Here is a 57,671-nt window from a genome sequence, read left to right on the forward strand (position 1 = left end):
CCCGGGGCTTGGGCAGACTGTCCCACGTGAGCTCGGTGGCGTCAGCGAGTTCCTCTTCAATGATCTCGTTGCACAGATCGATGCACTCATCGCAGATGTACACGCCGGGGCCAGCGATGAGCTTCTTCACCTGCTTCTGGCTCTTGCCGCAGAACGAGCACTTCAGCAGGTCCCCGCCGTCGCCGATGCGTGCCACCCAGCCACTCCTCAAAACTAAGGCCGCCCCGTCGGTGCCGCTCACGCGAACCGTTCGGAAGCCGAGCTCCCGATCCCGTCCACGACCGGGGGCCACGGACGGGGCGATCTGTGTGTCGCTCTCCGCCAGACTAAGCGAAAAACCGGACCGGCTTCACCACCGGGCTGTCCCAGGCGGGTCAAAGACCGGTCCGGCTCGCTGGATTCCGCCCCGCCGCACTCCCCCGGACGACCGGGAACGGGCGGCGGGGGCCTGGTGCGGCACCGGCCGCCCGGAGAGCGGCCGACGGAGTCCTACTTCATCGACGCCTTGCGGTAGGGCAGGACGAAGTCGATGAGCCCGTACTCGACCGCCTCGTCGGCGGTCAGGATCTTGTCGCGCTCGATGTCCTTGGACACCTGCTCGGCCGAGCGCCCGGTGTGCCGGGCCAGTGTGGTCTCCAGCTGGGTACGGATCCGGGTGATCTCGTTGGCCTGGATCTCGATGTCGCTGGCCTGGCCGTGCATGCCCTCGGTGGCGGGCTGGTGGATGAGGATGCGGGCGTTGGGCAGCGCGCCCCGCTTGCCCTTCGTGCCGCCCGCGAGGAGGATCGCGGCGGCCGAGGCGGCCTGGCCGATGCAGACCGTCTGGATGTCGGGACGCACGAACTGCATCGTGTCGTAGATGGCCATCAACGAGGTGAACGAGCCACCCGGGGAGTTGATGTACATCTGGATGTCCCGCTCGGAGTCGAGCTGTTCGAGGGTGATGAGCTGGGCCATCAGGTCGTTGGCCGACGTGTCGTCGATCTGCACGCCGACGAAGATGATCCGCTCCTCGAAGAGCTTGTTGTACGGGTTCATCTCCTTGACCCCGTACGACGTCCGCTCCACGTAGGACGGCAGGACGTAGCGGCTCTGCGGAGCCATCGAGGCCGCGCCGCCGATGAGACTGGGGTTGAACTCGGTCATTTCACGCCTTCCACGCACTGCGCCGTTCCTGGATGCAGGTCCGACGGGATCAACTCTGGGGACGGTCCGCGGTCACGTCGAGCGTCCCCTCCAGGACCTCGTCGATGAAGCCGTAGTCCTTGGCCTCCTGCGCGGTGAACCAGCGGTCCCGGTCGGCGTCCTTCTCGATCTGCTCCGGCGACTGCCCGGTGTGCTCGGCGATCTTGCCGATGAACATCTTCTTCACGTACAGGAGCTGATCGGCGAGGATCCGGATGTCGGAGGCCGTACCCCCGATGCCGCCGGAGGGCTGGTGCATCATGACCCGCGTGTGCGGCAGCGCGTAACGCTTGCCCGGGGTACCGGCGCACAGCAGCATCTGGCCCATCGAAGCCGCCAGGCCGATACCCACGGTCCGGACGTCGTTGGGGATGTACTGCATGACGTCGTAGATCGCCATACCCGCCGTGACGGAACCGCCCGGCGAGTTGATGTACATGGTGATGTCCCGGTGGCGGTCCTCGGCGGACAGCAGCAGGAGTTCACCGACGAGACGGTTGGCGATCTCGTCATCCACCTGATCGCCGAGGAAAACGATTCGCTGGCGCAACAGGCGCTGAGGCGTCTGCTCCATAAAAGGGGAAAACTGCGGCTCGGACGCGCGGGCGTCGAATCGCGGGGACTCTTCAAAGGTCGGAGGCACTCTCGTCACCTGCTCCGGAATCGAAACGGTTGCGATACAGCGACACTAACGCCGACGGGTACCGGGGTCGCACGGATACCGTGTCTGTTCGCTTTGAGCGCAGGGTGGAACAAGCACCACACGGGGTTTTCCTCCGAGAGCGAACGACGAACGGGCCCCGGCCGACCCGAAGGGGTCGAACGGGGCCCGCGGACAGGCGCGAGGGGGACTACTTGTCGCCCTCGGCCTCCTCGTCCTTGGCGTCCTCGGCGGACTCGGTCTCCTCGGCGGCGACCGCGGCGGCGGCCTTGGCGGCCTCCTCGACGGCGTCCTCGTCAGCCTGGGGCTTGTCCTGCTCGATGACGTTGCCGTCCTCGTCGGTCACCTTGGCCTCGGCCAGGACCAGGTCCATGGCCTTGCCGCGGACGACCTCGGTGAAGGCGACGCGGATCTGGTTGGACTCGACCAGGTGCTGGGCGAGCTGGTCCGGGCTCACGCCCATGCGCTGGGCCTGCTCGAACACGTACTGGCTGAGCTCGCCCTGGTCGGCGCTGAGCTCCTCCTGGAGGGCGAGCTGGTCGAGGATGAACCCGGCCTTGACGGCGGAGCGGGCACCGGTGGTGAGCTCCTCGTCGAACTCCTCCTCGGTCTTCTCCTGCGACTCCAGGTAGGCCTCCTTGGTGAGGCCGCTCTGGGCGAGCTGCTGCTCCAGGCTCTGGCGGCGGCGGGTGATCTCCTCGTCCACGACCGACTCGGGCAGCGGGATGTCGACCGACTCGATCAGCTTCTCCAGGGCCTTGTCACGGGCCGCGGAGAGCTGCTGGATACGGCGGACCTCGCCCATGCGCTTGCGCACGTCCTCGCGCAGCTCGTCGATCGTGTCGAACTCGCTGGCCAGCTGGGCGAACTCGTCGTCGAGCTCGGGCAGCTCCTTGACCTTCACGCTGTGCACGGTGACGGTGACGTCCGCCTCCGTGCCCTCGTGCTCGCCACCCACCAGGGTGGTCTTGAAGGTCGTCTCGCCACCGGCCTCCATGCCGCGCAGGGTCTCGTCGAGGCCCTCCAGCATGGTGTTGGTGCCGACCTCGTAGGAGTAGCCGCTGACCGCGACGTCCTCCAGCTTCTCGCCGTCGACGGCGGCGGAGAGGTCGATCGACAGGTGGTCGCCGTCCTCGACGGGGCGCTCGGCCCCGACCAGGGTGGAGAAGCGCTCACGGAGCGTGCCGACCTGCTCGTCGACCTGCTCGTCGGTGACCTCGGCGCTGTCGACGGTCACCTCGATGCCCTTGTAGTCCTCCACATCGAACTTCGGCCGGACGTCGACCTCGGCGGTGAAGGCGAGCTCGTCGTTGTCCTCCAGCTTGGTGACCTCCACGTCGGGCTGCCCGAGCGCGAAGAGCTCCTCCTTCTGGATGGCCTCGTTGTAGAGCTCCGGAACGGCGTGGTTCACCGCTTCGCTGATCACCGCGCCGCGGCCGACGTAGCGGTCGATCAGCCGCGCCGGCGCCTTGCCCGGGCGGAAGCCCTTGATCCGGACCTGCTTGGCGAGCGACTTGTACGTCACGTCGAAAGCGTGCTCGAGTTCCTCGAAGGGGACCTCGATGGTCAGCTTGACCCGGGTCGGGCTCAGCTCCTCGACATCGGTCTTCACGGGGCGGTACTCCTAGTTTGCCGGCTGGTGTCCGCGTCGGCCCGCATGCGCGCCACACACATCGGCGAACGGCACGCGCGCACCCCGGCCCAGTCTGGCGACCGCGTTCTCCTGGGGTGCCCTGCGACGGGCTGGGACTTACAGTTTCCTGCTGATCGCACCAAGTCTAGGGCAGACAGACAGGAGGCCACGGCGTACGGCCGAGGGCCGATGCCGCGGATGTTCTCGTCGGGGTGGCGGGATTCGAACCCGCGGCCTCATGCTCCCAAAGCATGCGCGCTAACCAAGCTGCGCTACACCCCGTGTGCCCGACGACGATCGCACACCCTCACCGGTGTGCGACCAACGCCCCGGAGACTGTACTCTTGTCTCCGTCGGCTCCACGAGTCTAGAGGAAACTCAGGGGCTCCGGCGCCACGCGGGCGTAGTTCAATGGTAGAACTCCAGCCTTCCAAGCTGGCCATGCGGGTTCGATTCCCGTCGCCCGCTCCGCTCGACGGGAGTCACGTGCCTTCGGCACCTGGCTCCCGTCGCCGTTTCACCAGCAAAGGGACCCCGGATCCCGGCGGGCACGGGCGGGGGGAGCGCCGTCCGGTGCGCCCAGGAGGCCCGGCCCCCTCACGCCTCACCCGGGGCTCCCGGGCCCGGCGGGGAGCCCCTCGGCGACGGACACACGGATGCGGAGCACGCCGGACAGGCCCTCGACGCTGACGAGGCGGGAGTCGACGGAGAGCTGGAACACCCTGCGCCGCACCTCCTTCCAGGGATTGTCCGGGATGTGCCCGCGGGCGCACCGGTGGGCCGCGGCCTGCGCGCGCCCGGTCCGGGCATTCCTGCAGGTACGGGTTGAGGCTCCCCACGTTGTTCCGGACCGAACCGAACGACTCCTCGACGAGCACCACCCACGGCATCCGCCCCGCCCCTCCGTCCGCTGCTCCCGGCGCCGGATCCGACCCGCCCGACCGCCACGCGGCTCCCGGTGATATCCGCCACACCCCGCCGCACGATGCCCCGTGAGGGCGCGCATCCGGCCGGACGGCAATCCCGGAGAGTGGAATAGCGGTGCCGGACGGGTACGTTGATCCTTCGGGTGAGCCCGTCGGCACGACCAGGCACGGGGGCCCTCGAGACTCCGCGGAACGGTGACTGGATGACGGACACGAACGCGACGGGCGGCGGCATCGCCACCCCCCTCAGCGCGCACTGGTTCGAACCCCGCGAGCTTCCCGAGCGGCCGGTCGTGGTCACCGGGGCCTTCGACGTCCTCCACGTCGGACACGTCCGCTTCCTGCAGAGCATCGCCGAACGCGGACTCCCGCTGGCCGTGGGCATCGAGTCCGACGAGCGCGTGCGGGCCTGGAAGGGCCCCGGACGCCCGGTCAACCCCGCCGAGGAGCGCGCCGAGACCATCGCCGCCCTCGGCTGCGTCGCGGCCTCCTTCGTCGTGCAGGGGCCGCCCGAGGTGGCCGACTGGGCCGCCTACGCCGAACTCCTGACCCCCCTCGCCCCCGCCGCCCTGGCCTACACGGCGGGCGACCGGTACACCCAGGCCAAGATCCGCGGTGCCGACGCCCTCGGCGCGCAGGCCTGGGAGCTGCCCTTCACCCAGGGCCGTTCCACGACGGCAGCGCTGGGCCGCCTCGCCCACTCCCTGTAGCCGCCGAAGCTCCCTGTAGCCTCCCCGGACGCCCCTCTCTCCGGACCGGTGCGCCGCTCCCTCCCCGCGGGAAGCGCTCCACCGGCGCCGGTGTTGACGCGTGCGTGGCGAACCGGCGATACGAACGAGGCTGCACATGATGTCAGGGAGGCCCTCCTACCGGGCCCTGGTCAACGACGGGAGCGCACGGGGGCACCAACTGCCCCCGGGCATCACCCGCCGTATCATCTCCTACGCGCGCCCCCACTGGCGGACGATCGCGTCCTTCCTCCTGGTCACCTCCGTGGGAGCGGGCATCGTGGTGGCCAACCCGCTGCTCCTCAGGGCCATCATCGACCGGGGCATCCTGCCCGGGAACACCTCGCTCGTGGTGTGGCTGGCCGTCGCGGCGGCGGGGCTCGCGGTCCTGGAGGGGGTGCTGAACCTCCTCGGCCGGTGGCTGTCCTCGCGGATCGGCGAGGGCGTCATCTACCGGCTCCGCACCCAGGTGTTCACCCACGTCCAGCGGATGCCGCTGTCCTTCTTCACCCGGACGCAGACGGGATCGCTCATCAGCCGGCTCAACACCGACGTGGTGGGGGCCCAGCGGGCGATCACGTCGGTCCTGCAGTCGGTGGTGTCCAACCTCATCAGCGCGACCGCCGTCATCGTGACCATGGTCGCACTGTCCTGGCAGGTCACGCTGGTGGCGCTGGTCCTGGTGCCGCTGTTCGTCGTACCGGCGAAGCTGATCGGCCGCAGGCTCGCGCACATCTCCCGCGACGCGATGGACACCAACGCCGACATGAGCTCGCTGATGACCGAGCGGTTCAACGTCGGCGGGGCGATGCTGGTGAAGCTGTACGGCCGCCCCGAGGAGGAGTCGACCGGCTTCGCCCGGCGGGCCGACCGCGTCCGCGACCTGGGCGTCCGCCAGGCGGTGTACGGCTCGCTCCTGTTCAGCCTGCTCGGGCTGATCACGGCGCTGGCCATGGCGATGGTCTACGGCGTCGGCGGGGTGCTGGCGATCGGCGGCGCGTTCGAGGTGGGCACCCTGGTGGCGCTGACCACGCTGCTCACGCGCCTGTACGGACCGGTGACGACGCTGTCCAACGTGCACGTGGAGATCATGACGGCGCTGGTCTCCTTCGACCGGGTCTTCGAGGTCCTGGACCTGGAGCCCGGCATCGAGGAGAGTCCGAACGCCCGGCCGCTGCCGGAGGGCGCGCTCCCCGTGGAGTTCGAACACGTGTCGTTCCGCTACGCGGGCGCCGGGGAGCCCTCGGTCGCGTCCCTGGAGGCGACCCCGCAGGCGCTCGTCGACAGTGACACCCAGGTGCTCAGCGACGTCTCCTTCCGTGCGGAGCCCGGCACCATGGTCGCGCTGGTCGGCCCGTCCGGCGCGGGCAAGACCACGCTGACCCACCTGGTGTCGCGGCTGTACGACCCGACCGAGGGCCGGGTCCTCCTCGGCGGTCTGGACCTGCGTGAGGCGACCGGGGACTCGCTGCGCGAGGCCGTGGGCGTGGTCACCCAGGACGCGCAGCTGTTCCACGACACGGTCGGCGCCAACCTGCGCTACGCCCGGCCGGAGGCGACCGACGCCGAACTGGAGGAGGCGCTGCGGCAGGCGCGGTTGGGACAGCTGCTGGAGCAGTTGCCCGGCGGTCTGGACACGATGGTGGGCGACCGCGGCTACCGGCTGTCCGGCGGCGAGAAGCAGCGGCTGGCGATCGCGCGGCTGCTGCTCAAGGAACCGTCGGTGGTCGTGCTGGACGAGGCGACGGCGCACCTGGACTCGGAGTCGGAGGTGGCGGTGCAGGAGGCGCTGTCGGCCGCGCTGGCGGGACGCACGTCGCTCGTGATCGCGCACCGGTTGGCGACCGTGCGGGAGGCCGACCAGATCCTGGTGTTGGAGGACGGGCGGATCCTGGAGCGGGGCACGCACGAGGAGCTGCTGGAGCTGGGAGGGCTGTACACGGCGCTGTACCGCACGCAGTTCGCCCCGCAGCGCGGTTAGCGGCCCGGGGGGGACGAAGCCGTGCAGGGGTGGGAGGAGGCTAGCCCTTCCTCTTCCCGCCCTTCGTCGTCTTCTTCCCCTTCTTCCCGCCGCCCTTCTTCCCGCCGCCGGCCGTCTCACGGGCCTTCCGCGCGGCCTTGGCGGCCTTCTTCTCCGCCTTGCGCTCGGCCTTCCCGCGCTCCTTCTTGCGTTCCCTCTTGGCGTTCTTGGAGTTCTTGGGCCGCTTGCGCTTCTTGGGCTTCTTGGCGTCCTTGGAGGTCACGTGGTCGACGAGCGCGTCGGGCAGCGGGGCCAGCCCCGGACCGCCCCGGAAGATCCAGTCGTCGATCGCCTCGACGAGCGCGTCGTCGGTGATCTGACCGAGCCACACCGGCCGTCCTCCGGCGGCGCGGCCCGCCTGGGAGGGCTGGACGACCACGACGTTGCCCTGGAAGCAGATGCCCAGGCACTTGCTGGTGCGGACGGGGACGGTCCGCCCCGACCGGTCGTCGATGGCGCTGAGCCGGGCGAGCTGCGCCTTGTGGTCGACGCCCGGCACCTTCTTCTTCCTTCCGCAGCAGCAGCCGCGGCAGACCGTGAGCTGACAGGGGCGCCCACCGATCTCGCCCACACCCGCACCGCCTCACATGAGGTTCGCCTTACCTCACCAGCGTAACCTCGCCACAAACCAGGCCTGACCAGCAGATACGGGGTATCGTTCGGACGGTTCGGGCGTGGAGGCGCCGCGGGGGCGGGCACGGCGCGCCCGTGGACCCGCCGTGCCCGCCCCCGCGGGCGACACCTCTCCCCTACTTGTTCCTGTCCTCCTCAGCACGCTTGCGCAGGTAATCCGTCGCGGCTCCGGCGCCCTTGTCGATCTTCTCGTCGTGGGCGCCGCCCGTGGCCTTCTTCGCGGCCTCGGCGGCCTTGTCGACGACCTTCTGCGCCTTGTCGGCGTTGTCGTCGACGGCCTTCTTCAGCCGGTCGAACGCATCTCCGGTACCGGACATGGAATCCCCCCTAGATCCGTCCTGCTCCTACCGCGATACCCGCTTCACCGGCCGTTCATGCGGAGAGCAGTGGCACCGGCACGGTGTGTACCGGCATCTGCCTCAGATGCCCAGGACCACACGGGCGATGGAGAAGTAGATGATCAGGCCGGTGGCGTCGACCAGCGTCGCGACCATCGGTGAGGAGACGACCGCCGGGTCCACCCCGACCTTGCGCGCCAGCAGGGGCATGGACGAGCCGATGATCGCCGCCCACGTGCACACCGCGATCACCGAGCAGGAGACCACCAGGGCGACGTCGAACCCCACCAGGAGGGAGCCGATCCCGAGCGCGAGCACGGCCAGGACGACACCGAGCAGGAGGCCGACCCGGCCCTCCTTCCAGATCACCGCCGGAAGGTCGCGCACGCGCACCTCGCCCACGGCCAGGGCGCGCACGATCGCGGTGGCCGACTGGGCGCCGACGTTGCCGCCGGTGCCGATGAGCATGGGCACGAACATCGCCAGGGCGGTGACCGCCTCCAGCGTGTCCTCGAAGACCTGCATGACGTTGACGGTCAGGGTGGCCGCCACGATGAGCAGCATCAGCCACACCACCCGCGCCCCGACCAGGCGCACCACCCCGACCGAGACGTAGTGCTCGGCGACCGGGCTGGCACCGGACTGGCGGGCCATGTCCTCGGAGTCGGCCGCCTCGATGACCTCCAGGGCGTCGTCGAACGTGAACAGGCCGACGAAGCGCTCCTCGGAGTCCACCACCGGCAGGGAGACCAGGTTGGCCTCCTGGATGAGGCGGGCGGCGTCCTCCACCGGCTCGGTGGCGCGCACCCGCGGGGCGAGCACGTCGACGAGGTCCTTGAGCAGCGTCTCGTCGTCGCTGATGACCAGATCGCTGAGGCTGACCGTGCCCATGAGGCGGCGGCCGTCGCTGACCACGGGGAGGGTGTAGATGGTCTCGGCGTCGGCGCCCTTGGCCCGCACCACCTCCAACGCGCGGCCCACGGTCAGGTCCCGGTGCAGGATGACCGTCTCCGGGGTCATGTACCGGCCGACGGAGTCCTCCGGATAGCCGAGGAGCGCCGCGGTCATCTTCCGTTCGGCGGGGCTCAGCCCGGCCAGGGCGCGGGTGGCGACCTTGGCGGGCGCCTCCCCGATGAGGCGGGCCCGGTCGTCCGGGTCCATCTCCTCCAGGAGTTCGTGGAAGGCGGTGTCCCGGAGTCCGCTGAGGACGATCTGCTGCTGGCCGGGGTCGAGCTCCTCGAAGACCTCCAGTTCGCGGTCCTTGTCCAGGAGCCGGAAGGGGATGATCGCGTCGCGGTCGGCCATGCGGGTGAGTTCGTCGGCGATCTCGTGGGGCCTGTGTTCGGCCAACCAGAGCCTGATGCCGGTCAGGTCGTTCCTCTCGACCAGTTCGTTGAGCTCGTCAGCGCGCTCGCCGTCTGCCATGCGAAGCACCCCCCTGCGTGTCCAACGCCGCGCGGGCACGCCCGCGGGCAGGCTGTGTCGTCTCGTCTCCTCCGGCGGGGCACCACCTCCCCGCGCACGGGGACGGGCCGGCCGCTCGTGTGGCGGCGCCGAGGGCGGTGAGGAGGGGCACGGCGGCCCGGGGAGGGTCGTCGGCCGCGCCGGGATTAGGGAGTCGGGTCGACCCTACCGCCCGGGGCCGCGCGGGACCGCACGCGAGGGCCCCGGCGGGGTGTCAGTCGCGCCAGAGGACGACCAGCGCGCAGTCGTCGTTCTTGTCCTTGCTGAGGACGTCGACGACCTCGCCGGCACCGGTCTCGAAGCCCCTGCCGACGACCGACTCGGCCGCGCCGAGGAGGCGGTCGATCCCCGCGTCGAGGTCCTCGCCGGGTGTCTCGATGAGGCCGTCGGTGCAGAGCATGATGGCGTCACCCGGCCTGAGCTTGCCCTCGACGGAGGTGTAGGTCATCTCCGGGATGACCCCGAGCACGACCCCCTTGGCCTCCGTGGTGCTCCACACGCCGCACCCGCTGTCGTAGTGGATGGCGGGCGGGTGCCCCGCGGAGGCGACCTGGAACTCGCCCGTGTCCAGGTCCACGCTCAGGTGGACGGCCGTGACGAACCCCTCACCGCCGCCGTCGCGGATGAGGTAGTCGTTGCAGTGGGCGAGGAAGTCCCGGGTGGGCACGGCGCCGATGAGTCCGCTGAACGCGCCGGAGAGCATCAGCGCCCGGGTTCCGGCGTCCACGCCCTTGCCGGAGACGTCGACGACCGCCACGTCGAGCCGGTTCTCCCGGCGGATCGAGACGACGAAGTCGCCGCCGAAGGACGACCCGCCCGCCTGGCGCAGCACGGCGGTCCGCCCCCACCCCGCGGGCAGTCCGGGCAGCCGCCCCTGGTGCCGCAGGCGGTCACGCAGGTCCAGCAGCATCATCTCGCCGCTGAGGCCCTGCACGCCGAGGCGTTCGCGCACCCCGGACAGCAGGTAGGACAGGACCCCGGTGACACCGATGGTGACCAGCAGGCCGGGGCCCACCTGGCCGAAGTCGAGCATGAAGGCGACGAACAGCAGCACCGCCGCGACCACGGTGAACAGGAAGGCCAGGCTCTTGCGCTTGAGCAGGAGCCCGCCCGCCAGAACGGTGAGGATCGTCGAACTGGGCGGGAACCAGCCGGCGGGACCCCACACGGCGCCCACGCCGATCCCGACCGCGAGGGTGACCAGGGTGATGAGCACGAGCCGGTACCGGAAGAGCACCTTGCGCCTGAGCACCGCTACGAGCCGCTGCGTGGTCGTACGCAGCAGCCGGGTGGTCCTGGCGGTCGGTGTGGGCTTCATGTATCCCCTGGATCGGCGCTCCCGCGGGCACGCGGGTGGTTCGGGTTCTCTCGGTCGGCCCGGCCGGACGCAGGCACAGGCTCTCGGTACCGGGCCGGACGGTGGTCGGGGGCGGGGGCACGCCCTGATCTCCGTGGCCGGGGGCGGTGCGGTCGTCGCCGCGCCGCGGACGATGCGAGGCCGGCCACTGTGCACGAACTGTAGCGCGGGGGCGCGGACGTGGCACGTGCAACCAGCGGTGTTCTCCCCCATAACCACAGGTTTAGGTTGAACCGATAACCGAGAGTAGGGTTTCGGCCGCTGTTCCTCCAGGGAGCTGGTGGGTTTTCCGGGACGATCATCCTCTCTCGGACACGAACGCCCGACCGGGCCTTCTCCGTGGCGAGGCGACCGAACCCGGACGCGAACGCGCCCCCGCGCCGGGCGGCGCGGGGGCGGACCGGGCCGGGGTACTTACGGAAGGGGCGGGAGCTGGCCGGAGTCCTCGTAGGCGGACAGCATCCCGATGCGGCGGGTGTGCCGCTCCTCGTCGCTGTAGGGCGTGGAGAGGAACACCTCCACGAACCGGGTGGCCTCCTCCAGGGAGTGCATCCGACCGCCGACGCCGAGCACGTTCGCGTCGTTGTGCTCGCGTGCCAGGCGGGCGGTGTCCACGCTCCAGGCCAGTGCGGCGCGGACGCCCTTGACCTTGTTGGCGGCGATCTGCTCGCCGTTGCCCGACCCCCCGATGACGACGCCGAGCGAACCCGGGTCGGAGGCGACGCCCTCGGCGGCGCGCAGGACGAAGGGCGGGTAGTCGTCCACGGCGTCGTAGACGAAGGGCCCGGCGTCGACGACCTCGTGCCCGCGCTCCTTCAGCCAGGAGACGAGGTGTTCTTTGAGCTCGTAGCCCGCATGATCTGATCCAAGGTAAACACGCACGTGCACAGTCTGGCAGGTCACGCGGGCGACGAGCACCGCGCCCCGCCCCGTCCGGCGCGGACGGGGCGGGGCGCGGAGTGTTCGGGAGGGTCGCCTCAGGAGGTGGCGGCGGCCGCGACGCTCAGACCGAGGGCGGCGAAGAGCGCCATGGAGACCAGGGCGATCAGGTTGTACACCACCATGGACTTGACGTCCTTGGCGAGAGGTCCTGCCTTGGAGACCGCGGGCTTGTTGCTCAACTCACACCTCGATTGGGTTCGACCAGGGGATGTCCGGTCCGCATCTTTCCACACCCCACAACGCGCCGATCACCGGGGCCGATTCCTCGCACACCCGGTTCCCATGTGTGAGAACGGGCATATCCACGCAGGTACGGACCGGTGCGACGGTCAGAGCTGGACCGACTTGACCTCACAGAACTCGTCGAGGCCGGCCAACCCCCACTCGCGCCCGTTCCCGGAACGCTTGTAGCCGCCGAAGGGCGCGCGCGGGTTGAGCGCACCGCCGTTGACCTCGACCTGTCCGGCGCGCAGCCGCCGGGCGACGGCCAGGGCGCGGTCGGGGTCGCCCGACCAGACGGCCGCGTTCAGCCCGTACACCGTGTCGTTGGCGACGGCGACCGCCTCCTCCTCCGTGTCGTAGGGGATGAGGACGAGCACCGGGCCGAAGATCTCCTCCCGGGCGATACGCATGTCGTTGCGCACATCGGCGAAGACGGTCGGGCTGACGTAGTACCCGCGCCCGAGACCCTCGACGGGGTCGGCGCCGCCGGCGACCAGGCGGGCGCCCTCCGCCACACCGACGCGCACGTAGTCGCGGACGCGGTCGAGCTGGGCGGCGGAGACCAGCGGGCCCATGCGGGTGGCCTCGTCCTCGGGGTCCCCTGGGGCGTACCTGGCGGCGGACTCGGCGGCCAGGCGCACGGCCTCCTCGTAGGAGTCGCGGTGCACGAGCATGCGGGTGAGCGCGTTACAGCTCTGCCCGGTGTTGCGCATGACGTCGGCGACCCCGCGCCTGACCGCCTGGGTGAGGTCGGCGTCGGGCAGCACGACGTTCGGGGACTTGCCGCCCAGTTCGAGCGCGACGCGCTTGACGGTCTCGGCAGCGACCTGGCTGACCCTGGTCCCGGCTCGGGTGGAGCCGGTGAAGGAGACCATGTCGACCCCCGGGTGGGCGGCGATCGCCTCGCCGACGACCGGCCCGGTCCCCGACACCAGGTTGAACACGCCCGCGGGCAGGCCCGCCTCGTGCAGGACCTCGGTGAGCGCGTAGGCGGACAGCGGGGCCACCTCGCTGGGTTTGAGGACCACGGTGTTGCCCGCGAGCAGCGCGGGGACGACCTTGAGCACGATCTGGTGCAGCGGGTAGTTCCACGGGGTGATCGCGCCGACGACGCCGACCGGCTCGCGCACGATGAGGGAGTTGCCCTGGCGCTCGCCCTCGAAGTAGCGGTCGCCGACCTCCTCGACCAGGTCGACGAAGGTCCGGAACATCAGGGCGGGCAGCCCCGCCTGGACCTTGCGCGCGAACCCGGCGGGCGCGCCCATGTCGCGGGTCAGGATCGCGGCGACGTCGTCGATGCGGGCGTTGTACAGCTCCAGGGCCTTGGCCAGGTGCGTCACCCGCTGGCCCGGGGTGAGCGCCGACCACGCGGGCAGAGCCGCCGCCGCGGCCCCGACCGCGGCCTCGACGTCCTCGGAAACTCCGGCCGGAACGGTGTCGATGACCTGCTCGGTCGCCGGGTTGAGCACGTCCAGGCCCTCGTCGGAGGCGGACGGGCGCCAGGCGCCGTCGATGTAGAGGGATCGCATGTGCCCACTCTGGCAGAACGCGATTCTGGTTGGCCAGCGTCCGGAGCCGGGCCGGTGGTTTCCCGGAGGGGCTCCGGGCCGGTCCGGGTCAGCCCCAGTGCGGCGGACGTTCGGCGACCAGCCGGGCGGTGTCGTCGGAGTCGTCCTCGCCCCAGCCCAGGGACCGTTCGTCACTGGTGGTGTCGGGCAGGATGTCGAGGTCGTCGAAGAAGTCGACCATGCGGTCGTCGTCGGGTCCGGACATGGGCACGCCCCCTGATGCGTCCTGCCGACCCGTCCGCGGCGCGGACGGGCGGATACGGGTAACGGGTACCTCCGGGCGGGCCCGTGCCCGCCCGGATCAGACCCTAGCCGACGCTACTCGAAACTCGGCCCGACGGTACGCGTCCGCTTGAGCTCGAAGAACCCCTCGACCCCCGCGACCAGGAGCACGCCGTCCCACAGCCTGGCGGCCTCCTGGCCCCGCGGCGTCGGGGTGACGACGGGACCGAAGAAGGACACGCCCTCCACACTGATCACGGGCGTGCCGACGTCCTCGCCGACCAGGCTCATCGCCTCGGCGTGGGAGGCGCGCAGGGCCTCGTCGTACTCGGTGGACTCGGCCGCGGAGGCCAGCTCCGCCGGCAGCCCCGCCTCCTCCAGGGCCGCGCGGTAGGTCTCCAGGGTGCGCGGCTCCTTGTCGTGGTGGAAACGGACCCCCAGGGCGGTGTAGAGGGGGCCCAGGACCTCCGGGCCGTGCTTCTGCTCGGCGGCGACGCACACGCGCACCGCGCCCCACGCGCTGTCGAGGAGGGCGCGGTACTCCTCGGGGAGGTCACGGCCCTCGTTGAGCACGGACAGGCTCATGACGTGCCAGCGCACGCGCACCGGACGCACCCTCTCGACCTCCAGGAGCCAGCGGGAGGTGATCCACGCCCAGGGACACGCGGGGTCGAACCACATGTCGGCGTAGGTGATCCCGTCCTCGGAGGAGGCACCGGGGTGGCTGGGGGACTGCGTCATCGCTCACTCCTCGTCACTGTGGGTCGGGCGGCCGCACGAGATCCGCCGAGAGTGGACAACCACCCGTACTGGTTGCGCATTCCGCGGCCCCGCGTGGCAGGATCGGGATCGAGTTCATGACGACCGCCGATCCCGGTGCGGCCCGCCTCCGCGGGACCCCGCCGCGGTCGGCGACGATTCCGGCCGGCGACGACGGCGGCCGTGGAGGGAGCGTGGCGTGGCGGGGAACCTGACACGGGACGAGGCTCGGGAGAGGGCTCGGATCCTGAGCGTCGACTCCTACTCGGTGGAGCTCGACCTGACCACGGGTGACGAGACCTTCCGGTCCACCACCGTGATCCGCTTCTCCAGTTCGGAGGCGGGCGCCCGGACCTTCGTGGACCTGACCGCGCCGAAGGTGCTCTCGGCGACGCTCAACGGCCGCGAGCTGGACCCCGGGGAGCTGTTCGACGGCGAGCGGCTCGTGCTGCCGGAGGTGGCCGCGGACAACGAGCTGACCGTCGTGGCCGACGCCGCCTACATGCGTACCGGCGAGGGCCTGCACCGGTTCGTCGACCCCGTGGACGGGTCGGTGTACCTGTACACCCAGTTCGAGACGGCCGACGCGCACCGCATGTACACGTGCTTCGACCAGCCCGACCTGAAGGCGACCTTCGAGCTCACGGTGTTCGCCCCCGACGCGTGGCACGTGGTGTCCAACAGCGCGCCCGACGTCGAGCGCGAGGCCACCGGCACCGAGGGGCGGGTGCGCTGGCACTTCCCCGCCACCCCGGTCATGTCGACCTACATCACGGCGCTCGTCGCGGGCCCCTACCACGTGGTGCGCGACGAGCACGACGGCATCGACCTGGGGCTGTTCTGCCGCGCCTCACTGGCCGAGCACCTGGACGCCGACGCCCTGTTCGACGTCACCAAGAAGGGCTTCGACTTCTTCCACGGCCTGTTCGACCTGCGCTACCCCTTCGGCAAGTACGACCAGCTGTTCGTGCCCGAGTTCAACGCGGGCGCGATGGAGAACGCGGGCGCCGTCACCTTCCTGGAGGACTACGTCTTCCGCTCCCGCGTCACCGACGCCCGGTACGAGCGCCGCGCGGAGACCATCCTGCACGAGATGGCGCACATGTGGTTCGGCGACCTGGTCACCATGCGCTGGTGGGACGACCTGTGGCTGAACGAGTCCTTCGCGACCTACGCCAGCGTGTACTGCCAGGCCAACGCCACCCGGTGGACGGACGCCTGGACGACCTTCGCCAACGTGGAGAAGGCCTGGGCCCTGCGCCAGGACCAGCTGCCCTCGACCCACCCCATCGCGGCCGACATGGTCGACATCCAGGCCGTCGAGGTCAACTTCGACGGCATCACCTACGCCAAGGGCGCCTCGGTGCTCAAGCAGCTCGCGGCGTACGTGGGTGTGGACGCGTTCTTCGCCGGGGTGCGCGCCTACTTCAAGGAGAACGCCTTCGGCAACACCGAGCTGAAGGACCTGCTGCGGCACCTGGAGGCCGCCTCCGGCCGCGACCTGTCGGGCTGGTCGCGCGAGTGGCTGGAGACCACGGGCGTCAACACGATGCGCCCGGAGTTCGAGGTCGACGCGGACGGGAACCTCACCTCGTTCACGATCGTGCAGGAGGCCCCCGAGGAGCACCCGACCCTGCGCTCCCACCGTCTGGCGGTCGGCCTGTACGACCGCACCTCCGAGGGGATCGTGCGCCGCGAGCGCGTCGAGCTCGACGTCAGCGGCGCCCGCACCGAGGTGCCCGAGCTGGTCGGCAAGGCCCGGGCGGACCTGGTCCTGATCAACGACGACGACCTCACCTTCACCAAGATCCGCCTGGACGAGCGGTCGCTGCGCACCGTGGTCGAGGGCGTCGGGGAGATCACCGGGTCGCTGCCGCGCGCACTGGCCTTCGGCGCCGCCTGGGACATGACCCGCGACGCCGAGATGGCCGCCCGCGACTACGTGTCCCTGGTGCTGTCCGGGATCAGCGGGGTGGACGACGTCATGGTCGCCCAGACCCTGCTGCGTCAGGCCACGGCCGCGCTGCTCAACTACGCCGACCCGGCGTGGCGCCCGATCGGGTTCGAGAAGCTCGCCGACCGCCTGCGCGACCTGCTCAACACCGCCGAACCGGGCGGCGACCTCCAGCTCGCCTACGCCAACGCGTTCGCGGGCGCGGCGCGCACCGACGCCCACCTGTCGCTCCTGCGGGGACTGCTGGACGGCGCGATCACCATCGACGGGCTCACCATCGACACCGACCTGCGCTGGACGCTGCTGCGCCAGCTGGTCGCCCAGGGCGAGCTCGGCGAGGAGGCGATCGCCGCCGAGCTGGAGACCGACCCGACCGCCACCGGCCAGCGCCACGCCGCCGGCGCCCGGGCCGCCATCCCCACCGCGCGGGCCAAGGCCGCCGCGTGGGAGCGCATCGTCGGAGCGGACCTGGCCAACGCGGAGTTCCGCGCCACGCTGCTCGGCTTCACCGAGCCCGGCCAGGCCGAGCTGTACCGCCCGTACATGGAGAAGTACTTCGCCCAGCTGGCCCCGGCCTGGGAGAAGTGGACGGGCGAGTTCGCACAGTCCTTCGCCGAGATGATGTACCCGAGCAGCCTGGTCGAGGAGGCGACGCTGGAGCGCACGGACGCCTACATCGCCGAGAACGACCCGGCCCCGGCACTGCGTCGTCTGCTGGTGGAGGGCCGTGCGGGTGTCGAGCGCGCGCTGCGCGCCCGCGCCAAGGACATCGCCGCGGGCCAGAGCCGGTCCTAGGTCAGTACGGCGGAGGCCCCGGGGACGCGGAGAGCGTCCCCGGGGCCTCCGCCGCGCACGGGCCACCGCGGCGCCCGTGGCGTTCGGCCCCTACCTGGTCGGGGAATGGGGGCTCCCCGGGGGTGGTCCTGCTCTCGGGTGCGGGGCCGTGCTGGACCGGACTCGACCACCGGGTCCGCGGCCGATCCGGGGAACCGTCCGTGACCTGGTTCGACGCCGAGCTGAACACGGCACTGGCCCTCGCCCCGGACTTCCGTTCCTTCGTCGAGGGCCTGACGGCCGCCCGTGACTTCGGGTGAGGACCCGGGCGAACGTCGACCGGCGGGGTGCCGCACGACGAGGCGAGCCGCGAGCGGGGAACGAGCCGCCGGCGACGCCGAAGGAGGAACCGCGCCGTCAGGCGTCCGTTGAGGGCGGTGGCGGGCGACGGGCGGGCAGCACCCCTGCCTCCCGGGCTCCGAACACGGTCCCAAGCGCGGCAAAGGACCACAACCAACACTGCCTAGAGCATCCGTCCCTGGCCGCCGCCGACCGGCCCCAGGGTGCGCCGGATCCGCGCCACCGTGCGCGGGTCGGCGAGCAGTTCGTCGACGAGCACCGGCTCCCCCTCCCCGCTGGTGAGCGGGATCCGCCAGTTCGGGTACTCCGTACTCGTACCGGGCTGGTTCTGCATCCTGCGCTCCCCCACCACGTCGGTGAGTGCCACCCCCAGCATCCGCGCCGGGGTCGCCACCAGGTAGGCGTGCATCGCCGCGACCACCGGGGCCGGGTCGGTCACCGGATCCACGTCCTCGTCCAGCAGTCCCAGCTCGACCAGCAGCGACCGCCACCGGTCCACCCGGGCCTCGGAGTCGGCGAGCTCCTCGGCCAGGGGCCGGCCCAGCAGACCCAAACGGTCGCGCAGCTCGACGTGCTCCCCCGACAGGAACGACGCCACCGGCGGCAGGTCGTGGGTGGCGACCGTGGCCAGGCAGTCGGAGCGCCACTCCTCGGGACCGCGCGGCTCCCCCTCCTCGTCCTGCTCGAACCACAGCACCGAGGTGCCGAAGATCCCCCGGTCGGCGAGGTGCTGGCGCACCCGGGGCTCCACGGTCCCCAGGTCCTCGCCCACGACCACCGCGTCCGCGCGGTGGGCGGCCAGGGCGAGCGTGCCCACCATGCCCTCGTGGTCGTACCTGACGTAGGTGCCCTCGGACGGGTCGGCCCCCTCGGGCACGCACCACATGCGGAACAGACCCATGACGTGGTCGACGCGGACCCCGCCCGCGTGCCGCAGCGCCTGGCCGATGATCTGGCGGAAGGGCGCGTAGCCGAGTTCGGCGAGGCCTCGCGGGTGCCAGGGCGGCTGGCCCCAGTCCTGGCCGCGCCGGTTGAACTCGTCCGGCGGAGCGCCCGCGTGCAGTCCGCCCACCAGCGCGCCCTTGTACATCCACGCGTCCGCGCCACCGGCCTGCACACCGATCGCGAGGTCGTGCACGACGCCCAGGTCCATACCGCCCGCCCGGGCGGTGGCCTGGGCCTGGGCGAGCTGCTCGTCCAGGACCCACTGGAGCCAGCGGTGGAACTCCACGAGCGGCCACCTGCGCAGGGCCTCCTCCCCCACCGCGCGCGCCTCGACGTCGCGCAGGTGTGCGGGCCAGGTCCGAAAGTCGTTGCCGTACTCCTCGGCCAGGGCGCACCAGGTGGCGAACTCGACCAGGGGCTGGCCCTCACGTTCCAGGTAGGCGCGCAGGGCGGCCTCCCGGCCGGGCGCCCGGGGCACCTGGAACAGCACCTCCAACGCGGTGCGCTTGGCCTCCCAGACCGCGTCCCGGTCGAGCAGGTCGGCGGTGCGGCCGCGTTCGCGCAGGGGGCGGGCCAGCCGCTGGATGCCCTCCCGCTGGGCGGGGTCGAGCCGCGCGTACTCGGGGATGTCCTCCACCCGGACGTAGAGCGGACTGGCGTAGCGGCGGCTGACCGGAAGGTAGGGCGAGGGCTCCAGCGGTCCGACGGGCTCGGTGGCGTGCATCGGGTTGACGAGTACGAAGTCGGCGCCGAGGTCGCGCCCGCCCCAGTCGGCGAGTTCGGCGAGGTCACGCAGGTCTCCCGTGCCCCAGGAGGCACGGGAGCGGACGCTGTAGACCTGTGCCATGAGCCCCCACAGGCGGCGGTTGCCGCGCAGGGCGCCGGGTTCGATCCGGTCGGGGACCACGAGCAGCGGCGCGTCGTGCTCGACCCCGCCGTCCTCGACGCGCAGCGTGTGCACGCCGAGCGGGAGTCCGGGGTCGAAGGGCAGCACGGAGCCGTCGGCGGTCTCGACGGTGCTGCGGGAGCCCTCAGGCAGCACCAGGTCGGGCCCCTTGCCCTCGCGGACGACCACGGCCGGGGGCAGCAGCCGCCGCCCGGTGTCGGGGGCCGGTTCCCCCGGGTCCGCCCCCAGGGCCGCCAGGACATGGCGGACCGTGTCGGGGCTGACGGACACGCGTTCGCCCCGCCAGTCCTCGTAGGCGGTCGCGACACCGTACTGCTCGGCCGCACGGGCCAGCTGAACGTCCCTCACAGCAACCGATCATGCCCTACCAGAGCCCGCATACACCGGAGGACCGCCCGGCGTGGGGCCAGAACGTCGGCGCGATGCCGCCGTAAATGCGATCGCCGCCCGTCAGGGCGCTGTGCATAATGAACGGGGTGCTGTCCAACTACCGGCGCGTCTTCGCCGTTCCCCACGTCCTGTCCCTGCTGGCCTGGTCACTCGTGGCCCGCTTCTACTTCCCCGGGCTGATGATCGCGGTCACCTTCCTGGCCGAGGGATGGACGGGCTCCTACACCTTCGCGGGGCTGGTCGCGGGTGCCTTCATGCTGGGGGTGGCCGTGGTCGGGCCGCTGCGCGGCCGGATGGCCGACCGGGGCCGTAGCGACCGGCTGGTGCTGGTGTGCGGCGTGGTCTTCAGCGCGGGACTGTTCGCACTGGTCCTCATGCCCGGTTCCCTGTGGTGGCTGGCGGTGCCGCTGGCGCTGTTCACCGGGGCGTTCGGGTCGCCCGCCAACCAGATCGTGCGCGCCCTGTGGCCGCGGCTGACCTCCGGCACCGAGCGCAACGCCATCTACGCGGCGGAGGCCACCACCCAGGAACTCCTGTTCGTCTTCTGTCCCGTGCTGACCGCCGGCGTGGTGGCCTACGCGGGTCCCCGGTGGGCGCTGGCGCTGCTGTCGGTGCTGGCGCTGGCCGGCGCGGTCGGGTTCGCCCTCTCGCTGCGGCGGGCCGGGGTGGCCGGTCCCGCGCCTGTGCCGGACGGTGCGGGGAGCGACGGGGACGGCCCCCGGCGCAGCCTGCTGCGCTACCCGGCACTGTGCGTGCTGCTGCTCATGTCGGTGTTGCTGGTCTGCGGGATCGTGGGGGTGGACCTGGTCATCGTGGCCTGGGCCAACGAGCTGGACTCGCCCCAGTACGTGATGGTGCTGGCGTCGGTGTGGGCGCTGGGCTCCCTCGTCGGCGGCGCGGTCGCCGGGGGGCTGCGGGGACGGCCGCGGCTGGTGCGGCGGAGTGTGGCCGCCGCGCTGGGCCTGGCGGCCCTCGTCCCGTTCGTGCCGCCGGTCACGCACCTGCCCACCCCGCTGTGGATCACACCGCTGCTGTTCCTGTCGGGGGTGACGATCGCGCCCACCGTGGCGGCGGTGATGGGACGGCTGGGCGACGTCTCCCCTCCGGACCGCCGGGCCGAGGCCTTCGGCTGGCTGGCCTCGGGGATGGGCGTGGGCAGCGCGGCCGCGGGCCCGATGGTCGGCGCGCTGATCGACGGATTCGGGGTGGCGGGCGGCGCCGCGGGTGCGGCGGTCGTGGCGTCGCTGGCCGCGGCGCTGAGCGTGTTCGTGTCCACGTCCGGTGTGCGTACGGGGGCCGGGCCCGCGACGGTACCCGAACCGGAGGCGAGGGTGGGGGACACCGCCCGGGACGCGGGTCCGGCCCGCGAGGACGCCTGACGGGGCGGGGCTTGTGGCGGGTGCCGGTCAGTCGAGCCCCGGCGGAGTCCGGTGCGCCCAGGGGCGGGCCTCCTCCAGCTGGGCCGACAGCGACAGCAGGGTCCCCTCCCCGCCCATCCGCCCGGTGAGCATGACGCCGATGGGCAGCCCGTCCGGCGACCAGTGCAGGGGGATGCTGGCCGACGGCTGGCCGGAGACGTTGTACACCGACGTGAACGGGGTGAACTCGGTCATGCGGCGGAACTCCTCCTCCGGGCCGCCCCGGTCGAAGTGCCCGATCGGCACCGGCGGCAGCGCCAGGGTGGGACTGAGCAGCACGTCGTAGGGCTCGGTGGCGGCGATCAGGGAGCGCACCCCCCTCTGGAGCCGGACGCAGGCCGCGACGTAGTCGGGGACGGGGATGGCGCGGGCGCGTTCGCGCAGCCAGCGGGTGATCGGTCTGAGTTCGTGCTCGCGGTCGGGGGCCACGGGGCTGGCCGAGGCCATCGCGGCCCAGAGCACACCGAAGTCCTCCGGGAAGGTTCCGCCGAAGTGGGCGTCGCCGGGGGTGGGGATCTCCGCCACCTCGTGGCCGAGGTCGGCCAGGAGGTCGGAGGCGGCGTCGTAGGCGGCCCGGACGTGGGGGTGGACGGGGACGCCGACGCTTCCGGCGTCGGCGTAGCGGCCCACCCGCAGGCGGCCGGGGGCGCGGCGCGCGTGGTCGGCGAAGGTCTCTCCCGGCGGGAGCGGCGGGGCGCCGTAGAGGTCCCCGGGCCGTGTCCCGGCCATGGCGTCGAGCAGGAGCGCCGCGTCCAGCACGGTCCGGGCCAGGGGACCGGCCGTGGACAGGCCCACGAGGTCGGGCTTGAGGGGGCCGCCGGAGATCCGCCCCCTCGTGGGTTTGAGGCCGAACAGTCCGCACGCGCTGGCGGGGATGCGCAGTGATCCGCCGCCGTCGCTCCCGTGGGCGGCGGCGGCCATGCGGGCGCAGACCGCCACCGCGGCGCCGCCGCTGGATCCGCCGGGGGTGCGGTCGGTGTCCCAGGGGTTGCGACTGGGCGGGGCGACGTCGTTCTCGGTGTAGCAGGTGCACCCGAACTCGGGGGTGTTGGTCTTGCCGAGGAGGAGGGCGCCCGCGGAACGCAGCGCGGCCACCGCGCCGTCGTCGAGGGGGGCCGGTACGGGATCGACGGCCCGCGAACCGAAGGTGGTGGGTGATCCGGCCAGCAGGTCCAGGTCCTTGACGGGGAGGGGCACGCCGAGGAGTGGCGGCAGGCTGTCCGGCGTGTCGCGCATGACGCGCTTCTCCGCATATCGGGCCTGTTCAAGCACCTGTTCCGGACTAACCGCAATGAACGCACCGTAGGTCGGATCAAGCCGTTCGATCCGGTCCAGGCAGTGCTCAGCGATCTCACGAGGGGACAGCTCTCGACCTCGCACCAGGTCGGCGATCCGGTATGCCGGAAGTTCGTGGATCTGGGTCATGATTCATCAGATTAGCGGGCACGTCACGGGGCACCACCAGGTTGGCGGCCCTCTCTAGAGAGACCGTCGAAACGGTGGTTCTTCCCCGTCCCCGGTTCACGGACACGTATACGCCCCCGGGACGAGGTAAGAAAAGTGTGAGAAGTCATGCACTAGGACTCGGATATGGATGGAACTAACCTGTCCGACGTGGAATCGGCAACGACAGCGAACGATCGCACCCAACCGAGCAGCGCACCGCCTTCGGAGCAGAGCCCGGAAGAGCTCTTCTTTCCCAATCAACGCAAGAAAACCGACAATTCGGGCGCACGAGTACTCTACGGAAGCCTGAAATCCAATGACACCGTGCGCAGATGGACCATCCGCGCGGCCGTCGCCGCGGCGGTCGCGCTCTCGCTCGGCGTCCTCGCCGCGGACTGGCGGGTCGGGGTCACCCTCGGCCTGCTCACCCTGGCCGGGATCACCGTCTACAGCGCCCGGCGCGAGTCCGAGGTGCCCCGGTGGCGCAAACCCTCGGCCGCCCAGCGCAAGACCGAGGTCCAGCTCAAGGTCATGAAGCAGCTCGGCTACCGCGTCCTGCACGCGCGCGCGGTCCCCGGCGGCAACGGCCAGATCGACCACTTCATCGTGGGCCGCCGCGGCGCGTTCGCCATCGACTCCGAGTCCTGGGACCGGCGCCTGCCCCTGCGCAACAAGCTGGAGAAGCTCTACCACGGCCGCTTCAGCAAGAACGAGCGGATCGACGAGGCGCTGGAGGAGGCCGAGCGGGCCACGGAGCTGATCAACCGGGAACTGGGTCGCGAGATCAAGGTGCGCGCCGCGCTCGCCATCTACGGCCCCGGGATGCCCTGGGACAGCCACCGGCTGCGCGGCGTCGACATCATCACCGGCACCAAGGTCCGCAAGTGGCTGCGCACCGGCCGGGACCGGCTGGACGAAGGAGAGATCGAGGAGATCTACGAGGCCGCGAAGAAGGCCCTGCCGCCCCGCTACTGACCCCGTCCGCTCCGGGAGGGCCCGGGAGGAGCCACGACGGCGTGGTTCCCCCCGGGCCCTTTCGCGCGATCGCGCCCAGCGGGGCCCGTAGCGCCCGAACCTGTCCGCACATCCGCCGATGTCTCACCATGCGGACACAATGTCTTTGATCCCGAGACCGCACCACCGCTCCGGGGCGACTACCATCGAGGGGAAACACCCGGAACCGATGGGAGCCCACCCCATGCCCGCGCTACGCTCACGCACGGTCACACACGGCAGGAACATGGCAGGCGCGCGCGCCCTCATGCGCGCCACCGGCGTGGAGCGCGAGGACTTCGGCAAGCCCATCGTGGCCGTGGCCAACAGCTTCACCGAGTTCGTCCCCGGACACGTCCACCTGCGCGAGGTCGCCGACGTGGTCGCCGGCGCGATCCGCGGGGCGGGCGGTGTGCCGCGTGAGTTCAACTCGATCGCCGTCGACGACGGCATCGCGATGGGCCACGGCGGCATGCTCTACTCGCTGCCCAGCCGCGAACTCATCGCCGACTCGGTCGAGTACATGGTCAACGCGCACTGCGCCGACGCCCTGGTGTGCGTCTCCAACTGCGACAAGATCACCCCCGGCATGCTGCTGGCCGCGCTGCGGCTCAACATCCCCACGGTGTTCGTCTCCGGCGGCCCCATGGAGGCGGGCAAGGTCACCGTGGTCGAGGGCACCGCCACCACGGTCCGCAAACTCGACCTGATCAACCCGATGATCGCCGCGGCCGACGAGAGCGTCTCGCAGGCGGAGCTGGACGAGATGGAGGAGGCCGCCTGCCCGACCTGCGGCTCCTGCTCGGGCATGTTCACCGCCAACTCGATGAACTGCCTGACCGAGGCGATCGGCCTGGCCCTGCCGGGCAACGGCACCGTGCTGGCCACCCACACCGCGCGCCGCGCCCTGTACGAGGACGCCGGACGCCTGGTCGTCGAGGCGGCCAAGCGGTACTACGAGGACGACGACGCCTCCGTCCTGCCGCTGTCCATCGCCACCCCGGCCGCCTTCGGCAACGCCATGGCCCTGGACGTGGCCATGGGCGGCTCCACCAACACGATCCTGCACCTGCTGGCAGCCGCCACGGAGGCGGGGGTCGGCTTCGGACTCCCCGAGATCGACGCGGTCTCCCGCCGCGTGCCGTGCCTGTGCAAGGTCGCACCGAACACGGAGAAGTACCACATCGAGGACGTCCACCGCGCGGGCGGCATCCCCGCCATCCTGGGCGAACTCGCCCGGGGCGGCCTGCTGGACACCTCCCTGCCCACCGTGCACGGCAAGACCGTCGGCGAGTTCATCGCCGAGTGGGACGTCGCCGGTGACACCGTCAGCGACGAGGCGGTGGAGTTGTTCCACGCCGCGCCCGGCGGTCGGCGCACCACCAGGGCGTACTCGCAGAGCACCCGTTGGGACAGCCTGGACACCGACCGCGAGAAGGGCTGCATCCGGTCCGTGCCGCACGCCTACACCAAGGACGGCGGGCTGGCGGTGCTGTTCGGCAACCTCGCCCCGGACGGCGCGATCGTCAAGACCGCCGGCGTGGAGGAGGAGCTGTGGACCTTCTCCGGACCCGCGAAGGTGTTCGAGTCACAGGAGGACGCCGTGGACGGCATCCTCTCCAAGCAGGTCGAGGCCGGTGACGTGGTCGTCATCCGCTACGAGGGCCCCAAGGGCGGCCCGGGCATGCAGGAGATGCTGTACCCGACGAGCTTCCTCAAGGGCCGCGGCCTGGGCAAGGCGTGCGCGCTCATCACCGACGGGCGCTTCTCCGGCGGCACGTCGGGACTGTCCATCGGACACGCCTCACCGGAGGCCGCCGCCGGTGGCGACATCGCCCTGGTCGAGGACGGCGACACCATCAGCATCGACATCCCGAACCGCGGCATCGTGCTGGAGGTCGCCGAGGACGAGCTCAACGCCCGCCGGGAGCGGCTGCTCAAGGAGACGGGCCGCTTCCAGCCGCGTGACCGCCAGCGCCCGGTGACGGCGGCGCTGCGCGCCTACGCGGCCATGGCCACCTCGGCCTCCACCGGCGCGGCGCGCGACGTCTCGCAGATCGAGCGTTAGGGAGGGTGCCGGCCCCCCTCCGAGGGCCCGGCGCCGCTCAGGAACAGCAGCCGCCCCCGCAGCACCCTCCGCCACCGGAGGGCGCGGGGGCGGCGGCGCGTCCGCCCACGGCCACGGTCGACAGCAGGCGCACGGTGTCGTCGTGTCCCCGCGGGCAGTCCGCGGGATCGCCCGCCCGGGCCATCGGACGCGAGAGCTCGAAGGTGGTGCCGCACTCGCGGCAGCGGAAGTCGTATCTGGGCATGCGGCCAGGATACGGGCGTGCGCCCACCCGTGCGCCTCCGCCGCCCGCGACGGGCCGCATCCGGCCGCGGCTCCTCCCGCCCGCGGGCGCCCTCGGCGCGGTTCCCCGCGTGTTCGGGCACGGGTGAGGGCGGGGGAGGTACCCCGGGGCCGGACGGGGACGCCTGACCCCGGCCCCGGGGTGTCAGGCGGCCAGGTGGGCCATGTAGGGCTCCCACTGGGGGTCGCCGTGCAGATCACCGTTGATCAGCCGCCAGTGCGGACCCTTGGGCACCTTGGGGGTGATGTGCAGTTCCCATCCGAGTTCGTCCAGGAACTTGTCGGCCTTGCGGTGGTTGCACGGCTTGCACGCCGCCACCACGTTCTCCCACACGTGCGCCCCGCCGCGGCTGCGCGGGATGACGTGGTCGATCGTCTCGGCCTTCTTCCCGCAGTAACCGCAGGTGTGCCGGTCCCGCCGCATGAGCGCCACCCGTGTCAGCGGCACCCGGCGCCCGTACGGGACGCTGATGTAGCGCCTGAGCCGGATGACCGACGGCACGTTGTACGACCGCGTCGCCGAGTGGAGCACCGCCCCGGCCTCGTCCCCGTGCACGACCTCCGCCTTCTCCCGCAGAACGAGCAGGATCGCCCTGCGCAGGGGAAGGGTCGTCAGCGGTTCGAAACTGGCGTTGAGCAGCAGCACGTGGCGTCGGGCCGTCGGTGGGCCACCCTCCCGGCTGTCTCGGGCGCTCATCGCTTCGCCCCGGCCGTCGTGTACAGCGGCCGTGTCTCCTCCCCGGCCAGCCGGTAGGCCAGCCAGGAAACCTCCCTGTGCACCGATCCGAGGATCGGTGGTTCCGTTCGCCTTGCCACACGGACCTCCCGGTGGTTTCCGCCGAGCTCGCGTCCCGCATTCAGTTTGCGTGGTCAGACCGCTCCGGCGCCACCCCAATTTTCGACAGGACGCCCGGAAAGCGCGTGTCGTCGCTTTCCTCCACCCATTGTGCGCCGCCCACACCGTGTTTCACGGTGCCGCCGCGCCGAACACCGGGCGTGAGATATCGGTGGATAGGGTGCGAAGTATGCGTGAACTTCGCTACCCGCCAGCAGAGCGGCTGGACATCGTCGACAACCTGCACGGCCACACGGTCCCCGACCCCTACCGGTGGCTGGAGGATCCGCAGACCACCGCCACCAAGGAGTGGTCCGCCGCCCAGGACACCCTCTACTCCACGGTCTCCTCCGGGTTCCGGGCACACAAGTGGTTCGGCGAGCAGGTCCGGTCGCTCATGGACGCCGGGCACGTCGGCGCCCCCGTGTGGCGGGGCGAGCGCCACTTCTTCACCCACCGCACCGCCGACCAGGAGCACGGTGTCCTCCACGTCCGGGACGGCAACGGCCCCGAACGCGTCCTGATCGACCCCGGAGCCCTGGACCCGGGGGGGCTCACCACCCTCGACGCCTGGAAACCCGACCACTCCGGGCGGCTGCTGGCCTACCAGCTCTCCGAGGGCGGCGACGAGGAGTCGGCCCTGCGGATCATGGACGTGGACACCGGCCGGACGGTCGACGGACCGATCGACCGCACCCGCTACAGCCCGATCGCCTGGCTGCCCGACTCCTCCGCCTTCTACTACGTACGGCGGCTGCCCGCCGACCAGGTCCCCGAAGGGGAGGAGGGCTACCACCGACGCGTCTACCTGCACCGGCTGGGCACCCCCACCGACCAGGACGTACTCATCTTCGGCCAGGACCGCGACAAGACCGAGTACTTCGGCGTCACCGTCAGCCGCGACGGTCGCTGGCTGATCCTGCTGTCGGTCCGCGGCACCTCCCCGGCCACCGACATGTGGATCGCCGACCTGTCCGAGGACGGCCCGGGCGCGCCCCGGCTCGTGCCCGTCCAGGAGGGTGTGGACGCCGCCCTGTCCGCGCACGTGGGCCGGGACGGGCGCCTGTACCTGTACACCGACCGCGACGCCCCGCGCGGCCGCGTGTGCGTGGCCGACCCGACCGCCCCCGGGTACGAGCACTGGACCACCCTGATCGCGCAGGACCCCGAGGCGGTGCTGGAGGACCTGGCGATCCTCGACGGGCCCGAGATGGACCGTCCCGAGATCCTGGTCGGCTGGAGCCGCCACGCGATCAGCGAGGTCACCCGCCACGACCTGGCCACCGGCGAGCGGCTCGGCGCACTGGAGATGCCCGGCCTGGGATCGGTCGGCTCGCTCATGGAGCGGCCGGAGGGCGGCCACGAGGTCTGGTTCGGCTACACCGACAGCACGCACCCGTCGTCGGTGTACCGGTACGACGCGCTCAGCGGAGCACTGTCGGCGTGGGCGGACGCGCCCGGCACCGTGAACCTGCCCGACGTGCGCACCGAACTGGTGACCTACACGTCCGGAGACGGCACCCCGGTGCGCATGCTCGTGGTCTCCCCCGCCGAACCCGCGGACGGTCCCCGGCCGACCGTCCTGTACGGCTACGGCGGCTTCCGCATCTCCCTGACCCCCTCCTACTCCGCGTCGGTCCTGGCCTGGGTGCGCTCCGGAGGCGTGTACGCCACCGCCAACCTGCGCGGCGGGCTGGAGGAGGGCGAGGAGTGGCACCGCGGCGGGATGCTCGCCAACAAGCAGAACGTGTTCGACGACTGCGCCGCGGCCGCCGAACACCTGGTCGCGACAGGGGTCACCACCCCCGAACAGCTCGCGGTCATGGGCGGGAGCAACGGCGGGCTGCTGGTCGGCGCGATGGTCACCCAGCGTCCCGACCTGTTCGCCGCCGCGGTGTGCTCGGCCCCGCTGCTGGACATGGTGCGCTACGAGGGCTTCGGCCTGGGGCAGCTGTGGAACGTGGAGTACGGCAGTGCCGACGAACCCGGGGAGCTGGAGTGGCTGCTGGGGTACTCGCCCTACCACAACGTGCGTGAGGGGGCCCGCTACCCGGCGACACTGTTCACGGTGTTCGACAACGACACCCGGGTGGACCCCATGCACGCCCGCAAGCTGTGCGCGCTGATGCAGTGGGCCACCTCCGCCGCCCCGGACGAGCGGCCGATCCTGCTGCGGCGCGAGTCGGAGGTCGGGCACAGCTCCCGCTCAGTGAGCCGGAGCGTGGCGCTGAGCGCCGAACAGCTGGCCTTCCTCGCCCACCACCTGGGGGCGTCGGTGGCCTGAACCACGGTCCGACCATGGGCTTCGGCCGCCGCGGGGAGACTCACGACACACGCCAGAGACCTGGTCAGTGGATCGGCCTCCCGGGGGGATTGGGACAATCGGTGGAGTCCGCCCCCCGGGAGCCGCCCACGAGAGGAACCAGCACGTGACACAGACCGAGGCCGGAGCCAGCGGAACCGCGACCGTGCCGCAGCGGCACGTCCACCTGGCCCAGGTCCGCTACGCCGACCTTGATCCCCAGCACCACGTCAACAACGTGCGGATGCTCACCTACCTGGAGGACGCCCGGATCTCGTTCATGCGCTACGGCGGCATGGTCGAGGAGGGCGAGGAGGTCTTCGGCGCCATGGTCGTGGCCCGCCAGGAGGCGGACTACGTGGCCCCCCTGCTGCCGCGGAAGGACCCGGTGCGGGTGGAGCTGTGGGTGACCGAGGTCCGCAACGCGAGCTGCACGCTGGCCTACGAGATCCGCGACGACACGACCGTCTACCTGCGGGCCAGGACGGTGCTGGTCGGGTTCGACGTGCCCACCCAGAGCGCCCGGCGGCTCAACGGCACCGAGCGCGCCTTCCTCGCCCAGTACTCCTGAGCGGGGGCGCCCCGGGGCCGCCGAGCCCGGCCTCGGCCGCGGACCCTACTTCAGGGAGACGGAGACGGTCTCGCCGCCGCCGTCGTCGTCGCGCTCCTCCTTCGAGGCCACCGACAACGACGTCGGGTCGGCCACCGCCGGGGCCGCGGCCTCCTCGGGAACGTTGACCATGCTGTGCGCCGCCATGACCATGTACTCCCACATCTGCCGGTCGAGGACCTCGTGCAGCTCCAGGGAGTCCATCGCCGCGCGCATGTGCTCCAGCCACCGGTCGCGCTCGGCGGCGCCGACGCGGAACGGGACGTGGCGCATCCGCAGCCGCGGGTGGCCGCGCTGCTCGTTGTAGGTACGCGGGCCGCCCCAGTACTGGATGAGGAACAGGCGCAGGCGCTCCTCGGCCGGACCGAGGTCCTCCTCCGGGTACATGGGCCGCAGCAGGGGGTCGGCCGCGACGCCCTCGTAGAAGCGGCGGACCAGGCGGGTGAAGGTCTCCTCACCGCCCACGGCCTCGTAGAACGTCGTTCGCACCGGCCCCTCGCCCTGGTTCTGGTGATCATCTCGCGCGGAAGTCATCGCCCACCAGGGTATGCGACGCTCCCCGGCCCGTCAGGCGGGCCGGGGGAACCGGGAACACTCGCGGGCCGCGCCACCTCCGCACGCCCGGGTGCGGCTCCCCGGCTCTCAGGCGCTCCTCCTGAGGAGAGCGGCCAGCAGTGTGGCACGGACCCCGCCGGGCAGGTCCTCGTCGCGGTCCGGCCGCCAGGTGCAGCCCAGGCTCACAGCGGCCACGCGGCCGGTGTCCCAGACCCGGTGGACGGCCTTGACGACCTCGTCGGCACTCGGCCCGCCGGGTGTGGGGAAGAGCACCCCGGGCACCTCGCCGGGGTCGATGACGTCCAGGTCCACGTGGAGCAGGAGCGGCCCGTCGGGGAGGGTCCCGGGTCCCACGTCGGCGACGGCGCACTGACGGACGGAGGATCCGCGCAGGTACTCGGCCTCGGGCGGGTCCAGGTCGCGGCCGTCCACGAGGACCAGGCGCTCCTCGGGGATCCCCCGCAGGCCCAGGCGGTCGGTCGCGGGGTCGGGCCGGTACCCGGCCAGTACACGCAGCGGGATACCGCCCTCGTAACCGGAGGCGCTGGTCTCCATGGTCTGGACGTCGCCGTGCGCGTCGAACCAGACGACGGAGGGGTCCGCGCCGGCCCGTTGCAGGCCCGCCGCGGTGCCGAGGGCCACCATGCAGTCCCCGGACAGCACGGTGGGAACCCGCCCGGCGCGGACGTGGTCCGCGACGCGTTCGGCGACGGTCCCGTGGAGGGCCGCCATGCGGGTCCACACATCGGCGTCCGGCAAGTCCTCGATCAGGGTCTCCCCGTGCCCGCGCCACGGGAGCCGGAAGCCGGTCAGGTACTCGTCCAGGTGGTACGGCACGCACAGAATCGTCATGCCCGGACGATAGCGACATCCCGCCCCTGGGTACACCGGGTTTCCGCTCCGGGGGCTGCCCGGGGGCCGTGGCACGCGCGGGGCCCCGCGGACCAGGCCGGAACCGGTCCGCGGGGCCCCGCGTGCGCGCTGAGGGTCAGTCGCGGGTGAGCTTGCGGTGGGTGACCGCGTGCGGGCGCGCGGCGTCCGGGCCCAGGCGCTCGATCTTGTTCTTCTCGTAGGACTCGAAGTTGCCCTCGAACCAGAACCAGTTGGCGTCGCCCTCCCAGGCGAGGATGTGCGTGGCGACGCGGTCCAGGAACCAGCGGTCGTGGGAGGTGATCACGGCGCAGCCGGGGAAGTCCAGCAGCGCGTTCTCCAGTGAGCCGAGGGTCTCCACGTCCAGGTCGTTGGTGGGCTCGTCCAGGAGCAGGAGGTTGCCGCCCTGCTTGAGGGTGAGCGCCAGGTTGACGCGGTTGCGCTCACCGCCGGAGAGCACCCCGGAGGGCTTCTGCTGGTCCGAACCCTTGAAGCCGAACGCGGCGACGTAGGCGCGGCTGGGGATCTCGACCTTGCCGACCTCGATGAAGGTCTCGCCGTCGGAGATGGTCTCCCAGACGTTCTTGGTGTCGTCGATCCGGCCGCGGTACTGGTCGACGTAGGAGATCTCGACGGTCTCGCCGACGTTGATCTTGCCCTCGTCGGGGGTCTCCTCGCCGACGATCATCTTGAACAGGGTCGTCTTACCGACACCGTTGGGGCCGATGACGCCGACGATGCCGTTGGGCGGGAGCGAGAAGCTCAGGTCCTCGATCAGGACGCGGTCGTCGAAGCCCTTGGTGAGGTTCTTGACCTCCACGACCGTGTTGCCCAGACGCGGGCCCGGCGGGATCTGGATCTCCTCGAAGTCCAGCTTGCGGGTCTTGTCGGCCTCGGCCGCCATCTCCTCGTAGCGCTGGAGACGGGCCTTGCTCTTGGTCTGGCGGGCCTTGGCGTTGGAGCGGACCCACTCCAACTCCTCCTTGATGCGCTTGGAGCGCTTGGCGTCCTTTTGCCCCTCGACCTTCAGACGGGACTGCTTGGTCTCCAGGTAGGTGCTGTAGTTGCCCTCGTAGGGGTAGAACTGGCCGCGGTCCAGCTCCAGGATCCACGTGGCGACGTGGTCGAGGAAGTACCGGTCGTGGGTGATGGCGACGATGGTGCCGGGGTACTTGGCCAGGTGCTGCTCCAGCCAGTTCACGCTCTCGGCGTCCAGGTGGTTGGTGGGCTCGTCGAGGAGCAGCAGGTCGGGCGCCTCCAGCAGCAGCTTGCACAGGGCGACGCGGCGCTTCTCACCACCGGACAGCTGGGTGACGGAGGCGTCCCCGGGCGGGCAGCGCAGAGCGTCCATGGCCTGGGCCAGCTGGCTGTCCAGGTCCCAGGCGTTGCGGTGGTCGAGCTGCTCCTGGAGCTTGCCCATCTCCTCCAACAGGTCGTCGGAGTAGTCGGTCGCCATCTGCTCGGCGATCTCGTTGAAGCGGTTCAGCATCGCCTTGGTCTCGGCGACCCCGTCCTCGACGTTCTCCAGGACGTTCTTGTCGGCGTCGAGGTGGGGCTCCTGGGCGAGCAGGCCCACGGTGAAACCGGGCATCAGGCGCGCCTCGCCGTTGGACGGCTGCTCGATGCCGGCCATGATCTTCAGCAGCGTCGACTTACCCGCACCGTTGGGCCCCACGACGCCGATCTTGGCTCCGGGCAGGAACGACCCCGAGACGTTGTCAAGGACGACCTTGTCGCCGTGCGCCTTGCGCACGTTTTGCATGGTGTAGATGTACTCCGGCATGTCTTCCAGACTAGGGTGTCGGCGCCTGTGCCAAGACCTGTCCGGATGCCGCCGCACGGCGGTGCTCCGGGGCTCGGCGGGTCACGCCCTGGAACGCGTGACGGCGTCCCGATCTTCCCGAGCACGGGAGCCGTCCGAGAACACGTGTGCGCGGGTGCGAACGGCGGGAGAGTGACCCGACCACCGCTACGGCGGCGGAGGGGCGAACCCGGCGCGGGCCCCGACCGCCCGGTCCGGCCGTTGGCCCCGGAGCCTCCAGCGGCCGGCCCAGCACGGGCAGGGCCCCTCCCGGAGCGGTCGGGGCGTTCACCCCTGGCCCGGCACCGCCCCGGAGTCAGGGGCCAGCGCGCCGCTCACCCGGGACAGCCGCTCCGGCGACCACGCGAAGTGGTTCCCGGGGTTGCGGGACGACCAGCCGCCGTCATTGATCCGCGCACCGCCTCCGGTCGTGGTCCACCGCACGGGCCCCCATGGCCCCTGGCCTTCCAGGAGGGCGACCGCGAGCGCGTCGGGATCCTCGACGCCGGTCCGGGACCGCAGCGCCGCCGCCAGGCGTTCGGCTGCCCCGTCGGGCACGGCCGAGTCCCCGAACGCGGGCAGCAGCAGGAGCAGGCGGCTGTCCGGGTCGTCGGTGGTACCGCCGGGAAGCGCGCTGTCGGCGGCGGCGACCACCTCCGGCCAGGACAACCCGGGGCCCGTGAAGTGCCCGTCAGCGCAGGCGAGCAGCTCGGCCCGGTCCCACCCGGGGGCGTGCACGAGGACGTCGGTTCCCGGGTCGTCGTCCCCGGTGCGGTGGACGACGTACAGACGGCCACCGGTCAGCGGGACGGTGAAGACCAACCGGTCCCCGCGCTCGTGCAGCCGCTGCTGGAAGTCGTCCGCGGCGTCGGCGTCCGCGCCCAGGAGCAGCTCCTCGGTCTCCTCGTCCTCCACCATGGAGTCCAGGTGCCCCGGCCAGAACAGGGGCTGGTCGACAAGCTCGGGACGGTGGGTCAAAGGATCGTCGTCGTAGCCGGGTGGCCGCTCCGGGTGCGAGTTCGCGTTGTCCGCCATGCGGCCCAGCATGCCACCCACCGGTGACACCACCAGGGTCAGACGGCAGGTGAACCCGGTGCCGCGCCGAACGCGGACGGCCGGTCGGTGTCAAGCGCCCCGGAACCCGTGTGCGGCGGATCGCGGCGCCTTCACGCGGTCAGCCGCCCTCACCCCACTCCTCCTTCCCCTCCGTCCACCGGGGCGCGGCCTCCCGCCACCGGCGCACCGGCAGCCCCCAGGCCAGGGCCCGGCTCATGAGCAGCGCCATCGAGTACCCGGGATCCGCGGTCAGGGCGACGTCGAGGGCCGCCGACGCCAGCGCCCGGTCCTCGCCCTGCCAGGCCGCCACGGCCAGCAGCGAGGCCGGAGCCGCCCGCAGGCGTTCGGGAACGTGCCGCGTGACCCGGCTCCAGAGCCGCTGGTGCGCCCGGGCGCTCGTGGCGGTGATCCGGGCCCACACCTCGTCCCGCACGCGCGTCCGCGTCAGGTACACGCCCAGCTCGGCCACCCCCCGCGGATCGGTGACCCCCTCCGACCGGTACTCCGCGCGGACGGCGGCGCGGACCGCGGGCAGCCCCAGATCCACGAGGGCGTCGCGGTCGCGGGCAGCCCGCTCCCGAACGCGTGCCGCCACCTCCTCCGCCGCCGCTGCCACCGCCTCACCGACGGGACCGGCGACCGGTGCGAGCAGGGAGCGCACCCGCGCGGTGTCGGCCGCGGCGGCGTGGAACGGCGCCAGGGGCGTGATCCCGCGCAGGACGGCGTCGGCGGGGGCGGTGGACCGGTCCGCGTCGACCACCGTGCCCTCGGGCGGGCAGCAGGAGGGCACGGCGCAGGTGTAGGACCAGTAGCGGCCGCCGGTGACGCGGAGCGCGTCCAGGACGGTGGTCCCGCGCTCCCGCGCCGCCGCCAGCAGAGCGTCGACGTGCGGGGTGACCAGCTCCGGCGGGCCGAACGCCACGATCAGTACCGTGTCGCAGCCTTCCGCCGCGGCGTGGTCGAGGGCCGGGGGCGCGCTCGGCGGCCCCGGGAGCACCCCGCCGTCCAGGTCCGCGCGCAGGACCGAGTGCACCCGCCCCGCGCGGAGGGCCAGGAGCACGATCCCGGGATCGGGCGGGCCGCCCGCGAGGTAGGGCAGGACGGCGATCACGTCGGTCGGTGTGGTGAGCCTGAGCGCGTCCGGGGAGGTGCCCGGGGGTCCGGTCGCCGTCTCCCCGGCGGGGCGGGGGTCGGGCACGGGAACGGACCCGCTCCCGGGGGCGCCGGGCACGACACCGTGCCCGGCGCCGTGGTGGTCGTGGTCGAAGGGGTCCGCCGGGAGGTCGTGCTGTTCGGAGTGCATGTTCCAACGGTGCGTGACCGGACGGTCGCGCACAACGGCGATCCTCGTCCTGTGGACAACCGCCCCCGCGGAGCCCGCGGTCGGCCGAGGGGCCCGGATCCGCCACCGGCCGGACACCGCCCGGCGGGCGGCCGCCGGAGCGCGACAGCCCCTCCCGGCTCCCTGCGTCAGTCGCCCCCGCCCAGGGAACCGCCGCGCTCCGGCAGACCGCCCGCCCGCGGCCCGGGGATCCTTCCCGGCGTCCCCGGACGGCCGGCGGGCAGGCACACCCGGTTGCGACCGGTCTCCTTGGCCCGGTACAGCGCCAGATCGGCGGCGGTCAGCAACTCCACGAGGTCGTTGCCGTGCTCGCCGATGACCGCCGCCCCGACCGAGACCGTGATGCTCACCGGCACGTCCTCCACCGCGATCTCCATGCACCCGACCTGCGCACGCAACCGCTCCGCCGCCTGCCACGCCTCCGAGGTGTCGGACCCGGGCAGCAGCACCACGAACTCCTCACCGCCGAAGCGGCCGAGCAGGTCGGACTGGCGCAACTGCTGCGCGATGGTCGTCGCCACCCCCAACAGCACCTGGTCCCCGAACAGGTGGCCGTGGTTGTCGTTGACCCGCTTGAAATGGTCGATGTCGATGATCAGCACGGCCGCGTACCCCCGCTGCGCGCGCGCCCGGGCGATCTCCACCGACGCCTCCTGCTCCCACGTCGGCGCGTTCAGCAGCCCCGTCTTGGGGTCGGTGCGCGCCGCCATCTGCAACTGCTGGAACAGCAGGCTGCGCTGGAGGAGGAGCACCGGCGGGACCGCGATGGCCAGGAGGAACAGGCTGAGCTGGGCGAGGATCGCCACGGTCACGCCGACACATAACTCGACGGCGTCGACCGTGCACGCCTCCCGGTCCCACATGGGCCGCAGCGTCGCCCCCGGCCCCATACTGATCCGCGCGGCCAGGGCGACCATGAACGTGTTCAGCACGGTGAACCCGGCACAGCACAGGACCGCGATCAGCACCCCCGCGCCCGTGGCCAGGCGCTCGTGCGCGTCCGGCACGCCGCCCATCGCCTGCCACAGGCCGTCGGCGGCCACCCGGTGCCACGCCACCGACGCCAGGAAGCCCGACAGCCCGATGGCCGTGGCGTTGAAGACCCTCCGGTGCGCCAGGGCCCGCCTGGCCCTCAGCTGCAGCAGCAGGAACACCGGGATGGGGACGATGAGGGAGTACACGGGCGGCAGGAGCAGCACGACCGGGAACCACCACGCGCCCAGCAGGTCGCGGGCGAACCCCGCGGGCACCCCCAGACGGCGGATCGCCTCCACGCAGATCCCCGCGCACATGGTCAGCGCCAGGAGGGTCACCACGTCCACCAGCGTCACGGTCGTCAGTGCCGCCGCCGCCCCGAACAGGAACAGCGCCGCGAACACGAGCAGCCCCATGTAGACGATCAGGCCCCGGGGTTGCTGGAGGACCGGCCAGCGTGACCGTTCCCCGGCGGCCGCGCCCTCCGCCGCCAACGGCTTCTCCGAGATACTCACGGCTCCATCCTCCCTCCCTGTGTCACGCTCCGCAGTGCGACCCCTACACGTGCTACTGATAGGCGAACCACCCCCTTCGGTTCTCCCTTCGACGACCCGATTCCGCACCGAGTTCCGCGTCGTCGACGCACGGCGGCCGTCCCAACCGCCACGCGCACAGGTGAGTACGTCAGCATGCCCCGAGGCGCCGCCCCCACCACTTTACATTACGTTGGGTAATAGCTTAATTGCTGATTGTATGATCGATGCAGGCAGAGACTAGATTGGCTCGAGGTACCCGGGGCCCACGAGGGCGGGTGGAATCGGGCTTCGGGACGCTCTAACGTAAGATCCGGCTTCGATGGCCGTTTTCGGACACGAGGTGTCGACCGAACCAGCGTCCCGCCCCAAGGGCGGTCGACACCGACCGATCGGAGGAGGACACATGTACAACAGCGTGCACTGGACCTGAGACCCGACACGGCAAGACCCGGGGGCGGGCGGCACACGACGCGCCGCCCGCCCCCGGACCGTTCGACGCTCCCACGGAGCCGTCCCCACCGGTGTCCGCGCCCGACGGCGCGGTGCCTCAGCCCCTCACGACGAGGCCCCGGCCACCTCGTACGCGGCCCGGAACGCGCGGTACCGCGCCAGCTCGGCCTCCATCGGCTCGGCCACCCTCCGGCGCGCGATCTCGGCGACCCGCGCCTCGGCGGCCCGCTCCACCTCCTCGCGCCGCTGGACGGCCGCGACCTCGACCAGGTTGCCGCAGCCCACCCCGGTCAACCAGCCGACCAGCAGGGACGCCGCCACCAGGGCCCCCGAGTAGCCGACGAACACCGGATCGTCGAACATCACCATCCCGGTGAAACCGCCCGCGAGCCAGCTCGACAGCGCCACGACCGCCCACACCAGCCCCAGCGCGGCGACGGACAACAGGGCGTACTGCCCCGACCGCGCCACCCTCCACCAGGGCTGGCTCTGGTCGGGGGCGCCGACCGCGCCCGAGACCGCCTCGCCCAGCTCCGCCGGAAGCTCCGAGACCCCGCTGCGCGCGGCCGCGCGCATGCGGCGCCGCCACAGGGACGGCATCCCCTCCGAGACGCCGTCGGCCGCCTCCCCCAGGACCGTCTCCAGCTCGGCCGAGTGCGCGTCGACCGGACCGCCCACACCCGCCCCGCCGTCGTTGCGCAGGAAGTCGAGCTGGACCGCCGACAGCGGGTCCTTGCGCAGTCTGCCCGCCATGCGGGCCACCGGCCAGCCGACCTCCCGCCTGCCGCGCCTGACGTCGTTGGTCTCGGTCACGTCGGCCACGGCCCTGACACCGGCGGCCCCGGAGAGCCCTCTGCGGACGCGCTCGACCACCGGCTCGGGCACCGCCTCGGGGATCTCCCCCTCACCGTGGAAGTCCTCGAAGGCCACCACGACCTGGTCCAGGTCGGCGACCAGCCGGTCCACCAGGGCGCGGCGTTCGCGGACGGTCTCACCGAGGAACTCGCGCAGGTCCCGGATGCCGTTCCCGGTGACGGTCGAGGTGGTGATCACCCGGGGATGCACACCCGACTCGGTCTCCATCAGGCGCCGCAGGTCGGTCAGCAGCTCCTCGAGCTCGTCCGGCTCGACCCGGTCGACCTGGTTGAGAACCGCGACCGTGACGGCTCCGTGCCCGGCCATCCGGGCCAGGTAGCGGTGGTGGACGGCGGCGTCGGCGTACTTCTGCGGGTCGAGGACCCACACGAGCAGGTCCACCGACCCGATGAGCCGGTCGGCCTCGGCGGTGTGCATGCTGCGCACGGAGTCGTGGTCGGGCAGGTCCAGCAGGACCAGCCCGGTCAGCTCGGAGTTGCCCGCGTCCAGGACGCCGGTACGCGAGTGACGGTAGCGGGTGGGCACGCCCAGCCAGCTCAGGAGCGCGTCGGCGCCCTCGTGCCCCCACACGCAGGCGTGCGCCTTGGAGGTGGTGGGGCGGGTGACACCGGTCTGCGACAGCTCCAGGCCGCACAGTGCGTTGAACAGCGACGACTTGCCACTGCCCGTGCCGCCCGCCAGAGCCACGACGGTGTGCTCCCCGGACAGGCGCAGACGCGCGCCCGCGTGGTCGAGCAGCTGCGCGGAACGGGCGACGACCTCCTCGGGCAGGTCCTCCTGGCCGAGCTCGGTCAGGGTGGACAGGGCGTCGAGCCGTTCGACGAGCTCGGCCCGGGTGACCGTCCGCTCGGACCGCCAGTGGTCGTGGGTGGTCGGACGGTACTCGTCGTCGCCACTGTCGGCGCCGTCGGAGGCCCGGGCGCTCTCACCGGTGTCACCCGCGCCGGGACCGGGGGCGTCGCTCACGGGATCGGGCGACCCCCCGTCCGTCGCCGCGGGAGCGGATCCGGACGGAGTACCGCCCCCGTCCTCCGTCGCGTCGGACTCGGCGGAGCCGTTCGCGCCCACGGCCCTGAAGGCCCCGGAGACCGCGGACGGCCCCGGGACGCGACGGGGCAGGGGCCCGCCGTCCTCCTGCCCGACCACCGGCTGCGGCCCCGTGCCGGCGGCCGTACCGGCGTCTGCGTCCAGCGGGTCGGTCCCCTGCCGGTCCGCGGGGACACCACGCGCCGGGGACACGTCCGCGGAACCGCCCTCGGCCGACCCGCGGTCCGCCCCGTCCTCGTCCTGCCCCGGGGCGGGGACCCACTCCGGGGGGCTGGGGGACACCGCGGGGAAGGCACCGGTGACGCGTCCGGCGATCTGGGCGTCCTCGGCGGCCTCGGCGAGACTGCCCACCCATCCGGCCAGGCCGTCCGGGTCGTCCCCCTCGCCCTGACCGTCACGGGCGGCGCCCGCGTCACGCGCACCGCGCACACCGCGACGGCCCCGCTCCCCCCTGCTTCCGCGCACTCCGCGCGTACCGCGGCCGTTCCGGGAGTGGCCGGCGCCCCGGGTACCGTGGCGCTCCCGGCCGCCCTCACCGGCGTCGTCGTCCACGTCCTGGCCGCCTCCGGCCGCGTCGCCGAGACCGCCACCGGGCGCGAGCACGTCGCCGCCGCCCGGGGCGGCGACGGAAACCTCACCGTCCCGCTCCGCGGCCACACGGGCGTGCCGCCCCTGCCCCCGGCGGGGAGCGGCCTCCTCCGCCGGCTCCGCGTCGGGGTACCCCGAGATCCCGTCGTGCGCGGCCGTCACCGCGGCCCCGTCGGCGCCGGGACCGGACCCGCCGCCGGGATGGTCGGGAACCGGCACCGTGTATCCGCGCCAGGGGCCGCCCTCGGCCGACGCCGACGCACCGCGCGGCGCATCGTCGTCACCCACGGCTTCGGAACGGTCCACCGGTCGGACCTCGTCCCCGGGTTCGGGGGCACCGGTCTCCCCGGTCGCCCGCGCGGGGTTCCACTGAGTCGTCATCGCGCAATCTCAAGGTTGTACGTGGCCTGATAGAGCTGGACGGCACTGTCCTCGGAGGGAATCCCGGCCGACGCCAGGGTGCTGTCGAAGGGCGCGCGCTCCTGCGCGAGCAGGGCCTCGACCCGGCCGCGCAGGTTGTCGCGGGCCGCCGTACCCATGCTACGGAGGGCCTGCGCCCCGAACAGCCCCTTGAGCAGGCGCTGCGGCGAGGGGCCGGAGGCCTCGGCCGCGTGTGCGCCGCCTCCGGACCGGGACCGTTCGTAGCCGAGCAGGTCCATGACCAGGACGAGCGCGACGATGTCGTGGTCGAAGGTGACGAACCGGGCCACGGAGCGCTTGGTCGCGCCACTGGCCTTGGTCATCTCCGCGACCTCGGCCTGCCACTCGGCCAACTCCTTGCGGAACCGCTGGGCCAGGAGCCCCCCGCCGGGAAGCGCGAGCGCCTTCTCCGCGAGGTCCTCACCCCCCGGCATCTCCCGCCACCGCGCCTCGATCCCGTGCCCGGCGCGCTCGGCGGCCGACACCACCAGCGCCGACAGGGAGTCGCGGACGGCCTCCTCCAGCGCGCCGACCCGCTGCCCCCGCTCCAGCGACTCCGCACGGCGCCGCCGCCGCGCCCGCCTGCCGCGCGGCCGCAGGCTCCGGGCGAGCTCACCGCTGGCGGCCACCTCCTGCCACCGCGCGAGCAGGGAACCGCTGAGCAGAGAACCGTCGGCGAGCCCGTCGTCCACGTGGCGGCGCGCCTCGGCGTAGGCGTCGTCCACGGCGCCGCTGAGCACCCGGCCCGCCTCCACCTGCATCTCCACCTGCCGGGCCAGTTCGGGCACCCGGGAGCGGAAGCTGTCGATGACGCCGACGAAGGTGCGGCGCGAGACCCGGTCGCGCTGGTCGGCCTCGCCCGCCACGTCCGCCAGGTAGGTCCGGATGTGGTCGGCGACGTTGGCGGTGAAGCGCTCCCCCTTGACCTGGTCGGTCTCGGGGATCGCGAACCGCGCCGCCGCGCCCAGGCCGTTGGCCTCCAGCATGGCGCCGAAGTGGTCGAGCAGTTGACGCCGTCCCCTGCGCGGGACCCGGGAGAGCACGACGGCCAGCGACGTGTCCCGGTCGCGCGCCACCTGGAGGAACTCCCACACGCGCGCGTCGGCGTAACGGGTGCTGGTGGTGACGAACACCCACAGGTCCGCCGCGTCGAGGAACTTGGCGGCGAACTCGTGGTGGGCGGCCACCGCCGAGTCGACGTCCGGGGTGTCCAGCAGGGCGACACCGCGCGGCATGGCCTCGCTCGCCGCCAGGACGAGCATGCCGTCCTTGCCCGGCATGGCCAGCCCCTGCTGGCGCACACGGGGCAGCGCCGGGATGAAGGACGCCTCGCTGAACCAGTCCACATCGGCCGGGTTGCACGCCAGCACCGGGCTGTTGGTGGTGGGACGGCGCACACCGGTCGTCGTGACCTGTTCACCGACCAGACTGTTGACCAGTGTGGACTTGCCCGCGCCCGTGGAACCGGCGACCGCGATCAGCAACGGGATGTCGGGCCGCCGCACCCGGGGCAGGACGTAGTCGGACAGCTGCGCCAGAACATCGTCCCGCAGCACCCGCCCCTCCTCGGCGGCGGGCAGCCCATCGGCGAACTCCAGGTCACGGATCTGGGTGCGCAGCGACTCCAGGACGCGCTCGAAACGATCGTCCTCCCAGGTGGGAGAAGGTTGCTCGGCCGCTCCGGAGCGCGCGGGAGCAGCGGCACCGGTCGGGCCCCCGCGAACGGCGGCGTCGGCCGCGGGTGCGGAACCCGGGTCCGGAGCGGGATGGTCGGAGGTGGCGGCCGGTCCGGTACCGAACCGGTCCGAGGCACCGGCGCCGCTGGCGTCCGGTGCGGCCGACGGCCGGGTCATGATCGGTATGCCCTCCTCATCGGTGCTGACGGTCCCCCACCGCACGCACGTCGAACGCCGCTGGCGGGGGGTCTCACTGGAGATCGCGCCCGGTCGCCAGTCGACGCGTCTCGAACTGGGTCCCCGTGTGCAGTATGTCAAGATCCCGCGCTGTTTTGACCACTTCTCCGATGATCACCACCGCCGGGGGCCGCACCCCGGCCGATCGGACCGAGGCGGCGATGTCCGCCAGCGTACCCGTGACCGTACGCTGACCAGGCAGCGTGGCCTCCTGCACCACCGCGACCGGGGTCTGCGCGCAACGGCCGTGCTCCACGAGCGCCTCGGCGATCGCCTCGATCCGCTCCACCCCCATGAGCACGACCACCGTCCCGCCCGCGCGCGCCAGCCCCCGCCAGTCGACGGTGGAGCGCTCGTCGCCCGGGGCCACGTGCGCCGAGACGATGTGCACGTCCTGGGCCACCCCGCGGTGGGTGGCGGGGATGCCCGCGCTCGCCGGGGCGGCCAGCGCGCTGGTCACACCGGGGACCGCGATGACCGGCACACCCGCGGCGGCACACGCCGCGGCCTCCTCCCCGCCCCGGCCGAAGAGGAACGAGTCACCGCCCTTGAGCCGGACCACGAACCTGCCGCGACGGGCCCGGTCGACCAGAACCGCGTTGATGTCCTCCTGGCTCATCGACCGGCCGTAGGGGATCTTCGAGGCGTCGACGATCTCCACGTCCGCCGGCAGACGGTCCAGCAGCGAGGTCGGCGCCAGCCGGTCGACCACCACCACGTCGGCCTGGGAGAGCAACTGCTGCCCGCGGACCGTGATCAGACCGGGGTCCCCCGGTCCGCCGCCCACCAACGCGACACCGCTGAACCGCTCACGGCCGCGCCGCGCGTCCAGGGTGCCGTCGGCGAGCCCGTCGGTGATGGCGTCGCGCAGACCCGCCGCCCTGCGCGGGTCACCGGAGGCCACCACACCGACGGTGATCCCGGCCGCGGTCCCGGTGGCGGGCGTCCAGGCCGAGGAGGCGTGCCGGTCGTCGGCGCGCACGCACCACACCCGGGCGGACTCGGCCTCCTCGGTGACCGCCGCGTTCACGTCGGGATCGTCGGTGGCGGCGTGCACCAGCCAGAACTCGGGGGCGCCGGGGCCCGCCACGTCACCGGGGGCGTAGCCCCGCCGCTCCCACGTGACGCGCCCCGCGGCGGCCAGGTCCTCCAGCGCGGCCGAGACCTCGGGCGACACGAGCGTGACACGCGCACCCGCCTCCAGCAGCACCGGAACGCGGCGCCCGGCGACCCGTCCCCCTCCGACCACGAGGACGTCGCGGCCCTTCATGCGCAAACCCAGCAGATAGGTCACGTTCGCGCCCCTTCCGTCGTCCGTACCGGCCCCCGGCGACGACGGCGGGGTGCGCGGATGCTCCTCCATCGCGCCGCCGGCGATGTTTCGCGATGGTGTGAACCACCTTGTCAAAGCGGTATTACACCCGAGTAAACCGGCGAGTTCACGCGATGTGAACCCGGCCGCACCCAGCGGCGGCGCGGCCAGGCACGGCCCCCTCGGGAACCGGCCCCTCAGCCGAGGGCGGACACACCCGCGTCGTCGAAGGTCGCCACGTCGCGCAGGACGCGGGCCGACGCCTGGAGGATTGGCAGCGCCAACAGGGCGCCCGACCCCTCCCCCAACCGCATCTCCAGGTCCACCAGCGGACGCAGGTCCAGGTGGGCCAGGGCGAGCGCGTGCCCGGGCTCACTGGAGCGGTGTCCGGCGAAGCACGCCTGGACCGCCTCCGGGGAGATGGCCGCGGCGGCGAGCGCGGCCGACCCCGCGATGACCCCGTCGAGCAGGACCGGAACCCCCAGGGCGGCACCGCCCAGGACGAACCCGGCCAGGGCCGCGTGCTCCAGCCCGCCCAGGGCCGCGAGGGTGCCGATCGGGTCCGCCGGGTCCACGGGGTTGGCCGCCAGGGCGCGCCGCACCACGGACACCTTGTGCTCGAAGGTCGCGTCGTCCACACCGGTCCCCCGACCGGTGGCGTCCTGCGGCTCGGCCCCGGTGAACGCGCACACCAGCGCGGCGGCCGGCGTCGTGTTGGCGATACCCATGTCCCCGGTGACCAGGCAGCGGTTGCCCGCCGACACCAGGTCCCGCGCGACCTCGATACCGCCCTCCAGCGCCTGGAGGGCCTGCTCCCGGGTCATCGCCGGGCCCCGGGTGAGGTCGGCGGTGCCGCGCGCCACCTTGCGGGGCAGCAGGCCCGCGGCCCGGGGCAGGTCCCCGGCCACGCCCACGTCCACGACCGTGACCTCCGCGCCGACCTGCGCGGCGAAGGCGTTGACCACCGCGCCCCCGGCGAGGAAGTTGTGCACCATCTGGGTCGTGACCTCCTGCGGCCACGGGGTCACCCCCTGCGCGTGCACACCGTGGTCGCCGGCGAACACCGCGACCGCGACCGGCTCGGGGATCGGCGGCGGGCACACGCCCGCCAGCCCGGCGAGCCGGACCGACACCTCCTCCAGGACCCCGAGGGAGCCCTGCGGCTTGGTCATGCGGTTCTGCCGGTCCCTGGCCTCCTCCACCGCGCGGGTGTTCAGCGCTCCGATGGCGGCGATGGTCTCCTCCAGCAGGCTCGTGGGCTCCTGGCCGGGCAGACCGCGGCGGCCGTAGCGATCGCGGTGCACCGCCCAGGACAGGGGGCGCCCAGCCGCCGGGCCGGGGGCCGCGGCCCCCGGCCCGGCGGAGAAGTCCTCGACGTAGCCCACGCAGAGGTAGGCGACCACCTCCAGGTGCGAGGGGAGGTCGAGGGCACGGGCGACGTCGCGCTCGTCGACGTGGCTGATCCAGCCGACTCCGAGCCCCTCGGCCCGCGCGGCCAGCCAGAGGTTCTCCACGGCGAGCGCGGGCGAGTACCCGGAGCTCAACGGCTGGGCGTGGCGGCCCAGGGCGTGGCGGCCGCCGCGCGAGGGGTCGACGGTGACGGCGATGTTGAGCGGGGCCCCGGCGATCGCCTCGACCTTCAGCCCGGCCAGTGTCCGGGCACGGTCGCCGGGCAGCGCGCGCGTGTGGTCGTCGCGCTCGGCCTCGGCCAGGTCGCGCACGCGGGCCCGCACGGCGGGGTCGTCGATGACGAGGAAGTCCCAGGGACGCGCGTCGCCGACGCTGGGCGCCTGGTGGGCGGCCTCCAGGACACGCATGAGGACGTCGTCGGGAACCGGGTCGGGACGAAAGCCCCCGACCACGTCGCGGCGCTCGTTGATGGCCCGGTAGACGGCGGCGCGCTCGGGGCCGCCGTAGGAGTGGTCGACCCGGGGGCCGGAGGCGGCGGGCGCCGGGGCGGCCTGGGGACGCGGACCGGTGCGCCCGGGCTCCGGGCGGGGCTCGGCTGCTTGCTGTGCGTGCACGGTGTTGCTCTGCTCCGCTTCGGTGGTCGTGGAACGCGGGTCCGCGGGTCCTGGTGCGGTGGTTCGCGCGGGTGGTTCGGCGGCGGGCACCGGGTCCGGGAGGCGCCCCTGGTCGCGCCCCTGGTCGCGGGACGGGGTCCGGTCCCCGCCCCGGAAGGGGATGACGTTGGGGCTGGGCCGGTCGTCCGCCGCCTCCGGAGCGGCGTCGGCCGTCACCGCCTCCTCCGGCGGCGCGGAGCCGGACTCCGCCGGGGGCCGCGCCGCGTCCGCCCCGTGCTCCGCCGGGTCGGGTTCGGCCACCGCCGGAATCGGTTCCGTGGGCGCGGAGGCGGCGGGCGCCGGGGCGGACGGCCGCGAGGACTGGCGGAACGGATTCGTCCCCCCGCCGCGGCTCGGCTGGGCTCCGCGCCCCGACTCGGGCAGTCCCTCCAGGAGGCCGCCGAGCTCCGAGGCGCCCTGCCCGCTCTGCTCCCGGGAGTCCCCCCGGTCGCCGTCGCGCCGGGCCGACTCGCGGTCACCGTTGGTCATGATCGCTCCCCGAAGAGGTGTGTCGACTACCCGTTGTCCACCTGATCCGACATAGACCCGTAAGCGTAGTCCGCGACGTTTGTTCCGTTCACCCGGGTCCCCACCAGGGCTGACCTTCCCGACTCCCCCAAGGACCACATGCGTACCAACTCTGTCAGAACCCGCTCCGGAACACCGTCGGCGCCGACGGCACCCCCGACGGATCCGGAGGCGCTCCACCCGAACCCCGCCCCGGAGGACCGCGCCCGGCCCACCTGGCCACGGATTCCGTCCCCGAGCGCACCGCGCGGGAACGAACCGGCGTCCGGTCGCCGAACCGGTTCCGACAGCCGATTCGGCGCGCCGAAACCCCTACGGGAACGGGCCTGTGCAAGGCTGTGCGCACTTTCCCCGGCCCCGGGAAGAACCCGCTCCCGCCCCGGCGCCGGACGACTGACACCCAGCGTCCGCCCCCACCGCCGACGGGACCCCCAGACCTGCACCCACGAGAAGGACGACGTATGCGACGCCGCTCATTCCTCACCGGTTCCACCGCCCTCGCGGGCCTGACCGCGCTCGGCACCGCGCTGCCCGCGCGCGGCCCCGCCATGGCCGACACGGCCCTGGAGATCCCCCGTGTGATCGCCGAGCCGTCCCCGGAGACCGGCGGCCTCGTCCGGCCGGACACCCGCTTCGACGTGGTGACCGTGACCCGACCCGCGACGGCCGCGGCCGAACCGGCGATCCGCTTCGAGACGGGCGGCGGCCTCGGCCCCTGGGAACCCCTGCACCTGCACACCTCGGGCCGGGACGACCGGGACCCCGACTCCTCCGCCCTCGTCCGCGCCCCTGAGGGGGCCACCGGCTACGAGGTGCGCGGCGGAGCCAGGACGACGGCCCTGAACCTGAGCGACGGGGAGGCGCTGCGGTTCGACGGCCCGGCGCGCACGTCGCTGTCGGCGGAGGGCGACGGCTACCAGACCCTGGGCGGCTCCTCCGGGCGCCCGTCCGCGCGGTTCGTGACCCGCTCGGGCTGGGGTGCCGACGAGTCGTACCGCTTCGACGACGAGGGCAACGACCTCTGGCCCGCCGAGTTCCACCCCGTACAGGCGCTCACCGTGCACCACACCGCGCTGGCGACCACCGGCGACCACGCCGCCGACGTGCGGGCCGTCTACCACCTGCACGCGGTCGAGCTGGCGTGGGGGGACATCGGCTACCACGCGCTCATCGCCCCCGACGGCACGGTCTACGAGGGCCGCCACTCGGGCGGGGACGGGGTGCCGGTCTTCTCCGGGTGGCCCCGGCCGGGCCGGGCCGAGTCGGTGACGGCCGGGCACGCCTACACGTTCAACCACGGCAACATCGGTGTGTGCCTGCTCGGTGACTTCACCGACGAGCTGCCCACCCGGGCCGCGCGGGACTCCCTCGTCAACGTCCTGCGCGTGCTGTGCGCGGTGTCGGGGGTGGACCCGGCCGCGGAGATCGAGTACGTCCACCCGGGTACCGGCGCGACGACACCGGCCCGGACGATCTCGCGCCACCGCGACTGGCTGGACACCGAGTGCCCGGGCAACGCGTTCTCCGCGGTGTTCGATACCGAGATCCGCCAGCGGGTCATCCGCGGCCGGGCCTGACCCTCCGTCGGGACGGGCGCATGACGGGCGGGGGAGCCCCGGGGGCGGGGCACCACTCTCGGGAGGCTCCCCCGCCCCTGCGCACCGGAACAGCCATGCCGCCTTTACGACGTAGATCATTCTGGTGACCGAGTGCCGTTTCCCGCGCATTAGGGTGTGCGCATCATCCGACGACCGAGGACCCGCCGCACCCATGCCCGACACCCCACCGACCTCCCCCGCCAGGCGCACCCTGCCCTCCGTGATCCTGGAGACGGAACGGCTGCGACTGCGCGCGTTCGTCGAGGACGACATCGACGACGTCCACCTGACCTACGCCGACCCCGGCCTCCAGAGGTGGGTGCCGCTCCCCGAACCCGGCGTCCCCTACACGCGCGAGAACGCCGAGCGGTGGTGTCGGCTGCTCGCCCCCGCCCTGCGGGCCGACGGCGACGGACAGCACTGGGCCGCCGTGGAGAAGCGGACGGGCCGCCTGGCGGGATCGATCAGCCTGCTGCGCACGGACTGGCCCTCGATGCGGACCGAGGTCGGCTACGTGGTCTCCCCCCGGGCGCGGGGGCACGGGTTCGCGACCGAGGCGGTCGTGGCGGTATCACGCTGGGCGATCGACCAGGGTTTCCAACGCGTGGAACTCAAGGCCGCCACCGGGAACACGGGGTCGCGGAGGGTGGCGGAGAAGGCCGGGTTCGTGTTCGAGGGGGTCGAGCGCAACGCGATGCCGCTGCACGAGGGCCGCACCGACCTGGCGGCCTACAGCCTCGTCCCCTCCGACCTGGGCCGCTGACCGGACTCGGACACCGGCGGAGGGCGCCGCGCGCCACCCGGGGATCAGTCCCAGACCCGGGACAGCAGCCACGCGCCGGTCGCGGTGTCATGGCGCAGTTCGTACACCCCCTGGGAGTGGGCGGTTCCCGCCTCCACCCGCCAGTGGCGGCGTTCGGGGGCCCGCGGCGCGCTGGCCGGACTCCAGTCCATGCGCACGGTCACCCAGTGGTCGAGGATCCTGCGCACCCCGAACACCCGGCCGTTCCAGGTGAACCTGGCCGGACGCCCGGCGTCCTCGACGACCGTGACCTCCGCCCCGTAGTACCGTCCCACCGCACTTCCCCTCACCCTCGACCGCCCCCGTTCCGACACACGCACCGGGCCGCCCGCCCGGGGAAGAACGGACCAGAGTTCGAACATGTGTTCTAACACTAGCGAAATCGGGGCGTCCGGGGAACCGTTTCGCGGGCGGGCCGATGGCCGGCGGCACCCTGGAGGGTCTGGCCCTGGAGGTCGCCGCGGTGCTCACCGCCATCCCCGGGTCCGGGGTGGTCCACCGCGACCTCAAGCCCGCCAACGCCCTGCTGTCCGGCGTCGGGCCCAAGGTCATCGACTTCGGCACCGCCCGCGCGCTGGACGCCACGGACGGCGGGACGACCCGCTCCCGGACGACGCGGAGGAGCCCGAGGGCAGGCACCGGGCGGGGGTCGTGACCCGGGTAGGCCCCGGGAGCAGCCCGCTCGGCGTGCTCTACACCCACTTCTCCGTGCACGAGATCCTCACCGAGGACCAGGCCGCGTTTTTCGGGTCCTCCGCTGCGCTGCGGACCGTGTCCGGGCGCCCGAAGGTCAGGGACGGTCCCTCCTCGGCCGCGCCCGCCGCTCGTTCCCCGCTCCGAGGCCCGCCCCGTCGTGCGCGACCCTGCCGGCGCCCGGACGACCACCCCCTCCGGTGACCGTCCCGAAAAACCGGCCCCAACCGGGAACCGGTGCGCGACGGCGCCGGGTCCGGCTGGCATGATGCGGGCAGTCGGACCCAGCGAAGGAGTGGACCAGTGCGCGCCATCGTCATCGAGGAACACGGCGGCCCCGAGGTACTGCGGCTGACCGAGGCGGACGCTCCCGAACCCGGCCCCGGCGAGGTCCTGGTCGACGTGACCGCCCGCGGGGTCAACTTCATCGACATCTACCAGCGCGAGGGCCAGTACGACGTCCCCCTCCCCTACGTCCCCGGGATGGAGGCGGCCGGTGTCGTCGCGGCCGTGGGCGAGGGTGTGCGCGACCTGTCCGTCGGTCAGCGGGTCGGATGGGCGATGGCCCCCGGCGGCTACGCGGACCGGGCGGTCGTCCGGGCCTCCGTCGTCGTCCCGGTCCCCGACGGGGTCCGCGACGAGCAGGCGGCGGCGCTCCTCCTCCAGGGGTTCACCGCCCACTACCTGACGTACTCCGTGTACCCCGTGGCGAAGGGTGACACCGTCCTGGTGCACGCGGCCGCGGGCGGAACCGGCCTGCTCATCACCCAGCTGGCCAAGGAGCGGGGCGCCCGGGTCATCGGCACCGTGTCCACCGGGGAGAAGGAGCGGCTCGCCCGGGAAGCGGGAGCGGACGAGGTCATCCGCTACACCCGGACCCCGGTGGCCGACGCGGTACGCGACCTCACCGACGGCCGCGGGGTCGCCGCGGTCTACGACGGGGTCGGCAGGGACACCTTCGACGCGAGCCTGGCGTCGCTGCGCCCGCGCGGTGTGCTGGCGCTGTTCGGCCAGTCCAGCGGGATGGTGCCGCCCGTGGACCCGCTGCGGTTGACCCAGGCCGGGTCGGTGTACCTCACGCGGCCGTCCCTGGGGACCTTCGTGGCCGAGCGCGAGGAGCTGATGGGACGGGCGCGCGACCTGTTCGGGCTGCTGGCGGCCGGACGGCTGGACGTCCGGATCGGCGGACGCTACCCGCTGGCCGAGGCGGCGCGGGCCCAGAGCGACCTCGCCGGCCGCAGGACCACGGGCAAACTCCTGCTCGTCTGATCCGCGGGCCCCGGAGAGCCGGGACCCTCGGGTCCTCCCGGGGCTCCGGTCCTCCCGGCTCCGCGCTTCCTCGGCTCCCCGCCGCTGCTCAGGCCCCCTCACGCGGGTTGGGCATCGAGCCCATACTGGCGCCCGCCCTGCGCACGTCGTCCCGCGCGTCGGCCACCGCGCGCTCGGCCGCCTCGGCGGCCTCCACCGCGGCCTGCTCCGAGGAGGACCGCTCCGACTCGTCCGCCGCCGTGATCCGGGCGGGTCCGGTCCCGATCCGCTCCGACTCCTTCTCCGTGGAGGGCACGGACGCGGCGGCCTCGCCCGAGAACGCGTGGGTGACGTTCTTGATCGCCTCGGTCAGCTCGCCGGGGATCACCCAGAACGTGTTGCCCTCACCCTGCGCCAGGTGCGGCAGGGTCTCCAGGTACTTGTAGGCGAGCAGCTTGGCGTCGGCGTCGTTGGCGTGCACCGCCTGGAACACCCGTTCCACGGCCTTGGCCTCACCGTCGGCGCGCAGGATGGCGGCCTGCTGGTCGCCCTGGGCCTCCAGGATCGCCTGCTGCCGGGCGCCCTCGGCCTTGAGGATCCGGGCCTGGCGCTCACCCTCGGCGTGCAGGATGGCGGCCCGCTTGTCACGGTCGGCCCGCATCTGCTTCTCCATCGCCTCCTTGATGGTGGGCGGCGGGTCGATCGCCTTGATCTCGACCCTGTTGACGCGGATCCCCCACTTGCCCGTGGTGTCGTCGAGGACACCCCGCAGGCGGGTGTTGATCTCCTCCCGGGACGTGAGCGTGCGCTCCAGGTCCATGGAGCCGATCACGTTGCGCAGGGTGGTGACGGTGAGCTGGTCGATCGCCTGGAGGAAGTTGGCGACCTCGTAGGCCGCGGCCTTGGGCTGGGTGATCTGGTAGTAGAGGACGGTGTCGATGTTGACGACGAGGTTGTCCTCGGTGATCACCGGCTGGGGCCGCGAGCTGAAGACGTGTTCGCGAAGGTCGAACTTGGTGTTGACGCGGTCCACACCCGGGATGATGAAGTTCAGCCCTGGGTTGAGCGTCCGGATGTAGCGCCCGAAGCGCTCGATGTTGTAGGCCCTCGCCTGCGGGACGATACGGATCGCCGACAGCGCGATGGCCACGAGGATGACCGCGAGGATGACGAAGGGAATAGCCGGGTCGATCATGTCCGCACCTGACCTTGGGGTCGTGGATGTGGCTCGGGACTGTTCGGAACTGTGGTGCCCGTCGCCTCCGGGCTCAGGGCAGGGCCTCCCGGGGGTAGACCACGGCGGTGGCGCCGTCGATCTCCATGACGTCGACGTGCGTGCCGATCGGGATCACCAGGTCCTCGTCGATGCAGCGTGCCGACCACTCCTCTCCGGAGAGTTTGATCAGCCCGTGGTCGCCGTCGACCTCCCGGAGGACCACACCGGAGCGCCCCACCAGCGCGGCGGTGCCCGAGCGCGCGTCGGGACCGCGGGTCATCTGCCGCTGCATGATCGGGCGGACCAGGACGAGACCGGCGACGGCGGTCGCGGCGAATCCGATGACCTGCACGGCCACGGGCAGTCCGATGGCGCCCAGGAGCGCGGCGACGAGCGCCGCCACGGCGACGAGCCCCAGCACGAAGGTCAGTGTGAACGCCTCGGCGACTCCGAGGGCGCCAGCGAGGATCATCCAGATCAGCCAGTCGGGCATGTTCTGCGGCCCTCCCGCGACGTATCGGGTAATCCTTAAGCTACCCACACGAGACGGACGAAGCACGCGATCCGACGGAGTGATCGGCGCTGTGGCCGTCGATGCGGCACCGCGGGCACCGAGCGCACGGGCACACTCCCGCACGCCGCACGTACCCACGAAAGAAGTCCGCCCGTGGACGGGCGGACAGGACGCCGGACGCGGGTACGGCCGCGGCCGGGCGGACGCACGGGGCCGCCGCCGCGGGAGGCACACGCGGCCGCGGCCCGCGGCACCCCCGTGGGAGGCACCGCGGGCCGCGGCCCGGGTGGCCCGGTCAGCCGACCGGAGGCACTACCGTCCGCCGGAGAACTGGTAGACCATCTGGTACGTGGGCCGGTTCTGCCAGGCGATCGGCCACATACCGATCCCGCCGACCGCCTGGTGGTCCACCGCGTCGGCACACACCTGGTCCCCGGCCGAACAGGGTCCGCCGCCCGGGTAGACCTCCTCCGCGGGGACGGCCGCCGCCTCCGCGAGGGTGTCGAGCAGGACCGTGCGGCAGGCGTCGAGGTCTCCCCCGCCGCAGTAGGTCTCGCCCAGCGGCCCCCGGACCTCGTGGCCGAGTACGGAGCGCAGGTCCTTGTCCACGTAGGACCACCAGCCGTACTGGAAGGCCGAGCCGACGTGGCCGTTGCCGGAGGGCGACTCGTCCACGCGGGCGGCACGGGTCAGCTCGGTGTAGAGGTCCGCGCCGAGCCCCGGTTCGAACTGCCCCCGAACCAGGCGCGGCCACCAGGCGTCGAGCACGCGGATGGCGTCGGCGTGCGCGTAGTACCCGGCGTCCCGTTCGGGCTCGCGCCGCAGGGAGCCGGACTCGTTCCAGGCCCGCAGCTCCTCGACGGCGGCGGCCAGTTCGGGGTCGTCGACCCCGGCGGAGTCGATGACCTCCAGGAGCAGCGGCAGGACCTCCTGCGCCCGCAGGTCCGCGGTCCCGGCCTCCATCATCACCCGGGTGAGGGAGGCGGTGGTGAACCGGTGGCCGCTCTCGACGAGCCCGGAGACGCGGACGTCGAGGAGGTCGCCGCGGTGCACGGAACCGGTGGACCAACCGGAGGTGTACCCCTGGGCGGGCTTGTTGTTCCAGTTGACGATGTAGTCCGGGTTGATCGCCTGGGGGTGGTCGGACAGCGGGTGGTAGTCGGCCCCGTTGGTCGCCGGGTCCCAGCCCGACCAGCCCGCGCCGGAGTAGGCGTCGATCGGCAGGTTCGGGTTGGTGCCGCCGGAGCGGACCGGGTTGGCGCCGGAGTTGACGAAGGCGATGTCCTCGTCGTCGACGTAGTGCCAGTTGAAGGCGTAGCCGATGTCGTAGGCGGCCTCGGTGAAGGTCTCCGCCGAGGTGATCTCGCCCGGATCGTTGAACCGCTGGAAGCCGATGATGGAGTCGACCTCCCGCATGTAGGTGGAGCGCAGCGAGGTGAAGGCGACCGGGTCCCCGTCGACGGTGGCGAAGGACCGTACGAGGCCGTACTCGGAGCGCAGCGAGGTGAGGGTGTAGCCGCCCGCCGCGGTCTGGTCGGCGACGGTGGGCTCCCAGTCGTTGGTGACACTGAGCTCCTCGAAGGGAACGCAGTCTCCGGAGCCGTCGACGTAGGCGCGGGAGGCGGTCGTCGGAGTGGAACCGTCGGTCTCGCAGAGGTCGACGGTGAAGGTGTCGGTGAGGTCCTGGCCCGCCGAGGTGGCGCTCCAGGCGTAGTCGACGCCGCGGCCCATCTGGACGTAGAAGCTCACCCCCGCGAACGAGGCCCCCCGGGCGCTGATGCCGGGCCCCTGGAGTTCCTGGAGCATGAGCAGCTGCGGGGAGAAGTAGCCGGTCTGGGGGCCCATGACGGCGACGGGGTTGCCGCTCTCGGTGTGCTCGCCGGAGACGAGCAGGGCGTTGGACATGCCGCGGGGGTCCATGAAGCCGTCGGGCAGGACGCCGTCGTTGAAGACGCCCTCCAGGGAGTCCACGTCGCCCTCCTCGGCCATGTCCTCGACCCGCTCCCGCTGGGACCCGGAGAGGTCGTCGAGCGTGGGCGGGTCGGCGGCGTCCTCGGGTTCGGACTCCTGCGCCGACGGGGCCGCCTCCGCGGCGAGCGGGTCGGCCGTCCCGCCGGAGGCCGCGGAACCGTACTCGTCGTGGACGATGTCGTAGTACTCGACGGAGCCGGGGTCGGGCACGACCTCGCCGACCGGGTCGTCGGGGGTGCCGGTGTAGGGGAACTCGCCGTCGACGCTGACCACGGCCTCGGGGTCGTTCTCCATGCGCCAGGCCGACCAGAGCTCGGCGCCCTCCTCGGCGCCGTAGCGGTCCTGGAAGTTGGCGAGGACGATCGCGGAGCGGACCTCCCCTCCTCCCCCGCCGCCGAAGATACCGCCGACCATGGAGGCGATGCCGACCACGTCGGCGGGGGTGAAGGGCTCGATCTCGCCGGCGTTGGTGATCGCGTCCTTGTGCCCGGTCAGGACGTACTCGCCGGGGAAGTAGCGGCCCTGGTCGGACGCGCGGATGTAGGCGTTGACGCCGTCCAGGTAGGCGTCGACGTCCTCCAGCGCCTGCCGGCCGCGCTCGCCGCTGGCCGCGACGCGGTCGATCTGGGCCTGCTTGTCCTCCTCGGTGTAGGGCGCGGTGCGCCACAGGTCCTGTTCGAGGGCCCGGTTGCCCGCGGCCCCGCCCGCGAAGGGGGTGAGTTCGCCCCGGCCGACCCTGCGCAGGACGTCCATGAGGAAGAGGCGGTCCTCGGCGGCGGCGTAACCGGCGCCGAACATGGTGCCCTCGCGGGTGGTGCCGGTGACGTGCGGGATGCCGTGGCCGGAGTCCCTGACGATGGTGACGTCCTCGCGGGGCTGGTACTCACGGCCCACGTCGTCGGGGTCGACCCCGAACGTGGAGTCGAGGAAGAAGTCGTCCAGTCCGTCCTCGGTGAGGCCGTCGTAGTGGTGGACGAGGTTGTCGTACATGTCCAGCTGGCTGGACGAGTGCCGGGGTCGGGTGCCGAAGAGCTGGTGGCCGAGGATCTCGGCGAGTGTCGCGCCGCCGTTCTGTCCGGGGGGCAGGATGTCGTGGCATCCCTCGGGCGCGCAGTAGTCCTCGGGGACGAGGGGTTCGGGGTCGGCCGAGGCCGAGGTCGCGGGGAGTGCGCCTGCGGTCGCCGCCGCGACCGCGAGTGCGGCACCCGCCGTACCGGCGCGCAACCGTCTGCTGAGTCGGGGGAACACGTGCTGTCACCACCTGGGGGTCGGCGATGGATCAGCGGAATGCTACGCACAGGTAACCAAATCGCGAAAGACTTTCATGTTTGGGCCGGACCGCGGCCGCGCCACACGGGTTTAAAAGTGACCTGCGCCACAAGCAGCGTGAATCCCGGGGCCACGGTCGGCGGACACCCCGTCACCGCCCGTCGCGTTTGGCCACATCCGGCCACCCGCCTGCGTGTCCACGCCGACCGGCCGCGTGTGGACCCCACCCGATGCCCGTTTTCACCCGACGGGCGTACGGGCTCTGACACAATCGCGGCATGAACCAGTACCCCAACCCCAACCCGGGCGACCCGTGGCAGCAACCCGGCGGCGAGCCCCCCGGCTGGGGACTCCCCCCGGAACAGCACATGGGCGGGGCGTTGGAGCCCTACCAGGCGGGGACCGGCGGCTACCAGCCCCCGGTCCCCCAGGTTCCCGACGAGGCCCCGCTGATGACCATCGGGGACATCGCGATCTCCCAGAACACGGTGATCACACCCGCGGGACGCTTCCCGATCAAGGGCACGGTGTGGACGGTCACCGACATGAGCCGCACCGAGACCAGCACCCCCACCTGGGCCGTCATCACCGCGATCCTGGTCTTCTGGTGGACGTGCCTTCTCGGCCTGCTCTTCCTCCTGGTCAAGGATCGCAAGACGGTCGGACACGTCCAGGTGACCGTCCAGGGCCACGGCACCTACCACGCCACACAGATCCCCGCCGCGTCCCCGAGTGCGGCGTACCAGATCAACGAACAGGTCAACTACGCGCGCAGCCTCGCCGCGTGAGGCTCCCGCCGACCGTCCCACGGACCCCGCCGGGGGCGGTGACCGGCGGATCCGGGGCTCAGCGGGCCACCCCCGCCGCGACGACGAGGGCCAGGGCGTTGACCGCCCTGGCCAGGCGCACGGCGCGACGGATGTCGGCGATCCCGGCGGGCGGCCCGTCACCCAGGAGGGGGCGCCGCTCCTCGTGCCCCGAGTACACGTTGACGCCGCCCAGGGTGCGCCCGAGCGCCCCCGCGAACGCCGCCTCGCACTGACCGGCGTTGGGGCTCGGATGCGAGTCGCCGTCACGTCGCCACACCCGCCACGCGCGCTCCACGTCGCCGCCCACCACGGGGGCGGCGAGCACGGCCAGCAGCGCGGTGAGGCGGGCGGGGCCCCACCCGGCCAGGTCGTCCAGACGCGCCGATGCCGTACCGAACCGCGCGTAGCGGGCGTTGCGGTGGCCGACCATGGCGTCGAGGGTGTTGACCGCGCGGAACCCCGCCAGACCGGGGATCCCGGCGAGCGCGCCCCAGACGAGCGGCCCGACGACGGCGTCGGAGGTGTTCTCGGCGACGGACTCCACGACCGCCCGTGCGACACCGTCCCCGTCCAGTTCCGAGGGGTCGCGGCCGCACAGACCGGTGAGGAGTTCCCTGGCGGACGCGAGGTCGCCGGCCTCGAGCGCGTCCGCGACGCGCTCCGCCTCCCGCCCCAGCATGGCGCCACCGAGCGTCGCCCAGGTGGTGACGGCCGTGGGAACGACGCCCCGGCCGACCGCAAGACCGCCCCCGACCACCGGCAGGACGGTGCCCGCGGCGAAGAGCGCCCCGGCCGCGGTGGAGTCGCGGTAGACGAGCCGTTCCCACCTGCGGGCGGCGGTGCCGAAGAGCGCCACGGGATGCCCCCGCCGGGGGTCCGGCACCACGGTGTCCAGCAGGAATCCCGCCAACAGTCCTAGAGATCGCACGAGACCACGGTAACCGTGTCAACAGCAGTCCCAGGCAACCTCAAACCCCGGCAAACCAGCGTTTGCCACGCAATGTATTCGCCCATACACCTAGAGCGCCCTACAGTCGACGGTGAAGGGAAGCCAGATGCTCGTCACGTTGGCGTCAGCGATGCTCCTCTCGGGTCAGTGGTGGATGTTCTGACCCGCCGGGCCGTCCCAGCCGGGGGCGGCCCCGTCGGACTTCGCGAAACGCCAGTGGCGCAGCACGGCATCAGGGGTTAATCACCGGTAACGTGGTGCACGAGGCCCATAGCACCCGGTTTGGTGGAGCACGAGTGGTAACGAGACGCATCTACGAATGACCGTA

At 72.4% G+C, this 57,671-nt stretch carries 45 protein-coding genes, 2 tRNA genes and 1 pseudogene; 14 read left to right on the plus strand and 34 right to left on the minus strand.

The window, feature by feature from the left end:
* The 5 genes from ACTVAJ_RS05520 to ACTVAJ_RS05540 all read right to left on the minus strand — a co-directional run.
* Positions 1 to 196 (minus strand): ClpX C4-type zinc finger protein (locus ACTVAJ_RS05520; RefSeq protein WP_470386968.1); only part of this gene is annotated, 196 nt, incomplete at its 3' end.
* A 293-nt stretch (positions 197 to 489) separates the two neighbouring features.
* A complete protein-coding gene (locus ACTVAJ_RS05525; RefSeq protein WP_470386969.1) occupies positions 490 to 1,146 on the minus strand; it encodes an ATP-dependent Clp protease proteolytic subunit in 657 nt (218 codons plus the stop codon).
* 49 nt (positions 1,147 to 1,195) lie between these two features.
* Complete coding sequence (locus ACTVAJ_RS05530) at positions 1,196 to 1,759, minus strand: ClpP family protease (protein WP_470386970.1); 564 nt, start codon at positions 1,757 to 1,759, stop codon at positions 1,196 to 1,198.
* Between the two features lie 277 nt (positions 1,760 to 2,036).
* Positions 2,037 to 3,458 carry a trigger factor gene (tig, locus tag ACTVAJ_RS05535; protein ID WP_470386971.1) on the minus strand — a complete coding sequence of 474 codons (1,422 nt, stop codon included), beginning with the start codon at positions 3,456 to 3,458 and terminating at the stop codon, positions 2,037 to 2,039.
* Positions 3,459 to 3,686: 228 nt separating this feature from the next.
* A tRNA-Pro gene (locus ACTVAJ_RS05540) sits at positions 3,687 to 3,761 on the minus strand.
* Between the two features lie 115 nt (positions 3,762 to 3,876).
* Here ACTVAJ_RS05540 and ACTVAJ_RS05545 point away from each other — a divergent pair.
* The 3 genes from ACTVAJ_RS05545 (at position 3,877) to ACTVAJ_RS05555 (ending at position 7,114) form a co-directional block, all read left to right on the plus strand.
* Positions 3,877 to 3,947: transfer RNA gene (locus tag ACTVAJ_RS05545), tRNA-Gly, on the plus strand.
* Positions 3,948 to 4,608: 661 nt separating this feature from the next.
* A complete protein-coding gene (locus tag ACTVAJ_RS05550; RefSeq protein ID WP_470386972.1) occupies positions 4,609 to 5,115 on the plus strand; it encodes an adenylyltransferase/cytidyltransferase family protein in 507 nt (168 codons plus the stop codon).
* Positions 5,116 to 5,251: 136 nt separating this feature from the next.
* Positions 5,252 to 7,114, plus strand: coding sequence for an ABC transporter ATP-binding protein (locus ACTVAJ_RS05555; protein ID WP_470386973.1), 1,863 nt, complete (start codon positions 5,252 to 5,254; stop codon positions 7,112 to 7,114).
* A gap of 40 nt (positions 7,115 to 7,154) precedes the next feature.
* Here the strand turns inward: ACTVAJ_RS05555 and ACTVAJ_RS05560 are convergent, their stop codons facing one another.
* The 9 genes from ACTVAJ_RS05560 to ACTVAJ_RS05600 all read right to left on the minus strand — a co-directional run bounded on the left by ACTVAJ_RS05560 (position 7,155) and on the right by ACTVAJ_RS05600 (position 14,640).
* Complete coding sequence (locus ACTVAJ_RS05560; RefSeq protein ID WP_470386974.1) at positions 7,155 to 7,724, minus strand: (2Fe-2S) ferredoxin domain-containing protein; 570 nt, start codon at positions 7,722 to 7,724, stop codon at positions 7,155 to 7,157.
* 178 nt (positions 7,725 to 7,902) lie between these two features.
* Positions 7,903 to 8,103, minus strand: a complete 201-nt coding sequence (locus ACTVAJ_RS05565; RefSeq protein WP_470386975.1) for an Rv0909 family putative TA system antitoxin — start codon at positions 8,101 to 8,103, stop codon at positions 7,903 to 7,905.
* A gap of 102 nt (positions 8,104 to 8,205) precedes the next feature.
* Positions 8,206 to 9,549, minus strand: a complete 1,344-nt coding sequence (gene mgtE / locus ACTVAJ_RS05570; RefSeq protein ID WP_470386976.1) for a magnesium transporter — start codon at positions 9,547 to 9,549, stop codon at positions 8,206 to 8,208.
* A gap of 253 nt (positions 9,550 to 9,802) precedes the next feature.
* A complete protein-coding gene (locus tag ACTVAJ_RS05575) occupies positions 9,803 to 10,906 on the minus strand; it encodes a PP2C family protein-serine/threonine phosphatase (RefSeq protein WP_470386977.1) in 1,104 nt (367 codons plus the stop codon).
* A gap of 453 nt (positions 10,907 to 11,359) precedes the next feature.
* The gene (locus ACTVAJ_RS05580) at positions 11,360 to 11,827 is read right to left on the minus strand and encodes a ribose-5-phosphate isomerase (protein ID WP_470386978.1); all 468 of its coding nucleotides are present in this window, start codon (positions 11,825 to 11,827) and stop codon (positions 11,360 to 11,362) included.
* Positions 11,828 to 11,922: 95 nt separating this feature from the next.
* A complete protein-coding gene (locus ACTVAJ_RS05585) occupies positions 11,923 to 12,066 on the minus strand; it encodes a hypothetical protein (protein WP_017600907.1) in 144 nt (47 codons plus the stop codon).
* 150 nt (positions 12,067 to 12,216) lie between these two features.
* Entirely contained in the window at positions 12,217 to 13,638 is a 1,422-nt protein-coding gene (locus tag ACTVAJ_RS05590; RefSeq protein WP_470386979.1) for an aldehyde dehydrogenase family protein, read from the minus strand.
* An 88-nt stretch (positions 13,639 to 13,726) separates the two neighbouring features.
* Positions 13,727 to 13,882, minus strand: a complete 156-nt coding sequence (locus ACTVAJ_RS05595) for a hypothetical protein (protein ID WP_470386980.1) — start codon at positions 13,880 to 13,882, stop codon at positions 13,727 to 13,729.
* A gap of 113 nt (positions 13,883 to 13,995) precedes the next feature.
* Positions 13,996 to 14,640 (minus strand): mycothiol-dependent nitroreductase Rv2466c family protein, encoded by a 645-nt coding sequence (locus ACTVAJ_RS05600; RefSeq protein WP_470386981.1) that lies wholly within the window; start codon positions 14,638 to 14,640, stop codon positions 13,996 to 13,998.
* A 217-nt stretch (positions 14,641 to 14,857) separates the two neighbouring features.
* Here ACTVAJ_RS05600 and pepN point away from each other — a divergent pair, with 217 nt between their 5' ends.
* Positions 14,858 to 17,407, plus strand: coding sequence for an aminopeptidase N (gene pepN / locus ACTVAJ_RS05605; RefSeq protein ID WP_470386982.1), 2,550 nt, complete (start codon positions 14,858 to 14,860; stop codon positions 17,405 to 17,407).
* 502 nt (positions 17,408 to 17,909) lie between these two features.
* Here the strand turns inward: pepN and malQ are convergent.
* Positions 17,910 to 19,946: a 4-alpha-glucanotransferase gene (gene malQ, locus ACTVAJ_RS05610; RefSeq protein ID WP_470386983.1), complete on the minus strand. Its 2,037-nt coding sequence runs from the start codon at positions 19,944 to 19,946 to the stop codon at positions 17,910 to 17,912.
* Positions 19,947 to 20,074: 128 nt separating this feature from the next.
* Here malQ and ACTVAJ_RS05615 point away from each other — a divergent pair, with 128 nt between their 5' ends.
* Positions 20,075 to 21,367, plus strand: a complete 1,293-nt coding sequence (locus tag ACTVAJ_RS05615; protein WP_470386984.1) for an MFS transporter — start codon at positions 20,075 to 20,077, stop codon at positions 21,365 to 21,367.
* A gap of 27 nt (positions 21,368 to 21,394) precedes the next feature.
* Here the strand turns inward: ACTVAJ_RS05615 and ACTVAJ_RS05620 are convergent, their stop codons facing one another.
* On the minus strand, positions 21,395 to 22,831 hold the full coding sequence (locus tag ACTVAJ_RS05620) for an amidase (protein ID WP_470386985.1): 1,437 nt from the start codon (positions 22,829 to 22,831) through the stop codon (positions 21,395 to 21,397).
* Positions 22,832 to 23,020: 189 nt separating this feature from the next.
* On the opposite strand from ACTVAJ_RS05620, the gene ACTVAJ_RS05625 reads away from it, so the two are divergent.
* Complete coding sequence (locus ACTVAJ_RS05625) at positions 23,021 to 23,827, plus strand: nuclease-related domain-containing protein (RefSeq protein ID WP_470386986.1); 807 nt, start codon at positions 23,021 to 23,023, stop codon at positions 23,825 to 23,827.
* A 223-nt stretch (positions 23,828 to 24,050) separates the two neighbouring features.
* Positions 24,051 to 25,913, plus strand: a complete 1,863-nt coding sequence (gene ilvD / locus ACTVAJ_RS05630; protein WP_470386987.1) for a dihydroxy-acid dehydratase — start codon at positions 24,051 to 24,053, stop codon at positions 25,911 to 25,913.
* A 37-nt stretch (positions 25,914 to 25,950) separates the two neighbouring features.
* Here ilvD and ACTVAJ_RS05635 read toward each other — a convergent pair whose 3' ends face one another.
* From ACTVAJ_RS05635 to ACTVAJ_RS05645, 3 genes are all read right to left on the minus strand, one after another.
* Positions 25,951 to 26,157 carry an FmdB family zinc ribbon protein gene (locus tag ACTVAJ_RS05635; protein ID WP_470386988.1) on the minus strand — a complete coding sequence of 69 codons (207 nt, stop codon included), beginning with the start codon at positions 26,155 to 26,157 and terminating at the stop codon, positions 25,951 to 25,953.
* Between the two features lie 183 nt (positions 26,158 to 26,340).
* Positions 26,341 to 26,841 carry an HNH endonuclease gene (locus ACTVAJ_RS05640; protein WP_017600919.1) on the minus strand — a complete coding sequence of 167 codons (501 nt, stop codon included), beginning with the start codon at positions 26,839 to 26,841 and terminating at the stop codon, positions 26,341 to 26,343.
* A gap of 47 nt (positions 26,842 to 26,888) precedes the next feature.
* On the minus strand, positions 26,889 to 27,011 hold the full coding sequence (locus ACTVAJ_RS05645) for a hypothetical protein (protein ID WP_470386989.1): 123 nt from the start codon (positions 27,009 to 27,011) through the stop codon (positions 26,889 to 26,891).
* A gap of 209 nt (positions 27,012 to 27,220) precedes the next feature.
* On the opposite strand from ACTVAJ_RS05645, the gene ACTVAJ_RS05650 reads away from it, so the two are divergent.
* Entirely contained in the window at positions 27,221 to 29,314 is a 2,094-nt protein-coding gene (locus tag ACTVAJ_RS05650) for a prolyl oligopeptidase family serine peptidase (protein ID WP_470386990.1), read from the plus strand.
* A gap of 145 nt (positions 29,315 to 29,459) precedes the next feature.
* On the plus strand, positions 29,460 to 29,903 hold the full coding sequence (locus tag ACTVAJ_RS05655; protein WP_470386991.1) for an acyl-CoA thioesterase: 444 nt from the start codon (positions 29,460 to 29,462) through the stop codon (positions 29,901 to 29,903).
* Between the two features lie 45 nt (positions 29,904 to 29,948).
* On the opposite strand, the gene ACTVAJ_RS05660 is transcribed toward ACTVAJ_RS05655, so the two are convergent.
* From ACTVAJ_RS05660 to cobT, 10 genes are all read right to left on the minus strand, one after another.
* A complete protein-coding gene (locus ACTVAJ_RS05660) occupies positions 29,949 to 30,476 on the minus strand; it encodes a globin (RefSeq protein ID WP_470386992.1) in 528 nt (175 codons plus the stop codon).
* Between the two features lie 108 nt (positions 30,477 to 30,584).
* Positions 30,585 to 31,349 carry an arginase family protein gene (locus ACTVAJ_RS05665; protein WP_470386993.1) on the minus strand — a complete coding sequence of 255 codons (765 nt, stop codon included), beginning with the start codon at positions 31,347 to 31,349 and terminating at the stop codon, positions 30,585 to 30,587.
* 136 nt (positions 31,350 to 31,485) lie between these two features.
* A complete protein-coding gene (gene ettA, locus ACTVAJ_RS05670) occupies positions 31,486 to 33,150 on the minus strand; it encodes an energy-dependent translational throttle protein EttA (protein WP_470386994.1) in 1,665 nt (554 codons plus the stop codon).
* A gap of 306 nt (positions 33,151 to 33,456) precedes the next feature.
* Positions 33,457 to 34,203: a hypothetical protein gene (locus tag ACTVAJ_RS05675; protein WP_470386995.1), complete on the minus strand. Its 747-nt coding sequence runs from the start codon at positions 34,201 to 34,203 to the stop codon at positions 33,457 to 33,459.
* 139 nt (positions 34,204 to 34,342) lie between these two features.
* The gene (locus ACTVAJ_RS05680; RefSeq protein ID WP_470386996.1) at positions 34,343 to 35,527 is read right to left on the minus strand and encodes a DUF4192 domain-containing protein; all 1,185 of its coding nucleotides are present in this window, start codon (positions 35,525 to 35,527) and stop codon (positions 34,343 to 34,345) included.
* A gap of 167 nt (positions 35,528 to 35,694) precedes the next feature.
* Positions 35,695 to 37,056, minus strand: a complete 1,362-nt coding sequence (locus ACTVAJ_RS05685) for a sensor domain-containing diguanylate cyclase (RefSeq protein ID WP_470386997.1) — start codon at positions 37,054 to 37,056, stop codon at positions 35,695 to 35,697.
* Between the two features lie 576 nt (positions 37,057 to 37,632).
* Entirely contained in the window at positions 37,633 to 40,419 is a 2,787-nt protein-coding gene (locus tag ACTVAJ_RS05690; RefSeq protein WP_470386998.1) for a GTPase, read from the minus strand.
* Positions 40,416 to 42,311, minus strand: a complete 1,896-nt coding sequence (locus ACTVAJ_RS05695; RefSeq protein WP_470386999.1) for a GTPase — start codon at positions 42,309 to 42,311, stop codon at positions 40,416 to 40,418. The genes ACTVAJ_RS05690 and ACTVAJ_RS05695 overlap by 4 nt, the downstream gene beginning before the upstream one ends.
* A gap of 73 nt (positions 42,312 to 42,384) precedes the next feature.
* Complete coding sequence (gene cobA, locus ACTVAJ_RS05700; protein WP_470387000.1) at positions 42,385 to 43,665, minus strand: uroporphyrinogen-III C-methyltransferase; 1,281 nt, start codon at positions 43,663 to 43,665, stop codon at positions 42,385 to 42,387.
* Positions 43,666 to 43,880: 215 nt separating this feature from the next.
* Positions 43,881 to 46,235, minus strand: a complete 2,355-nt coding sequence (gene cobT, locus ACTVAJ_RS05705; protein ID WP_470387001.1) for a nicotinate-nucleotide--dimethylbenzimidazole phosphoribosyltransferase — start codon at positions 46,233 to 46,235, stop codon at positions 43,881 to 43,883.
* 500 nt (positions 46,236 to 46,735) lie between these two features.
* On the opposite strand from cobT, the gene ACTVAJ_RS05710 reads away from it, so the two are divergent.
* On the plus strand, positions 46,736 to 47,851 hold the full coding sequence (locus ACTVAJ_RS05710; protein ID WP_470387002.1) for a peptidoglycan recognition protein family protein: 1,116 nt from the start codon (positions 46,736 to 46,738) through the stop codon (positions 47,849 to 47,851).
* 193 nt (positions 47,852 to 48,044) lie between these two features.
* Positions 48,045 to 48,635 (plus strand): GNAT family N-acetyltransferase, encoded by a 591-nt coding sequence (locus tag ACTVAJ_RS05715; RefSeq protein ID WP_470387003.1) that lies wholly within the window; start codon positions 48,045 to 48,047, stop codon positions 48,633 to 48,635.
* A 44-nt stretch (positions 48,636 to 48,679) separates the two neighbouring features.
* Here ACTVAJ_RS05715 and ACTVAJ_RS05720 read toward each other — a convergent pair whose 3' ends face one another.
* On the minus strand, positions 48,680 to 48,949 hold the full coding sequence (locus ACTVAJ_RS05720) for a DUF6504 family protein (RefSeq protein ID WP_470387004.1): 270 nt from the start codon (positions 48,947 to 48,949) through the stop codon (positions 48,680 to 48,682).
* Positions 48,950 to 49,080: 131 nt separating this feature from the next.
* On the opposite strand from ACTVAJ_RS05720, the pseudogene ACTVAJ_RS05725 reads away from it, so the two are divergent.
* Both ACTVAJ_RS05725 and ACTVAJ_RS05730 read left to right on the plus strand, forming a co-directional pair.
* Positions 49,081 to 49,302 (plus strand): annotated as a pseudogene (locus ACTVAJ_RS05725) (protein kinase domain-containing protein); the annotation flags it as partial.
* Between the two features lie 368 nt (positions 49,303 to 49,670).
* Positions 49,671 to 50,636 (plus strand): quinone oxidoreductase family protein, encoded by a 966-nt coding sequence (locus tag ACTVAJ_RS05730; RefSeq protein ID WP_470387005.1) that lies wholly within the window; start codon positions 49,671 to 49,673, stop codon positions 50,634 to 50,636.
* An 88-nt stretch (positions 50,637 to 50,724) separates the two neighbouring features.
* Here ACTVAJ_RS05730 and ACTVAJ_RS05735 read toward each other — a convergent pair whose 3' ends face one another.
* The 3 genes from ACTVAJ_RS05735 to ACTVAJ_RS05745 all read right to left on the minus strand — a co-directional run bounded on the left by ACTVAJ_RS05735 (position 50,725) and on the right by ACTVAJ_RS05745 (position 55,564).
* Positions 50,725 to 51,807, minus strand: a complete 1,083-nt coding sequence (locus ACTVAJ_RS05735) for an SPFH domain-containing protein (protein ID WP_470387130.1) — start codon at positions 51,805 to 51,807, stop codon at positions 50,725 to 50,727.
* 76 nt (positions 51,808 to 51,883) lie between these two features.
* Positions 51,884 to 52,324, minus strand: a complete 441-nt coding sequence (locus tag ACTVAJ_RS05740) for an NfeD family protein (RefSeq protein WP_470387006.1) — start codon at positions 52,322 to 52,324, stop codon at positions 51,884 to 51,886.
* Between the two features lie 333 nt (positions 52,325 to 52,657).
* On the minus strand, positions 52,658 to 55,564 hold the full coding sequence (locus ACTVAJ_RS05745) for a penicillin acylase family protein (protein WP_470387007.1): 2,907 nt from the start codon (positions 55,562 to 55,564) through the stop codon (positions 52,658 to 52,660).
* Positions 55,565 to 55,863: 299 nt separating this feature from the next.
* Here ACTVAJ_RS05745 and ACTVAJ_RS05750 point away from each other — a divergent pair, with 299 nt between their 5' ends.
* Positions 55,864 to 56,373, plus strand: coding sequence for a hypothetical protein (locus ACTVAJ_RS05750; RefSeq protein WP_470387008.1), 510 nt, complete (start codon positions 55,864 to 55,866; stop codon positions 56,371 to 56,373).
* 58 nt (positions 56,374 to 56,431) lie between these two features.
* Here ACTVAJ_RS05750 and ACTVAJ_RS05755 read toward each other — a convergent pair whose 3' ends face one another.
* Positions 56,432 to 57,322, minus strand: a complete 891-nt coding sequence (locus ACTVAJ_RS05755; protein ID WP_470387009.1) for a cobalamin biosynthesis protein — start codon at positions 57,320 to 57,322, stop codon at positions 56,432 to 56,434.
* Positions 57,323 to 57,671: the final 349 nt, after the last annotated feature.

The organism is Nocardiopsis sp. KDC1DS13DA1 (assembly GCF_055632325.1).

Coding starts and splice junctions, on each gene's coding strand:
- ACTVAJ_RS05660 (WP_470386992.1), bottom strand. CDS start 30,476: ATGACTTCCGCGCGAGATGATCACCAGAACCAGGGCGAGGGGCCGGTG.
- ACTVAJ_RS05715 (WP_470387003.1), top strand. CDS start 48,045: ATGCCCGACACCCCACCGACCTCCCCCGCCAGGCGCACCCTGCCCTCC.
- ACTVAJ_RS05690 (WP_470386998.1), bottom strand. CDS start 40,419: ATGACGACTCAGTGGAACCCCGCGCGGGCGACCGGGGAGACCGGTGCC.
- ACTVAJ_RS05600 (WP_470386981.1), bottom strand. CDS start 14,640: ATGACGCAGTCCCCCAGCCACCCCGGTGCCTCCTCCGAGGACGGGATC.
- ACTVAJ_RS05650 (WP_470386990.1), top strand. CDS start 27,221: ATGCGTGAACTTCGCTACCCGCCAGCAGAGCGGCTGGACATCGTCGAC.
- ACTVAJ_RS05595 (WP_470386980.1), bottom strand. CDS start 13,882: ATGTCCGGACCCGACGACGACCGCATGGTCGACTTCTTCGACGACCTC.
- ACTVAJ_RS05550 (WP_470386972.1), top strand. CDS start 4,609: ATGACGGACACGAACGCGACGGGCGGCGGCATCGCCACCCCCCTCAGC.
- ettA (WP_470386994.1), bottom strand. CDS start 33,150: ATGCCGGAGTACATCTACACCATGCAAAACGTGCGCAAGGCGCACGGC.
- ACTVAJ_RS05695 (WP_470386999.1), bottom strand. CDS start 42,311: ATGACCCGGCCGTCGGCCGCACCGGACGCCAGCGGCGCCGGTGCCTCG.
- ACTVAJ_RS05575 (WP_470386977.1), bottom strand. CDS start 10,906: ATGAAGCCCACACCGACCGCCAGGACCACCCGGCTGCTGCGTACGACC.
- ACTVAJ_RS05680 (WP_470386996.1), bottom strand. CDS start 35,527: ATGCACTCCGAACAGCACGACCTCCCGGCGGACCCCTTCGACCACGAC.
- ACTVAJ_RS05665 (WP_470386993.1), bottom strand. CDS start 31,349: ATGACGATTCTGTGCGTGCCGTACCACCTGGACGAGTACCTGACCGGC.
- ACTVAJ_RS05620 (WP_470386985.1), bottom strand. CDS start 22,831: ATGACCCAGATCCACGAACTTCCGGCATACCGGATCGCCGACCTGGTG.
- ACTVAJ_RS05565 (WP_470386975.1), bottom strand. CDS start 8,103: ATGTCCGGTACCGGAGATGCGTTCGACCGGCTGAAGAAGGCCGTCGAC.
- ACTVAJ_RS05750 (WP_470387008.1), top strand. CDS start 55,864: ATGAACCAGTACCCCAACCCCAACCCGGGCGACCCGTGGCAGCAACCC.
- ACTVAJ_RS05530 (WP_470386970.1), bottom strand. CDS start 1,759: ATGGAGCAGACGCCTCAGCGCCTGTTGCGCCAGCGAATCGTTTTCCTC.
- ACTVAJ_RS05635 (WP_470386988.1), bottom strand. CDS start 26,157: ATGCCCAGATACGACTTCCGCTGCCGCGAGTGCGGCACCACCTTCGAG.
- ACTVAJ_RS05590 (WP_470386979.1), bottom strand. CDS start 13,638: ATGCGATCCCTCTACATCGACGGCGCCTGGCGCCCGTCCGCCTCCGAC.
- ACTVAJ_RS05675 (WP_470386995.1), bottom strand. CDS start 34,203: ATGGCGGACAACGCGAACTCGCACCCGGAGCGGCCACCCGGCTACGAC.
- ilvD (WP_470386987.1), top strand. CDS start 24,051: ATGCCCGCGCTACGCTCACGCACGGTCACACACGGCAGGAACATGGCA.
- cobT (WP_470387001.1), bottom strand. CDS start 46,235: ATGACCAACGGTGACCGCGAGTCGGCCCGGCGCGACGGCGACCGGGGG.
- mgtE (WP_470386976.1), bottom strand. CDS start 9,549: ATGGCAGACGGCGAGCGCGCTGACGAGCTCAACGAACTGGTCGAGAGG.
- ACTVAJ_RS05710 (WP_470387002.1), top strand. CDS start 46,736: ATGCGACGCCGCTCATTCCTCACCGGTTCCACCGCCCTCGCGGGCCTG.
- ACTVAJ_RS05555 (WP_470386973.1), top strand. CDS start 5,252: ATGATGTCAGGGAGGCCCTCCTACCGGGCCCTGGTCAACGACGGGAGC.
- ACTVAJ_RS05740 (WP_470387006.1), bottom strand. CDS start 52,324: ATGCCCGACTGGCTGATCTGGATGATCCTCGCTGGCGCCCTCGGAGTC.
- ACTVAJ_RS05525 (WP_470386969.1), bottom strand. CDS start 1,146: ATGACCGAGTTCAACCCCAGTCTCATCGGCGGCGCGGCCTCGATGGCT.